Source organism: Ochrobactrum vermis (assembly GCF_002975205.1).
In the GTDB taxonomy this organism is placed as follows: Bacteria; Pseudomonadota; Alphaproteobacteria; order Rhizobiales; family Rhizobiaceae; genus Brucella; species Brucella vermis.
Window position 1 is genome coordinate 1,908,186 of the sequence record NZ_PCOC01000002.1, and the last position, 57,671, is coordinate 1,965,856.

A 57,671-nucleotide genomic window follows, 5' to 3' on the forward strand; every position below is an offset into this window, starting at 1 on the left:
GCGGCGTCTGTGACCGCGTCGGCCAGCGAAGCGGAAAAGGTCAGCTTGCCTTCCTGCGGAAGACGCACAGTGGTCAGTGCCGCCAGTGCCCGGCGCGCATTGTCGAGAATATGTTCTGTCGTCGCCTTTGCATCGGGCGACGGATCGTAAACGGCCACGTCGAAACCATTCAGGAGAAAGCGTGCGGCCCAGCCGCTGCCGATGACGCCGCTGCCGATGCAGGCAATCTTGGGAGGATGGCTGTTCATGGCTATCACCAACGCTTTGTAAGCTTGAGTTTTTCGCGGACTTCGGCGGGCGTCAGAACTTTTGTTCCCATATTGACGGCAATGGCTTTGGCGCGCTCGACCAGATCGCCGTTCGATGCCAGAACACCCTTGTCGAGCCAGATATTGTCTTCCAGACCCACGCGGATGTTGCCGCCTGCGAGTACCGCTAGAGCCGCATAGGGCAACTGATTGCGACCGATGGAAAACGCCGAGAAAATCCAGTTATCCGGCAGGTTGTGGAGGATGGAAATCAGCGTCGCCAGATCGTCGGGCGCGCCCCATGGGATACCCATGCACAGTTGCACCAGAACCGGATCGTCGAGCAGGCCCTGCTGCTGCAGCCACTGGGCAAGCGGCAGATGACCGGTATCAAAAATCTCGATCTCCGGGCGCACGCCGAGCCGCTGTATCTGCCCGGCCATTTCTTTCAGCATGGCGGGCGTGTTTGTCATCACGTAATCGCCTTCGCCGAAATTCATCGTTCCGCAATCGAGCGTGCAGATTTCCGGCAGCAATTCCGCAATATGGGCAAGCCGTTCCGTCGCTCCAGCCATATCGGTCTTGGCGGCATCGGGCGGCAGCGGAGCTTCTGGCGAGCCGAAAACCAGATCGCCGCCAACGCCTGCTGTCAGGTTCAGCACGATATCGACACCCGACGACCGGATATGATTCACTACCTCACGAAAGAGCTCCAGCTTGCGCGACGGCTCACCGGTTTGCGGATCGCGAACATGAATATGCGCGACAGCGGCACCTGCCTCGGCACTTTCGATGGCCGCATCCGCAATCTGGCGCGGCGTGATCGGCACCTTGTTCGAGCGATGCGTGGTGGCGCCGGCCCCGGTGACGGCTGCCGTGATGAATATTTCGCGAGCGGGCTTTAAAGGCATGATCGTTTCCCTCGATTTTCGCCGAGCTTGACAGGTCGCGAAATGCCGGGATTATCATTTTACGAAATCTATTTGGCGAAGAGCGAAGCATATGATCTTTGAACCATCCGACGAAGAACTAAGCGTTACCCTGCTTGTCCTGCCGGATTGTTCACTCATGTCGCTGGCCGCGACGCTCGACCCGATGCGCGGCGCCAACCGCGTCACCGGTCGCTCTCTCTATCGCTGGCGAGTGGTTTCCCCGGATGGCAGCGACCCCGTCACATCCAGCGGGCTCAAAGTTGCGGCCAATGGCCGTTTCGAAGCTGGCGCGCAGGACATTCTCATTATCGTCAGCGCGTTTCATGCCCTGGAACACGCCACTCCAAAACTACTCGCCATGCTGCGACAGGCGGCCAAACAATCGAAACTCGTTGTGGGCGTGGAAGCCGGATCATGGGTTTTGGCAAAAGCCGGGCTGCTCAACAGACGTAAGGCAACCACACACTGGGAGGACATGGAAGCATTTTCACAGCGCTTCCCGGAAATCGAAATGCAATCGGACCGCTGGGTACGGGACGGAGCTTTTCTGACGACTGGCGGTGCCGCCCCCGCGCTCGACATGATGCTGGCGCTCATTCGCGCCCGCCACGGCTATTCCATCGCGCTGGATGTGGCGAGCCTCTATATCTACGATGAGGTGAAACAGGCTTCCGACGCGCAGCCGCTGGTTTCTCTTGGCCGGTTACTCAACCGCGAGCCGCGACTGGCCGAGGCCATAAAGATCATGGAAACCCATATCGACCGCCCGATTCCCGTGACGGGCATCGCCCGCAGGCTTGGCTTGTCGACGCGCAGTCTCGAATTGCTGTTTGCCAATGTGATCGGGCAGTCACCGGGCAATTACTATCTGTCGCTCCGGCTGAAAGCGGCCCGGCGGCTGATCCTCGATACGCATCTTTCCATGGCGGATACAGCGGAACAGACCGGCTTTTCGTCGATCAGTTCGCTGTCGCGCGCCTTCAAGCGGCATTTCGGCCAGTCGCCGAGCAAGTTGCGGCAGTAACAGGCGGGATGTTTAGAGCCCCAGCTCCGACTTCACTTCTGCAAGCGCTGGCTTGCCGTCGAACGTTGTCACACCGTCCAGCCATGCATCCAGTTGCGCCGGATTCTCCTTGATCCATTTCGTGACAGCGTCTTTCGCTTCCATGCCGTCATTCAGGATCATATTCATCATCGTGCTTTCCATCGCCGTGTTGAACTTCAGGTTCGACAGAAAGCGCGAGACATTGGGGCAGTCCGTTGCATAGCCCTTGCGGGTCAATGTTTCGACGGTTGCAGCACCGTCATCCGGGCCAAACAGATTGTCGCCATTTTCGAGATAGGTGAGCTTGTAGCGAATATTCATTGGATGCGGCGTCCAGGCGAAGAACACGACCGGCTCCTCCTTGCGCACCGCATTCTGGACCTGCGAGAGCATAGCCTGCTCGCTCGATTCCGCGAGCTGGAAATCCTTCAGGCCGAACTTGTCCTGCTCGACCATCGACTGGATCGTGGCATTGGCGCTACTACCAGCCTCGATGCCATAAATCTTGCCGCCGAGCTGGTCCTTGAACTTTGCGATATCGGCATAATTCTTGATGCCAAGATCCTTGCCCGTCGCAGCAAGGCCAATCTTTGCGCCTTCGAGATTAATCCCGGCCTGCTCGATCTTCTTTCCCTCAAGATAGGGTTTGCGCGCTTCTTCCTGAAGTGGCATCCAGTTACCGAGAAAAATATCGATCTGTCCGTTTTCCAGCGACTGGAAGGTAACGGGCACGGAAAGAATGGTCGTTTGCGGCTGATATCCGGCTTTTTCAAGCACCAATGACGCAAGCGCCGTCGTTGCGGTGATATCGGTCCAGCCGACATCGGAAAATTTTGGTGCCTTGCAAGTTTCGCTTTCAGCGGCACGCGCCTGCACGCCGGTAAGGCTAGCAACACTTGCTGCAAACAAAAGAAATAGGCGTTTCATTCTTTTCTCCCCTTTGTTTTTATTGGGAACAACATGATAGGGGAAACGTGAAATGCCTGTTCGCAATATACGCAATCATCTTTGCGTTTTGCGCAGCCCTTGATCATTGATCGGTCGAGTTAAATTCGGAAAGCTGCGCAAAAACCGGAGCGAAAATTACTTTCCGCCGCCATACTGCACGTCGCTGACATGCTCCATCCAGTCAACGACCTTGCCGTCGAGCTGTTCCTGAATGGCGATGTGGGTCATGGCATTGCTGGCGGATGCACCGTGCCAATGTTTTTCGCCCGGCTCGAACCAGACCACATCGCCGGGCCGGATTTCCTCAATCGGCCCACCTTCGCGTTGCACAAGGCCGAGACCGGCTGTCACGATCAGGGTCTGGCCAAGCGGATGCGTGTGCCAGGCGGTGCGGGCACCCGGCTCGAAGGTCACAGCCGCAGCCGCAGCCCGCCGGGCATTGTTGGGGGAGAACAGCGGATCGATACGGACATTGCCCGTAAACCAGTCGGCTGGACCTTTGCCCGAAGCGTCGGCTCCGTTTCGCTTGATATCCATGAGGCATTCCTTTTCAATTCAGAAACAATGCAACATAGATCAACTTCGCGAGGAGATCAGCGCCTTTTGGCAGGGTTGCGCTGCAAAATCACGTTATGCCGTTTCTCAAGCTCTGTGTTGACCGCTTCGATTTCCTGCTGCTTGCGTGCGTCGTCCCAGCCCAGTTCCTGTGCCAGACTATCAGCGATTGCAGCAAGATTGCCGGTCGTCAGCGCCCCGTCGATTGCCAGCGTGGTGCGCCGCAGAACGACATCCGCCAGATGCACGACAAGCTCGTTGCGTGCAATCCATGCGATTTCCGTCTCGCTGAACGTGTCGGTTTCCGGCAGCATGGTGACCGTTGCGCCTGCTTCCTCGCGGATGATCGCCAAGGCCGTGGTGCCGTAGCGCTTCAGCAAGGTCTCGACCCGTGCGGCAGACAACTTTGTTTCCGTGGCGTACCTCGTCACCCATGCCTTGCGGGCGCGATCATCGGCGGGATAATCCCTGCCACCGCCGATGGCGAGGTTACGCGTTGACACCCGCCGGGCCTGACCGAAACGCCCAAGAACCTTGTCGGCCACTTCCTCGGCAAAGCCGCGAAACGTGGTCCATTTGCCGCCAACAAGTGAAATGATTGCAAATGGCCGGCTGCTATCCGGCTCGATCACAGGTGCGGAATGATCGCGGCTGATCAAGCCCGGTTCGGAAGCATTGGAGGCCGGGAGCGGACGGATGCCGCTATAGGTATAGACGATCTGGCTGCGATCGAATTTCAGCTTCGGCAAAAGCGAGCGCAGGCTGTCGATGAAATAGTCGGTTTCATGATCGTCGCAGCGCACATTGTCCGGATCATCCGACGGAATGTCGGTGGAACCCACCAGCGCCAGACCGTGATAATCGTAGACAAGACAGATACGTCCGTCATCCGCCTCGAAATAGATCATCCGTCCATTGAGGCTCTTCACCAGCTCGGGATGATCGACAAGAATATGCGAGCCCTTGGTGCCGCCGATCATCTTGGTCGGCTTGCCAAGCGCGGCATTGACCCGGTCGATCCATGGTCCGGCAGCATTAATAATGAGCTTCGGCCTGACCGCGAATTTCGCACCGTCCGGCCCCTCGAAACCGACAACGCCGTCTTCAGCGTAAACAAGTGTCGTAAAATTGGCCGCAGCGCTTTTCGGATTGGCCCGCAGCCCGTCGCTGACAAGCTCATAGACCAGACGTTCCGGCTGGCTGACCTTCGCGTCGTGATAGATGCCGCCTGCCACAATCGACGGCGTGATATAAGGCATTTCCTTCGTCGCCGTCTCCTTCAGCAGAAAACGGTGGTGCGGCATGACGCGCTCACGCGCGCCAAAATAATCGTAAAGCGCCAGACCGATCTTGATGAGCACAGCACCACGACTGCGTGGCGCGGTCGTTGATCCGAACAGAGTACGGAGCGCCGCAGGAATACCCTTTGTCCACGAAAAGACCGGAATGAAAGTCGGCAGCGGTTCGACATTGTGAGGCGCATTCTTCAAGAGAAGATTGCGTTCCAGCGTTGACTGGGCCACGAGGCCGAACTCGCCGGTTTCCAGATATTTCAGACCACCGTGAATAAGCCGCGACGGAGCCGCACTTGTGCCGGAACCGAAATCCGCCTTGTCCACGATAAGGCAGCTCACGCCCTGTTCGCTCAGATCACGATAAAGCCCCGCACCATTGATACCCGCGCCGAGGATGAGCACGTCCACGCCCTCGGACTCCAATTGTCCGATGCGGCTTTTCATTCCGGCATTGCCTACGAAATCATTCATCTTACTGTCTTTACGTCGCTAAGGCGCGGGACACGCCGTTTATTTCAATCCGTGAGCGCTTCGATCTTCGGCCAGATCGGCCCAAGCGCCGAGGCGATTTCCTTGAACAGCGCATAACGCTTTTCATAGAGCGCGCTTCGCCCGGCATCCGGTTCATAAGTGCGGCCGATGGCGTCGAGATCGCGCGGATCGCTATAGACATCGGCGAAAACACCAGCGCCCTTGCCAGCACAAAGGGCGGCGCCCCAAGCTGCGGCCTCGTCCGTATCCGTGACGGTAACGGGCATGCCGAGAACATTGGCGAACATCTGCGCGAAAGCCGGGCTGCGCGATACGCCGCCGGTGAGACGTGCTGCAGAGATCGCGAAACCATCCTTCAGGTGGTCGACATGGATGCGATGATTGAAGGCAATGCCTTCCCATATCGCGCGCAACATGTCGCCCCGGTCCTGCCAGCCGCGCAAGCCGAAGAAAGCGCCGCTTGCCATCGCCCCATAGGGCGAACCGAAGAGATAGGGGTGAAACAGCGCCGTGGAAGGTTTAGCCAGAGCTGCATCGACTTCAGGGCGCAGCATGTCGTGGATCGAGCGCCCCGTTTCTTCCGCCTCGCGCCGCTCTGCCGGGCAGAGCTTGTCGAGGAACCAATCATAATTGGCTGTCGAGGCAGGCGAGATCGACATGTTGTTCCATTCGCCCGGCGCAATGCCGTTGCGGCAGAACCAGCTTTTATCGACATGCGGTTCGGACGACAGCGTTTCGTTGATCGAATAGGTTCCGGCAACCACGGCAACGGTCCCAATGCCAAGCCCACCGACGCCGAGCGCCGAGGCGGTCACGTCATGAAGGCCACCGACGACCGGCGTTCCGGCGACCAGACCTGTGCGTTGCGCGCACTCGGCAGAAACGCTGCCGACGATTTCATCGGAACGCGACATGGGCGGCAACGCATCCCAAAGAGCTTCCAGTCCGAAAAGGGCGAGCGCCTCTTTCGAATAATCCTGCGTGTTCACGTCGGTAAAGGAGGTCGAAGCTTCGGTGCGATCCGTGCCGACGTCGCCGGTGAGACAGAAGCGCAGCCAGTCCTTGCAGGCAATCACATGCGCGATGCGGCGATAGCGGTCCGGTTCGTTTTCCTTCACCCATGCCAGAATGGCGGATGGAGCCGACGCATGGGGCAACTGACCGGTGATAGCGATGGCCTGCTCTGCAACGGGGCTATTGACCCAGCGCTCCGCAATATCACCGGCACGGCTGTCGAGCGACAATATGCCTGCTCCGAGCTGTCGGCGGTCCTTGTCGAGCATGTAGATCCCATCGCCATGGGCGGTGGTGGCGATGGCCAGAATGTCGGAAGCAGGTCGCCCGCTTCTGGCAATCGCTTCGGCGATGGCCTCCGCCGTCGCATCCCAGAATTCATCCATGTCGCGTTCGACGTGGCGCGCGCGCGGAAAGGATTGCGCCACGCGGCGGCGCGCAACGGCAAGGGTGGTTCCGTCAATATCGAACAATACGGCTTTGGTAACGGTCAGTCCGCTGTCGATTCCGAGCAGAGAGGGCATGTATCGTATTCCTGATAAATTATGCGCGGGCTATTCTTGCTTGCCGCCTGTCCGGGCATTGGCGCGGGCAACCACCACGTTGATGCCTTGCGCCTCCATGCGCTCGATATGCGCGAAAGGCGTATTTTCATCCACGATGACAACGTCGAAATCGCTGAGCGCGCCGAAATTGTGCAGGGCCCGGCGCTCGAACTTGGTGTGATCGGCCAGAAGGATACGCTTGGCGGCGCAGTCCAGCATGGCACGCTTGGTTTCCACCATTTCCGGGGATTGGTGAAACAAAAGATCGTCGGTGATCGCCGCAATCGAAATGAAGGCCACATCGGCGCGAAGACGGCGGATTTCGTGGATCGTCATGCCGCCCACAAATGCGTTGCACCAGTTATAGAGCTGACCGCCAAGACCGAGCAGCGTCACATCCTTGATGTCACGCACCTCGTTCATCAGGATCAGTGAATTGGTGATGACGGTGAGCGGCCCCTTGCCCGGCAGATGCGGCACCATCTGCAGGACAGTTGTGGAATCGTCAAAGAAAATCGCCTGACCTGGCTCGACAAACTGCATGGCAGCTTCGGCGATCAGTTTCTTTTCTTCCGACTGCCGGGTGACGCGATAAAGATCGCTTGCCTCGATCAGGCTTGTAGGCGCAGCCGATACGATGCCGCGCGACTTGCGAAACAGCCCGCGGCTTACCAGTTCATCGACGTCGCGATGCGCGGTCATCAGGCTGATGCCGAACCGTTCGGTGAGGTCCTCGATACGCATCGAGCCTTCAGCCATTACAGTTTCCGCAATCTGCTGGCGCCGAACCAATTGACGTGCATGCCGACTGTCGTTCGGCACCTGCTCCGTCATCAGGTTGTCAATGCTTGCTTTGTTGCTCACTGCCATGCCTGCCACTTGTCCCCTTGCTTGCACGTTCCGAAAGCGTCGGAATCGCCCGATAGGCTCTATATTGCGCGGTCTTCAACCCCGAAATCCAGCGTAGGATTGCATGGGGTCTCTTTGGGTAAGGGACTTCTGGAAATACGCATCCCGTCGGCTGAATTGCTTTCGGGATGCGCCTTGTTCAAACCTTACTGTTCCAGAACGAACGGCGAGGTGTATTTGTCGACATTGTCCTTGGTGATCAGGATACAGTCGAAGAGCTGCTTTTCATGATCAACACCGGTCTTGCCCGTCTTGATGAAGTTGTCGGCCTGCTTGACGGCAGCTTCCGAGAACACGGCAACCGGCTGCAGAACGGTGTACTGCAGTTCACCAGCCTTGATGGCTGCGACCGCATCCGGCGAGCCGTCGAAACCGCCAACCTTCACCTTATCCAGCTTACCGGCCTTCTTCAGAGCGGCAATCGCGCCCAGAGCCATTTCGTCATTACCGGAGATGACGCCGATAATGTCCGGATTGGCCTGAAGGAGTGCCTGCATCTTGTCGTGACCCTGGGTACGGTCCCAGTTGGCGACGTCCTGACCGGCCTTCACCAGATCCGGATACTGCGAGAGAACGGTTTCATAGCCGTTCGAGCGCGTTGCGGCATTGTTGTCGGACGGCGAACCGAACAGCTCGACATACTTGCCCTTGTCGCCGACGCTTTCGACCCACTGGGTCGCACCGATAGCGGCACCCTGAGCGTTGTTGGAAACGAGCTGCGCCTTGGCCAGACCTTCCTGGTTGATTTCCGCATTGACGAGGAAAACCGGGATATTGGCGGCGATTGCACGCTTGACCGCACCGACCGACCCGTCCGCATTGGCCGGATCGAGAATAATGGCAACCGACTTGTTGGTGATAGCCGTGTCGATCAGGTTGCTTTCGGTGTTGGTGTCGCCCTTGTGGCCACCGACAACAGCCTTGTAGCCGAGACCTTCGGCGGTCTTCTTGGCGATTTCACCTTCGGTGTACCAGTACGGGTTGGATGGATCGTTGACGATGATCGTCATCAGTCCTTCGGCCCAGGCCGTGCTGGCGATGAGAGGCAACGCTGCCGCAGCGGCGAACAGAACGCGCATTCCCTTCTTGAACATGGTCTCACTCCCTTGATATTTTTCATTTGCGTTATGCCGGTTCCCCGGCGGTACTTATTTCCATTGGGCGGTTTTCGAGATGTTGCGCCTTCCTGGAAACCTTTCGATAAACCCGGATATTTCCGCGGCTCCGTCCGGAACGGTGGACGGAACCGCTATCGATCATCGCCGGGAGTATTGAATGCTGTTGAGCAGAACCGCGAGCACGATCACCGCGCCGGTAAAGACGGTCTGCCAGTAGGAGGACACACCGATAATCACGAGGCCGTCGGAAAGGAAACCGATCACGAAGGCGCCGAGAAGTGTACCCTGGATAGTACCGCGCCCCCCAGTGAGCGCTGCGCCACCGATAACCACGGCAGCGATTGCCGTCAGTTCGTAGGTGGTGCCTGCCGTCGGACCGGCCGACGTAAGCTGCGAAGAAAGAACCAGACCCGCGATGGCAGCGCAGATGCCGGAAATGACATAGACCGACACCTTGACGCGCTTGACCGGAACGCCGGACAGTTCAGCCGCCCGTTCATTGCCGCCCGATGCATAGAGCCAGCGGCCGAATGCAGTGCGGTTGAGAACAATGGCGCAGATGATGGCGAGAACCGCCAGAACCAGAACGCCGATCGGCACGCCGAAAAGCTTGTTGAAACCGAGCCAGTCGAAGCCGGTATTGCCAAGTTCCGGACGTCCGCCGAGATTGTTGTAGGTCAGGCCGTTGGTCATCAGAAGCGCCACGCCGCGCGCGCAATAGAGAACGCCGAGAGTCGCCACAAAGGCCGGAACACGCAGATAGGCGATCAGCACGCCATTGACAGCGCCGACGAAGGCGCCAAGCGCACAGGTGATGAGGACCACGGCCCAGACCGGGAAATAAAGGATGATGCCGAATTCCTGCAGCGTCACGCCCTGCATCAGGAAACCCGCAACCACGCCCGCCAGTCCCAGTGTCGAGCCAACAGAAAGATCGATGCCGCCATTGAGGATGACAAGCAGCATGCCGATGGCAAGCAGGCCGAAAATGGCCACATGCGACGACATGATCAGGAAGTTGTCGACACTGAAGTAATAAGGCGAAAGGAACGAGAAAACTGCGATGATCGCGATCAGCGCAAAAAATGCACGACCTTCGAGCAGCAGATGCACGATGCCGGGTTTCCGCTTCGCGCCGTTCGGAGCCGCTGTTTCTTTGTTGGTGCTCGTGACTGACATTCTATCAGTGCTCCATAACCAGAGCATTTAACGCCCCGACTTTGTCGGGTCTTATGCTCTATCCTTTTGTTTCAACGCATAATCTTGTCCGAGAAGTCCGCAACTTCTCGGGATTATGCTCTTGTATGTTCGCATTATCCGACGCAAAACCGCTTCGCACTTTTGCTGGAAATGCTTTAGTGACCGACCATGGCTTCGCCCGAGGCGGCCATGATCTTCTCCTTGGACACGTCCGACCCGAATTCGGCGGAGATGCGTCCACGGTGCATGACGATGATACGATGAGCGATGCTAAGGCATTCACCGACTTCCGATGTCGTGTAGACGACGGCCAGCCCCTGCTTTGCCTTCTCGGCCAGAAGCTTGAACACTTCCGCCTTCGCCCCGATATCGATGCCGCGGCTCGGCTCGTCGAGCAGGATGACCTCCGGCTCGGTCGCCAGCATCTTGCCGATCACGACCTTCTGCTGGTTGCCGCCGGAAAGCGAACCGATTGCCGCTTCACCGCCATCCGTCTTGATGTGCACATTCTTGATCGACTGATCGACGATCTCTTTTTCGCGCTTGCGCGATGTAAACAGACCCTTCGTCATTTCGGCAATGCTGGCGAGCGACAGGTTCCGGCCGACCGTCATCGTCTGAACGAGACCGTCGCGCTGGCGATCTTCCGGCACCAGCACAAGCCCCTTCTCGATGCGCTGTGCGATGGTGAGGCCGGAGACGTCCTGCCCTTTCAGGACAACACGTCCGCCGCTTGCCTTGAGACGACCGGCAACGGTTTCCAGAAGCTCGGTACGCCCTGCGCCCATGAGGCCGTAAATGCAGACGATTTCACCGGCACGAACATTGAGAGACATGCGGTCGACCAGCGCGAAGCCCGCGCCGCCGGGATCGGGAACTGTCAGGTTCTCGACGGAGAGTGCCACGTCGCCCCAGTCATATCCGGTCGGCGGTGAACCCAGGTCGAAGTTTTCGCCGACCATGTTGCGCACGATCCATTCCAGATCGATGTCTTCACGCGGCGCATAGGCCGTCATGGTGCCGTCGCGTAGTACCACGGCATGATTGGTAATCTGCAGCGCTTCTTCCAGATGGTGCGAAATATAGACGATGGCCACACCACGCGCCGTCAGGTCGCGAATGACCTTGAACAGCACCTCGACTTCCGAGGCGCTCAACGCCGAAGTGGGCTCATCCATGATGAGAATGCGCGAATTGACTGAAAGAGCACGGGCGATTTCAACGACCTGCTGCTGACCGAGGCGAAGCTCCTCGACCGGCGTCAGCGGATCGATGTCTTCTTCCAGTTCCTTCAGAAGCTCGCGCGTCAGCCGTTCTTCCTCGGCGAAATCAACGCCGGTGGCGGTACGGATCTCGCGTCCCATGAAGATGTTGTCGCGCACGTTCATGTTCGGCGCGAGGCTCAGTTCCTGGTGGATGATAGAGATACCGAGATCGCGCGCTTCGGTGGACGAGTTGAACGTCACCGGCTCGCCATCGAGAATGATCGTGCCGGAGGTCGGCTGGATCACGCCGGAAAGCACCTTCATCAGCGTCGATTTGCCAGCACCGTTTTCGCCGAAAAGCGTCGTGACCTGGCCACGGCGGATTTCGAAATTCACACCCTTCAAGGCATGAATGCGACCGTAGGACTTGGCGACGTTGTGCGCGGCAAGAACGACATCGCCGTTTTTGCCTTCGATTTTTGGAGCGGTGCTCATTTCACTTCGAGCCCCACAGGCGTGACGAGCCAGTTCTTCGGATTGACGACCTTGAACACGCCAACCACAGTCACGGTCTTGCCGATGAGATTCTCCACATCGACGCCGGAAAGCACCTGCTTCTTCATTTCATTGTTCAAGGCCGAACCGGCGTTCTGATATTCGATCTGGTTCTTGAACTGGCCGAACTGGATTTCGCCGGTCGCGTCGCGCAGGTCGGTACCGTTGACGGCTGGGCCGGTCTGGACACGGATGGCAACGCCTTCCGGCAGACCATCAACCTTGACTACATTGTAGTTGGACTTGCGCTCTTCCACGACGCCGGTGAACTTGACCGGGATGACCGGGTTGACGTCGCCCACGCCATATTTCTTTCCGGCTGCGGCCTTGTCGGCTGTGAGCGCGGTTCCCACTTCGGCGGCATCGACGGCACGCTGCTCGACACTTGCCTTGACCTTGGGGAATTCGGAAACGCCGTAGGCATCGGGAGAAAAGGCCTGCTGGCGCACATCGGAATCAGACCCGATCTTCACGACCTTCGTGTCGACGGCAATCGCTCCGACAACCACAATCGCAGCGATCACGCTCCAGACGATGGCGCGGCTCAGCTTGGCGGGCTTTTGTGAAACTTGACTGGTTTGTGCACTCATTATCAAACGCCTTCAGCAATTCTGCCGGATTGTCGTTATTGAAACGGATGATGCGGCTGAACTTTAGCCGCCTGGAGACTGCTCTCGATCACTGCCGTCAGACTTGCCGGATAGGCAGGAGCCTCCGCCAAAGCGGTGCAAGATGCGACAGACAAGATCATGATAGCCTCCACATGAATTCCAGGGCCCCGCTCCTCCGTGCAACCTGGAAACAGATGCGCCGCAATCAGAACTTATGATAGCGGCGTGTTATTAACTCCAATAATGATGTTATAAAGCTCGAAATCTGTCAATCAGATGTTTTCGAAACACCGGTTAATTAGCACCATTTCGCGCCAAATCGACATCACAATCCAGAGAAATCCACTACATATTCCGTTACCACATGAATTATTCACGTAACGACTTTTCACAAAGACCGCATCTGTGAACGTGAGAAATTTCTAGAATATTTTTAATTATTTCAGTTAGTTAGAAATTTAGAGACGGGAAAACACCTGCTATCAAAAAGAGAAACGAGTCAAAATCCGCACATTGAAGCATAGCGATTTCCTCTGCAATCACTGTTTGGTGAAAAAAAATGCTCGCTATCGAAAATTTTACAGACAACGTGGTAGCGTTATGTTATCTCCAACATACGCCATCGCCCGATTTCATTGTAAACAGGGCTGCGAGCGACGTATTTTCAGTCGCGGGAGGAATCCAAATGTCTACGAAAGCAGATATCCGCCATGCGTGAGACAGGTGACATCATCATCGGGATCGACGCGGGCACATCCGTGCTCAAGGCCGTCGCTTTCGACCTCAGCGGACGCCAGATCGGAACTGCGGCGGTTCGCAACAAATACGATACCGGCGATCATGGCGCCGTCACACAATCCCTCTCCCAGACATGGCAGGACTGCGCGCGCGCATTGCGCGACCTTGCCGCCAAAATGCCGGGCCTTGCCGAACGCACCGCAGCGATAGCCGTTACCGGGCAAGGCGATGGTACATGGCTTGTCGGTCGCGACAACCAGCCGGTCGGCGATGCATGGCTGTGGCTCGATGCCCGCGCTGCAACAACGGTCACACGACTTGCTGCAGGCCCCGCGAACCGTGCGCGTTTTGAAGCGACCGGCACCGGACTGAATACCTGCCAGCAGGGTTCCCAGATGGCGCATATGGATAGTATTGCGCCCGAACTCCTGGACAATGCCGAAGTCGCGCTCCACTGCAAGGACTGGCTTTACCTCAACCTGACCGGCGTCCGTGCCACTGATCCCTCCGAAGCAAGCTTCACTTTCGGCAACTTCCGCAATCGCCAGTATGACGATGTGGTCATTGATGCACTCGGCCTGACGAAACGCCGTGGATTGCTGCCGGAAATCATCGACGGCACAGAAGTGCAGCACCCGCTTTCCGCAGAGGCGGCAGCCGCCACCGGCCTGAAGGCGGGCACCCCTGTCAGCCTTGGCTATGTGGACATGGCCATGACCGCGCTAGGTGCCGGTGTGCGCGGCGGCACAGCAGGCGCCGGATGTTCAACCATTGGCTCCACAGGCGTACATATGCGCGCCAAGCCGGTTGCCGATATCCATCTGAACAAGGATGGCACCGGCTACGTCATCGCGCTGCCCGTTCCCGGCATTGTTACGCAGGTGCAGACCAATATGGGCGCGACGATCAATATCGACTGGATATTGCAGGTCGCGGCCGATCTCATATCGACACCGGAAAAGCCCATTTCTCTCGGCGACCTCATTCCGCGTCTCGATGACTGGTTCAACGCAGGCCGTCCCGGTGCGATCCTCTATCATCCATATATTTCGGAAGCCGGAGAACGCGGCCCCTTTGTCAATGCCTATGCACGGGCTGGATTCATCGGCCTTTCCAGCCGCGACCGTTTCCCCGAAATGGTGCGTTCTGTCGTTGAAGGCCTCGGCATGGCAACGCGCGACTGTTATGCAGCCATGGGTGAAATGCCCGCCGAATTGCGTATCACCGGTGGTGCAGCACGTTCAAAGGCGTTGCGCAGTACCCTTGCCGCAGCCGTGAATGCGCCAGTGCGTGTTTCCTCTCGCGAAGAAGCGGGAGCTGCGGGCGCTGCCATGATGGCCGCCGTGGCCATCGGCGCTTATCCGAACATGGATGCATGCATTGCCGAGTGGGTCGAGCCGTTGCTGGGGCCCTGCGAGGCCCCGGAAGACGCGCGCGCAAAGCATTATGAGGAACTCTTCGTTGCCTATCGGGAAGCGCGGCTGGCTCTCACGCCAGTCTGGGACAAACTGGCTTCCGACAGGGCATTTTCAGCAAAAGCGTGAAGCGGTTTTGCGTTCGGAAATGCCGTGAACAGAACACATAAAGCCGGACTTCAGGTCCGGTACATACAGACTATGGATGCGATTGCACCCGAAGGAGCATGAAATGGCTGAACCGGAAACCTGCGATCTGTTTGTGATTGGCGGCGGTATCAACGGCGCGGGCGTGGCTCGTGACGCCGCCGGACGCGGCCTCAAGGTCGTGCTGGCGGAAAAAGACGACCTTGCACAGGGAACATCGTCGCGCTCCGGCAAGCTGGTGCATGGCGGCCTGCGTTATCTCGAGTATTACGAATTTCGCCTTGTCCGCGAAGCGCTGATCGAGCGCGAGGTACTTTTAAACGCCGCGCCCCATATCATCTGGCCGATGCGTTTCGTGCTGCCACACAGCCCGCAGGACCGCCCGGCCTGGCTGGTGCGCCTCGGCCTGTTTCTCTATGACCATCTGGGTGGCCGCAAGAAGCTTCCCGGTACGCGCACACTGGATCTGCGTCGCGATCCTGAAGGCACGCCGATCCTCGACCAATACACCAGGGGTTTCGAATATTCCGACTGCTGGGTGGACGATGCCCGCCTTGTGGCGCTGAATGCGGTAGGTGCTGCCGAAAAGGGCGCGACCATTCTCACCCGCACGCCTGTCATTTCCGCCCGTCGCGAAAAAGGTGGCTGGATCGTGGAGACCAGAAACAGCGACACTGGCGAAACCCGCACGTTCCGCGCACGCTGCATCGTCAACTGTGCCGGGCCGTGGGTCACGGATGTCATTCACAATGTCGCGGGCTCGAATTCCTCGCGCAATGTGCGCCTCGTCAAGGGCAGCCACATCATCGTTCCGAAATTCTGGTCGGGCGCAAATGCCTATCTCGTCCAGAACCACGACAAGCGCGTGATCTTCATCAATCCTTATGAGGGTGACAAGGCGCTGATCGGCACCACCGACATCGCCTATGAAGGCCGGGCGGAAGATGTTGCGGCAGACGAGAAGGAAATCGACTATCTGCTGACGGCTGTGAACCGCTATTTCAAGGAAAAGCTCAGGCGCGAAGACGTGCTGCATTCCTTCTCCGGTGTGCGTCCGCTGTTTGACGACGGCAAGGGCAACCCTTCTGCCGTCACACGCGACTATGTTTTCGATCTCGATGAATCCAACGACGCGCCATTGCTCAACGTCTTTGGCGGCAAGATCACCACATTCCGTGAGCTGGCAGAGCGCGGCATGCATCGCCTCAAGCATATCTTCCCGAAGATGGGCGGCGACTGGACTCACGGCGCACCGCTTCCCGGCGGCGAAATCGCCAATGCCGACTATGAAACCTTCGCCAACACCTTACGCGATACCTATCCGTGGATGCCGCGCACGCTTGTCCATCATTACGGTCGCCTCTACGGTGCGCGCACGAAAGATGTGGTTGCGGGAGCGCAGAACCTCGAAGGTCTCGGTCGTCATTTCGGCGGCAGCTTCTATGAGGCGGAAGTTCGCTATCTGGTGGCCAAGGAATGGGCAAAGACGGCAGAAGACATTCTGTACCGCCGCACCAAGCACTATCTGCACTTGACCGAAGCCGAACGTGCCACATTCACCGCATGGTTCGACAACGCAAATATAACTGCCTGAGGAAGCCATGGCCCTGACGCTTTCGCTGAATACCAATCCGCTGGTCAACCGCTTTGCAGAGCCGGCGGATCTGATCGAAACCGTTGCACGCGACCTGCGCCTGCGCGATCTTCAGCTCACTCATGAGTTCATCAATCCAAGCTGGCCGGCTTCGGCCATTCGCCGCCTGACGCGCGACATGGACAAGGCATTAGAGCGCACCGGTGTTCGCGTCACTTCCGGCATGACCGGCCCCTATGGCCGCCTCAATCACTTCGGCCATCCGGACGCAGACGTGCGCCGTTACTATATCGACTGGTTCAAGACCTTTGCCGACATCATCGGCGATCTTGGCGGCAAGTCGGTCGGCACGCAATTTGCGATCTTCACCTACAAGGATTTTGACAATCCGGAACGCCGCGAAGAGCTGATCAAGATTGCCATCGATTGCTGGGCGGAAGTTGCCGAACATGCCAGCCGTGCCGGTCTCGACTATGTCTTCTGGGAACCAATGAGCATCGGGCGTGAATTTGGCGACACAATTGCTGAAAGCATAAAACTACAAGATCGGCTCACCGCCGCAGATATGGCAATTCCGATGTGGATGATGGCCGATATCGATCATGGCGACGTGACGTCCTCCAATCCCGACGATTTCGATCCTTATGCCTGGGCACGGGCGATCCCGAAAGTCTCGCCGATCATTCACATCAAGCAGAGCCTGATGGACAAGGGTGGGCATCGTCCTTTCACCGCCGCGTTCAATGCCAAGGGTCGCATCCAGCCGGAACCGCTTCTGAAAGCTTTTGCTGAAGGCGGCGCGGTTGATAATGAAATCTGCCTTGAACTTTCGTTCAAGGAACGCGAACCGAATGACCGCGAAGTCATTCCGCAGATTGCGGAAAGTGTGGCTTTCTGGGCCCCGCACATTGACACCGGCGCTAAGGACTTGAAGATATAGACAATTTCAGGAACCGGACCGCTTTCAATGGCAGATGCTGACGATTCACTGGCGCTTCGCGCCGCATGGCTTCATTTCGTGGCAGGTATGACCCAGTCAGCCGTTGCGAAGCGTCTCGGTCTGCCTTCCGTGAAAGCGCATCGGCTCATCGCCAAGGCTGTCGCCGATGGTGCGGTGAAGGTCAGTATCGACGGTGACATCACCGAATGTATCGATCTCGAGAACCGTCTCGCCGACATGTACGGCCTCCACTATTGCGAGGTCACGCCCGACATTGGCGAAGAGGGCCTGCCGCTGATGGCACTCGGCCATGCAGGCGCGGATTTCATGCGGCGCGAAATCGAGCATGGCGATCATGAAGTCATCGGCATCGGCCACGGCCGCACCCTCTCGGCCGCAGTCAGCTACATGCCCCGTGTCGTGGCCAACGACCTGCGTTTCGTGTCGCTGCTCGGCGGCCTGACGCGCAATTTCGCCGCCAACCCGCATGACGTGATGCACCGCATCGCCGAGAAGACCGGTATGCCCGCCTATGTGATGCCCGTCCCCTTCTTCGCCAACACGGCGGAGGACCGCGAAGTGCTGCTCGCCCAGCGTGGCGTCACCAGTGTTTTCGACATGGGATGTCGTGCGGAACTGAAGATCGTCGGCATCGGTACCGTCGATGCACAGGCGCAGCTCGTCACATCCGGCATGATAGAACTGGCCGAGGTCGAGGAGATTGCCAGCCTTGGTGGCGTCGGTGAAATGCTCGGACATTTCTTCGATGCGAATGGTCAGCGCCTTGAAACCGCACTGACGGCGCGTACCATCGCCGCTTCGGTGGAAAATGCGGATATGAGCCGAATCGTGGGCCTTGCCGGTGGCCTTTCCAAGGCGGAAGCCATTCGTGCTGTGCTGAAAAGCGGCCGTCTTTATGGCCTCATCACCGATGAACGCACGGCAAAGGCACTCGTTGAAAAGACGGATGGAAAATAACAAAATCACATTTTTGCAATGGATTGATTTGTGATTTTGTGATTTAACTTTGCGCAGAAAATGTTCCGCCAATGAGATCGGAAACAGCGTGAAGCGCGACGACAGAAGACAGGCGATCATCAACCTTCTGATCGAAAATCAGGCCGTCGATCTCGACGATCTGGCGGACCGGTTTGCCGTTTCAAAAATGACGATCCACCGCGATCTGGATTCGCTGGAACATTCCGGCGTGCTGCGCAAGGTGCGTGGCGGCGCAACGATTGATACCGGCACCCAGTTCGAAAGCGATTTCCGCTTCCGCGAGCGGCAGGACGGCGAAGCGAAGCAGAAAATGGCCCGTGCGGCCCTTGAGCTGGTCGAGCCGGGCATGACCGTGATGATCAATGACGGCTCCATGGCCGCAGTCCTCGGCGGGTTGCTTCTGGAAAAACGCCCGCTGACGGTCATCACCAACAATGCCGTGATCATCGAAGAACTGAAGGGCGAGAACGGGATCAATCTCATTGCGCTCGGCGGTGTTTTCTCGGCCAAGTTCAATGCATTTTTCGGCATTCTGACGGAAAGCGCCTTGTCGCATCTCAGCGCCGACATCGCCTTCATTTCCTCGCCCGCAGTCAATGGAAAGCTCGTCTATCACATGGATGAGAATGTGGTGCGCACAAAGCGCGCCATGACAGCATCCGCAGCCCGCACCTGTCTTCTGGTCAATCACCAGCGGTTCGGACGCCCTGCCCTGCATGTCATGGCCGATCTTTCCGATTTCGACGCGATCATAACCGACGCCTCACCCGACACGACGGTCCTCACCGATCTTGCACAGGCAGGCATTGCGCTGACCATCGCAAACGATTGAGCCTAATCTGCCGAATGCGCAGAAACGAAAAGAAAGAAATTTGAGCATGACCAAATTCTGGATCGGCACGAGCTGGAAGATGAACAAGACGCTGGCTGAAGCCCGCGTTTTCGCCGAAGCGCTGAAAACTGCCGATGCGAGCCGTTCGCCCGACATTCAGCGTTTCGTCATTCCGCCCTTCACCGCCGTGCGCGAAGTGAAGGAAATCCTGTCCGGCACTTCCGTCAAGGTCGGCGCGCAGAACATGCATTGGGCCGATCAGGGCGCATGGACAGGCGAGATTTCGCCGCTGATGCTCAAGGACTGCAATCTCGATATCGTCGAACTCGGTCACTCGGAGCGTCGCGAACATTTCGGTGAAACCAACGAAACTGTTGGCCTGAAAGTGGAAGCGGCGGTGCGTCACGGTCTGATCCCGCTCATCTGCATCGGTGAAACGCTGGAAGACCGCGAAAGCGGGCGTGCCGCAGAGGTTCTCGCGGAAGAAGTGCGCGGCGCGCTCTCCAAGCTTTCCGACGACCAGAAGAAAGCCGAAATCCTGTTTGCCTATGAACCCGTCTGGGCCATTGGCGAAAACGGCATTCCGGCATCAGCGGACTATGCCGATGCCCGTCAGGCTGAAATCATCGCCGTCGCAGAAAGCATCCTCGGTCGCCGCGTTCCCTGCCTTTACGGCGGCTCGGTCAATCCGGGCAATTGCGAAGAGCTGATCGCCTGCCCGCACATTGACGGCCTCTTCATCGGACGCTCCGCCTGGAACGTCGAAGGCTATCTCGACATTCTGGCCAAATGCGCCAACAAAATTGCATCCAAATAAGGAGTGAGATCATGAAAATTGCAGTAGCAGGCGACAGCGCCGGCGAAGGTCTGGCCAAGGTTCTTGCCGACCACCTCAAGGACCGCTTCGAGGTTTCGGAAATCTCGCGCACGGACGCTGGCGCAGACACATTCTACGCCAACCTTTCCGACCGCGTGGCTTCCGCCGTTCTGGATGGCACCTATGACCGCGCCATTCTCGTTTGCGGCACCGGCATCGGTGTATGCATTGCTGCCAACAAGGTTCCGGGCATCCGCGCCGCGCTGACGCACGACACCTATTCGGCAGAACGCGCAGCACTCTCCAACAATGCCCAGATCATCACCATGGGCGCCCGTGTCATCGGTTCGGAAGTGGCCAAGACCATTGCCGACGCCTTCCTCGCACAGACCTTTGACGAGAACGGCCGTTCGGCTGGCAATGTCGACGCCATCAACGAAGTCGACGCAAAATACAACGCACGTTGATCTTCAACGCATGAAACAAAAAAGCGGAGGGTTTCCCCTCCGCTTTTCTTTTGCCGTATCGGCAGAACTTAGCTGAACTTCGGATCCAGCGAGCCATCGCGATAGCGCTTTGCCATATCGGAAAGCGGGATCGGACGGATCGAGGCAGCATGACCGGCGGTGCCGAACTGCTCGAAGCGCTCCTTGCAGAGCTTGGTCATCGCAGCCATTGCTGGCTTCAGATATTTACGCGGATCGAACTCGCTCGGATCTTCCTGCAGGACGCGGCGGATCTGGCCGGTCAGCGCCATTCGGTTATCGGTGTCGATGTTGATCTTGCGCACGCCATGCTTGATGCCGCGCTGGATTTCCTCAACCGGAACGCCCCAGGTCGGCTTCATCTTGCCGCCATACTTGTTGATGATTTCCTGCAGCTCTTCCGGCACCGAAGACGAACCATGCATGACAAGATGCGTGTTCGGCAGCTTGCGATGGATTTCCTCGATCACATTCATGGCGAGAACGGAGCCGTCGGGCTTGCGGCTGAACTTGTAAGCGCCGTGCGATGTGCCCATGGCGATTGCCAGTGCATCGACCTTGGTTTCGCGCACGAACTTCACGGCTTCGTCCGGATCGGTGAGAAGCTGGTCGTGCGACAGCACGCCTTCTGCGCCGTGACCGTCTTCCGCATCGCCCATGCCGGTTTCGAGCGAACCCAGAACGCCCAGCTCGCCTTCCACCGAAATACCGCCCAGATGCGACATCTCGCTGACCTGACGTGTGACGGCGACGTTGTAATCCCAGTCGGCTGGCGTCTTGCCATCGGCCTTGAGCGAGCCGTCCATCATGACGGAGGTGAAGCCTGCCTGGATGGCAGTCATGCAAGTGGCGGCCTCATTGCCATGGTCGAGATGCACGCAGACCGGAATATGCGGATAGATTTCCGTCACCGCATCCATCATGTGACGGAGCATGATGTCGTTTGCGTAGGAACGCGCGCCGCGCGAAGCCTGCAGGATCACCGGCGCATCGGCCGCGTCCGCCGCTTCCATGATGGCAAGCGCCTGTTCCATGTTGTTGATGTTGAATGCGGGAACGCCGTAACCTTTTTCAGCGGCGTGATCGAGCAATTGCCGCAGCGTAATGCGCGCCATTTCTAGCCTCCTAGAGCGCATCCCGAAAAGTGTGAAACGGTTTTCGGAACAAGATGCGCGTAAAAACAAATGGATGGAGCATTTCCAATGCTCCAGACGATGTCAGATCAGGTTATTTCGCGAAGTATTCGCCGAGGATATCCACCTCTTCGGCCACGCCGAACACCAGCGCACTGCGCTCGTGATAGGTTTGCGGGACGATATCGAGAATGGATCTCGAACCGTCGGTCGCCTTGCCACCCGCCGCACGGGCGAGGAAAGCAATCGGATTGGCTTCGTAGACGAGCCGCAAGCGGCCCTTTTCGTAGCCGGGGCGGCTGTCATTCACATAGAAGAACAAACCGCCGCGCTGCATGATGCGGTGCATGTCGCCCACCGCAGCACCGAGCCAGCGCATGTTGAAGTTACGCCCGCGCGGGCCATCCTTTCCAAGGAAGGCATCGTTGACATAGGCCTGCATGCCCGCAGACAGGTGCCGCTGGACGGATGCGTTGAACGCCAGATCGGACGTGTGCTCAGGCAGCGTCACATTGCGGCGTGTGATGTGGAAAATTCCGCTTGCCGGATCAAACGTTGCGAAGATGACACCGTCACCGACCGAAAAGCCGAGATCGACCGAATTGCCATATGAAACATAACCGGCGGCAATCTGGCGATTGCCGGGCTGCAGAAAGGGTTCAGCCACATCTGCCGGGAAAACCGAGAAGATCGTACCGAGCGGTGCGCCAAGGCCGACATTGCCCGAGCCGTCGAGCGGATCGATGGCAATCGCAACGAGCCCGTCGCTTTTGCCTGCGACCGGAAGATCGGCTTCTTCCGAAAGAATGGAAGCAGCACCTGCCGCAATCAGCAGTTCGACGAACAGATCGTGCGAACCGACATCGATGCACTTCTGCTGGTCCTGATCGCTGTTGACGCCAACCAGCTTGCCCGGATCGCCGGGAAGCGAGCCGCGTGCAATGCGACCGGCAAGCCGTGTCGCGCCAGCCAGAATGGCCTTGATCGTATCGGCGGTCGCAAGACGCAGCGCGTCCGTTCCGGCCCAGTTGTCGAGATAGGCGCCAACCGCTTCGGCTTCAACGCGATCGCTATCGCCCACAAGAACCAGCGGAGAAAAATTGCCAGCCATCGTCATTCGCCCTGCTCCAGCAAGAATTTGGCACGAGCGATAATCGCCTCGGCGGTGATGCCGAATTTTTCATAGAGCACCTCGGCAGGTGCCGAAGCGCCGAAGCCATCCATGCCGATGACATCGTCTTCGCTGTCGACATAGCGTGTCCAGCCGAACTTGCCTGCAGCCTCGACGGCAATGCGCGGCGCATCACCCAGAACGCCCTTGCGGTATTCCTTGCTCTGCTTTTCGAACAGATCCCAGCTCGGCATGGAAACAACCGCTGTTGCGATGCCTTCTTCAGCAAGCTTTTCGGCAGCCTTCACCGCGAGCGAGACTTCCGTGCCCGTTGCAAGCAATGTGATCTGGCGTTCGCCTTGTGCTTCACGCAGCACATAGGCACCACGCGCGGACAGGTTCTCGCCATTGTCGGCGCGCAGCTGCGGCACATTCTGGCGTGAAAGGGCCAGCACCGAAGGTGTATGCGGATCGGAAACCGCCACAGCCCAGCATTCCAGCGTTTCAATCGTGTCTGCCGGGCGGAAGACGTGAAGGTTCGGCATGGCGCGCAAGCTCGCCAGATGTTCGACCGGCTGGTGCGTCGGGCCGTCTTCGCCAAGACCGATGGAGTCGTGCGTCAGCACGTGAATGACGCGCACGCCCATCAGCGCCGAAACGCGAATGGCGTTACGGGCGTAATCGGAGAACACCATGAAGGTGCCGCCATAAGGGATGAAACCGCCATGGACAGCGAGACCGTTCATGGCCGCGCCCATTGCAAATTCACGAACACCGTAGCTGATATAGCGACCGCTCTTTTCCGGCGTGAAATCGCTGTCGACAGCCGGAACGCGTGTGAGGTTCGAATGGGTAAGGTCGGCCGAGCCGCCGATCATTTCCGGCAGGGCAGCCGTCAGGCTTTCAAGCGCGATCTGGCTTGCCTTGCGGGTCGCAACATTCTGCGGCTTGTCGAACAGACGCTGCTTTGCATCGGCAACGGTTTTCTGGAAACCTTCCGGCAAAATACCGGCAATGCGACGGTCAAATTCGGCGCGGTCGCCTGCAGGCAGCGCATCGACGCGATTCTGCCAGGCTTCACGCTCCGAGGCGCCGCGTGCACCGGCTTCACGCCAGGCATTGAGCAAAGGAGCGGGAACTTCGAAAGCTTCTGCCGTCCAGCCGAGCGCTGCCTTGGTGGCGGCATTTTCGGCGGCACCCAGCGGCGCGCCGTGCACACCGCTCGTACCGGCGCGGTTTGGCGAACCATAACCAATGACGGTCTTAAGTGCGATCAGCGTCGGACGGTCGGATTGTGCCCTGGCGCGCGTCAGAGCAGCGTCGATGGCGTCGTGGTCGTGACCGTCGACCTTTTCGACATTCCAGCCGCAAGCCTTGAACTTGGCCGGAATATCGTCGGTGAAGGCGATTTCCGTGCTGCCGTCGATGGTGATGCCGTTGTCATCGTAAAGCAGGATCAGCTTGCCGAGGCGGAGATGACCGGCAAGCGAGACTGCTTCCTGTCCAACGCCTTCCATCAGGCAACCATCGCCACAGAAAACATAGGTGCGGTGATCGACGATATCCTTGCCGAACTGGTCGGCAAGCGCGCGTTCGGCAATTGCCATGCCAACCGAGCTGGCGAGACCCTGACCGAGCGGCCCGGTGGTCAGCTCGACGCCTTCCGTATGACCATATTCCGGATGACCGGCGGTCTTCGAACCCCACTGGCGGAAGTTCTTCAACTCGTCGATGGACACGTCCTCGTAGCCCGCCAGATAGAGCGCGCTGTAAAGCAGCATCGAGCCATGGCCGTTGGAGAGCACGAAACGGTCACGGTCCGCCCAGTTCGGCGTCGACGCATCGAATTTCAGGTGCTTCGAGAACAGAACGGCTGCGGCGTCAGCCATACCGAGCGGCATTCCCGGATGGCCGGAATTGGCGGCATCGACGGCATCAATCGAGAGAGCGCGAATGCAATTGGCGAGTTGCAGCATATCTGATACGGGCGGGGCGAAATTCATCGGCGGCAACCTCCTTGCCAAAGCAAAGCCTTAAGCATGTCGCGGAAACTGAGAACGGCTTTCCGACGCCGACATGCATGAAAACAACAAAGCCGGAGCGCATTTGCATAAAGGCAATTGGGTGCGAAGCGCTCGCGCTGCCCGAGATTTTGCGGTCTTTTCGGGACCAGCGCCCCAGGCACCAATTGCGGTAACACCGTTTCAAAAGCATAACAATACGGCCATAACATTATAACGATTTAAATGTGATCTTGAGTGTGATTTTTCTTTCCACACCCTTGTTTTTGGCCGTTTAGAGGGGGCGAATCACAGCTTCAGCGCCGCGACTCACCTCCCAGAACGCAAAAAAGCAGTTCGTGGATGACCGCGAACTGCTCTCCAGATTTTGTATTGAGATCCGCTGAGGTTACGCGCCAGCCATGCGCTGGCGCCGCTCACGCAAAAGCATCGGACCGTATTCGAGAACATAAAGCCCGAACGCCCCCATCCAGAGCAAGGCCGATGCGGCGAGAATGGTATGGAAGAAATTCGGCATGACTTCCGCAAGCGGCCGGATCAGTGCGGCGGCGACCAAGCACAGATAGGCAATCTGCGTAACGGGCGATGCCGTCAGCTCGCGCCCGGTATGGCCCCGTGTCGCCCGCGTCATGACCGCCAGCATCATGCAGCCTATCCCGCCCACGGTCACTATATGCAAGGCGGAGTAAGGATTGAGGCGATCAATGGCCGAGAGGCCTATAGCTATGAAACCGAGCGGAATGAATGCGTAGGCGACATGCAGGATAAGCAGCAGCCTTTCCCGCGCCACCGACCAACCCCGCCAGCGATAAAGCCGCACGATATGGAACAGGGCGGCAATCCACGCCAGAACCGCTGTTATCGTCTGATCGGGAGCGGCAATCCAGCCGATGCATGCAGCCACCCCGACGAGAATGCAGAAGCCGTCAAAACGGTTGAACGATACCGGAAAGCGCGTCCGCCCCATCTTGTTGAGCCAGTTGCGGGTGAAACTCGGCACAATGCGCCCGCCGATCACCATGACCAGCAGGACATAGGCACTGACACCGATGCGGTTGGCCAATGCAACGTCGCCATCGGTCAGGATCAGATAGTGAAAGACGAGATTGGCAATCATGACCGTTGCCACGCCAACCAGCACCTTCAGGTTCTTCCATTGGCGTCCGGCAATGATTTCCCGCCCGCAGATGAAAAGCAGCGAGGGCAGGAACAGGCTTTCGACCGCGACGGCGAACCGCACGTCGACAAGATCAGGCTCCAGAAACACAAGCCTGCCCGCAATCCACACGCCGAAGAGGATCGCAAGCGGCGTCCCGGACACCGGCAGGCCGCCGGTCCAGTTCGGAATGGCTGTCAGCAGGAAACCTGCCAGAACAGCGGAGGAGAAACCGAACACCATTTCATGAGCGTGCCAGTTCAGCCCGCCATAGGAGCCGCCGAGCGGCATTCCGAGCGTCAGCGATAATATCCAGAAAAGCATGGCCAGAACGGCCCATATGGCTCCGCCCAGAAAAAATGGGCGGAAGCCATAGCTGAGGAGGACGGGACCAGTCATTTTCAGTCCGCGCGGCATACCTTTTTGATCGGATGGCATCGCAGCAGGTACTGCCTGCAGGCTTGGCTGTCTGGTCATGATGTCCTCGTCATGTAGCCGGTTCAAGTTCGGCTCATTGACAGTTTTCTGTCACTCTTACTTGGCGCTGGCGATAACCTTTTCCAGCCGCTCCTGAACGACTTTCGGCTTCTTGGTCGAAACGATCTGGTCGAGATTGGCCGGGCTGTCGCCCACTGCAATCAGCGCGATCATGCCCATGGCATAATGCGGCGTGCACTTTACCAGATATGCGCCGGGCTGGGTAACCGTCAGCACATAATTCTCATTGATCTTGCTTTTGAACTTTTCGGCACCCTCGGGGATCATGTCCTTGATGGACTCGACATTGTGTCCCTTGTCGACCGGTATGAAGGTGATCGTGTCACCCGGATTGGCCTTGATATAGGCGGGCTCGAAAACCATGGCGCCCTCGGCGCCCTTGTTGAGCATATGAACTTCGATATTTTCAGCCAGAGCGGGGGCCGCCAGCATGGCAAGGATGCCTACCGCAGCAAATTTGATCGCAAGGTTACGCATTTTTGTCCTGATCTCCATCGATTGGTGCATCTGCCGCTTCGGCCTCGATGCGCCGCGTAACCGGATTTAGACCCGTCCCCGATGAACCTCTTTGATTTGGATCAAAGAGGTAAAGTTATTCCTGATAATGACGGTCAGATTTCGATCCGAATAAAATTGATTGATTTTCTCCACCTGGCTAACGCACCATTCGGTGTGCATGGACAGAAGGAACGGCCCGTTTTCCGCCAGCCCTTTTGCCGCAGTTTCAGACCCGCCGGCCCGGCATGACAATTCTGCATGCATCTTGTATGCAGTCAGTGAACTACACCTTCGTACCCATACGGCCCTGCACTGCTAAGGAATGACAGAATGAGCGACACCATTTCGATTTCGACGGAAGAACTTGCCAGGCTCGTGCGAGAAATCCTGAGCAAGGCGGGGTTCAGCGCCGACCATGCCGCGGCCATCGCCAAGACGATAGTGGCGGGCGAACGCGACGGCTGCAAATCGCATGGTGTGTACCGCATCGAAGGCTGCCTTCGCACACTGAAGAGCGGCAAGGTTGTCGCCGATGCCGAACCGGTCGTCACGACCGACGATAGCGCCATTGTCCGCGTCGATGCCAAGGGCGGCTTTGCCAATCTGGCCTTCGAGCGCGGCGCGCCTGCCCTCGTTGACAAGGCCCGCAAGCTCGGTGTTGCAGTCCTTGCGATCAATGATTGCACCCATTTCGCAGCCTTGTGGCCTGAAGTCGAAGCACTCGCCGAACAGGGACTTGCGGCAATTGCCATGTGCCCGAGCTACGCCACCGTGGCCCCGGCAGGCGGAACGAAGCCGCTTCTCGGCACCAATCCTTTCGCCTTCGGCTGGCCGCGGCCGGGCGACTATCCTTATGTATTCGACTTTGCGACCAGCGTTGCCGCGCGCGGCGAGCTGGAGCTTTATCGTCGGGCCGGAAAGCAGCTGCCGGAAGGCTGGGCGGTCGACGCTGACGGCAACCCGACGACCGATCCGGAAGCCGCACTTGCAGGCGCGATGCTGCCCTTCGGCGGGCACAAGGGATCGGCGATTTCCACGATGATCGAACTTTTGGCCGGTGTAATGATCGGCGATTTCACCAGCCCCGAAGCGCTCGACTTCCTCGGCACGACGACGCTTGCACCGCGCCACGGCGAACTCATCATCGCCTTCGATCCCACCCGCATGGCCGGAGGCCGCGGCAATCCTGTGGAACGCGGCGAAATCCTGATCGAAGCGATTGCCGGACAGGGCGCGCGCCTGCCGTCGCAGCGCCGCTTTGCCGCCCGTCGCGATTCACTGGCCAAGGGCATCGCGCTCACCGCTGCCGAAATCACGCTGCTGGAAAAACTGAAGGAAAAGGGTCTGGACGCTGTGTCCTGACCAGACAGCGACACCCACACCGACAAAAAAGGCGCCGGAATTCGGCGCCTTTTTCTTTTATATACAGTGATTTCAGGCTGCGTATTTCGCGGCGACGCCGCCCTGCTTGTTCCAGTCGGCATACCAGGTCTGGAACAGCTTCAACTGGGTTTCGCAATAGCCACGCTGGCTATCGGACAGCTTGTCCGTCTCGTTGAAATGCAGCACGTATTCCGGATTGCCGGTCAGCACCATCATGTGCTTGTAGAAAAGAACGAGGTCCGGGCCTTCATCGAAGGACGACAGCACGTCCAGTGCGGCTTCCAGTTCCAGCGCCAGCTTGCGCGCTTCGCCATCGCCACGGGCTGCGGCCTTCGACAGCGCTACCAGATGCTGCACTTCCTTCGGCAGCACATTGCCGATGCCGGTGATAGCGCCGGTCGCGCCGCAATTGACGAAACCATGGAAAACGCCGGTATCGACACCGACCATCAAAGTTACACCGTCATCGGCGCTTGTGATGTTTTCAGCGGCGTAGCGCATGGCTTCCGCACCGCCGAACTCCTTGAAGCCAATGAGGTTCGGATGTTCTGCACGCAGTGCGAAGAACAGGTCGGCGCGGGTAGCAAAGCCATAATACGGGCTATTGTAGATAACGGCAGGCAGATCGGGAGCCGCAGCAAGGATTGCCTTGAAATGGGCCTTCTGCGCCGAGATCGACGAACCGCGCGAGAGAACGCGCGGGATGACCATCAGGCCCTTCGCGCCGACTTTTTGCGCGTGAGCGGCATGAGCGGCGGCAATGGCGGTATTAACGGCACCGGTGCCAACGACGACGGGCACACCAGCCTTGGCAAGCGCTTCGACGCCAGCCATGCGGTCAGCATCCGAAAGGAGCGGCCAGTCGCCCATGGAACCGCAATAGACGACCGCAGACATGCCCTTCGCGATCAGTTCCTTGCCTTTGCGGACCAGCGCATCGAAATCCGGCGTGCGGTCGGGCTTGCAGGGGGTCATGAGGGCCGGAATGCAACCGGAGAAAATGTTAGAGGTCATAGCGTTTTTCCTTGAGCGCTTTTCACACAACCTGGATCTACAATCGGTCTGTCGAGCGTTGTATGAAAACAAATATACACTTTGTATTTTTCTTGTCGACCTAAATTTTATTTCGGGTTAGGATTGCTTGACGGGTTGGGCTGAAACTGGTGTCTAGAGCGCATCCTGGAAAGTGTGAAACGGTTTTCGGAACAGGATACGCCTTAAAACAAACAGTTAAAGTGCAGTTGTTCCGCACCAAACGCACCTTAGCGGCTACCCGGAGCGTCAATTTCCGACAGAGGACAAACAAGACATGGACAAAGACGACGCAAACCGAAAGAAGGGTTCAGGCGTCAAGCTGGTTTACGACGTGCTCCGCGACGAGATCATCGATCTTTCGCTCGCGCCGGGCAGCCCCATCGATGAAAACCAGCTGGCGGAACGCTTTTCCATGTCGCGCACGCCTATACGCGAAGCTTTGGTGCGGCTTGCAAGCGACGGGTTTGTGACCACGCTCCCCAATCGCTCGACCGTTGTGTCCAATATCGACTTTCTGAGCTTGCCCGCGTTTTTCGACGCGGTGACACTGATGTACCGCGTGACGACGCGGCTTGCCGCCCGTAACCGGACCGACAAGGATCTCGAAAACATCCGCGCTCATCAGGAAGCTTTCGCCCGCGCAGTCCGTTCACAGAATGCGTTGGAAATGATCGCGACAAACCGCGATTTTCATGCAGCCATTGCGGAAGCCGGTCGCAATCCCTTCTACACCACTTTCTTTTCGAGGCTACTCGATGAAGGGCGCAGGCTGTTGCGTCTATATTATCAGTCCTTCGCTGATCGCCTGCCGGAGCGCTACGTCACCGAGCACGAAGACATGATCCGCGCCATCGAAGAACGGGATGTGGACACCGCCGATCTTCTTGGCAAGGCGCATGGCGACCAGATCGTCTATCAGATCCGCAAGCTGATCGCGGAAGACCGTCGCGATCAGCTGGATTTATAGGCCGCAGCGTCGCGACAAACCGTCAAACCGCTTCTCGCAGCAAACGGGGTTCCGTCACACGGTCGAACCATCCAAGCGTTGCCTTGCTGTCGGGCGCCAGAAGGATGCCGCAGTCACCGGCAAAGTCGTTCCATCCCTCGACATAGGTTTCCCGCACCACGGTCAGCACCGGAATCCGGCGCGCATAGGCCGTCTCGATAAGAGCGCGGAAACCGTGTCCTTCCGTCTCGCCCTTGCCGAAGCGGTTGAGGATCAGAACATCGGCGCCGTCATCGAGTTCCCCCAGAAGCGAGCCTGCCACATCGGCAAGTGCCGCCGGATCGAGACGGCACCCCTTCGACCCCGAGCCAAGCGACTGCGAGATTATCTGCGTCACGCCAGTGCCGATATGCTCGATCTCGATATCGCGACAGCATTCATCCGTGTTTGTTTCACGATGTTGGAGAAAGCCCGCCACGCGCAAGCCCGCCTGCCTGGCCCGGTGCGCCACACCAGCCAGAAGCTGGTCCACCGGCACATCCTTCGCGGCCCGGATGGCCGCAAGCGTCGGCACGCCGCTCATCCCTCGGCCCCCTCGTTTGAAAGCAGATCGATACCGGTGATATCGGCATCTGCCGCGAGGATCGCGATATATTGCGACACCGCCTTGGACCAGGTGGAGGCTTCCAGCCAGCCCGCAATCCTGTCGGCAACATAGTCGAACGGAAGCTCCTCCCCTTCGATACGACGATCAAGACGCACGATGTGAAAGCCGAAGCGGCTTTCAATAGGCGCTGGCGTTGTTTCGCCGGGCGTGAGGCGCTCCAGCGCCCGTTCGAATTCGGGCACTGTGCTGCCGCGTGTAAGCTGGCCCAGATTGCCGCCTTGCGCGCCCGAAGGACACGACGAATATTCATGGGCGACCGAAGCGAAGGTGGCAGGCTCGGCAATCACCGACGTAGCCAGAAAGGACGCGGTCGCGCGGGCCTTTTCACGCTCCTGCTGATTGGCAGGATCGGCCGCGATCAGGATGTGGCTTGCCTCCAGAATGGGTGCACTGGTGAAACGATGGCGGTTGTTTTCATAAAACCGCTGGGCTTCCTCACGCGTTGCCGAAGGCACCTCGACCTCCCGTTCAATCACCATGCGCACAAGGGCATCTTCATCGGTCTCGCTGCGCCCTTCCGCGTCTTTCTCGCTTTCGGGTACGATGCCGGTTTCCCTTGCGCGCTGCAGAAGAAGTTCACGCACTGCAAGCGCCCGGGCAGCGGCAAGCAGCGCCGCGCCGGGATTTTCCGACGGATGGTTTTGCGCCTCCGTCAGAATGTCGGTTTCGTTGATCGCCACGCCATTGACGGACACGGCATCGAAAACCGGACGCGGCTTTGGCGGCACCCGCGTATCCGGCTCCTTATAGGTCGTGTAACCCGTATCATGGGTGTGGGCATGGGCGTGAGCGCCATGATGTTGTTCAGACGGCTCTGCGGGCGGCTGTTCGGACGGCTGTTTCCGGTCAAAAAGTGTCACCATGATCTTTACTCCGCAGGAATGCGCATATGCGAGGACTGAGCGGTATGGTTGCGCTCACGCACGACCTGATAGCCCGGACGCCAGACATAACGCACCGGCGCGCTCAGCATATGGACAAGACGTGTGAACGGGAACAGCAGGAAGATGGTCAGCCCCAGGAAGATATGCATCTTGAAGATGAACGACGCATTCGTGATGTAGCTCGATGCCGCCGGATTGAAGGTGAAGATACCTTGCGCCCAGTTCATGAATGTCACCATTTCACCGCCGTCTATATGCTGCAGCGAGATCGGAATGGTGGCGAGGCCCAGCAGAAGCTGCAACCACAAGAGAATGATGATCAGCGTATCGGTCGGCCGCGACGATGCGCGAACGCGCGGATCGAACACCCGGCGATGCACCAGCATGCTGGCACCGACAATCGCCATCACACCGGCAATGCCGCCCGCCACTACAGCGAGAATCTGCTTCGCCTCATGACTGACGCCCAGCATGTCGAAGATCCAGATCGGCGTCAGCAGGCCGACCAAATGGCCGGCGAAGATGAACAGCACGCCAAGATGAAACAGAACCGAACCCCACATGAGCTGCTTGCGCCGCAAAAGCTGACTTGAGCCCGAACGCCACGTATAAGGCTCGCGGTCGTAGCGGAAGATCGAACCCAGCGCGAGCACGCTCAACGCGATATAGGGATAGATGCCGAAAAGAAACGTATGGAGATAAGCCATTTTCCGTCTCCTAGATATGTGAAGGGTTGGACGGGGAACCGGGCTTGCGCTGCGCTGCACGCATCTGCATGCGCAACCGGTCCGGGCCGCAGGAATTTTCGCCCGCATTGCCGCCGAACGTCACCGCTTCTTCTTCCCAGATGCGGTCGAGCGCAGCGAGGTCGTTCGGGTCGTCTTCCTCCTGCCGAAGCAACTCTCCGACGAGATTCTTGTCCGGCTTGGCGTTGGCGACATGAAGCAGCGCCGCAAAGGCGTTGGCATAAGGCGACTGGCGCTTGCGCAGACGCTCGCCGATAGCCGCCGAGATATGGCCCGTCTGGGTGAGGAGATCGTGGATTTCCTCCGGCGAACGCGTCGACAGGAATTCAAGGAACAGTGGCAGATAGTCAGGCAGTTCCTTGGCATCAACGACGAAGCCGTTGTCGTCATACATCTTCATCAGATCGACCATCGCCTGGCCGCGATCACGACTTTCGCCATGAACATGTTCAAAGAGATGCAGCGACAGCGACCGCGTGCGGTCGAAGAGATGCACGTAGCGTTCCTGTGCTTCGTAGAGATCGCACTCGCAGACATAATCGACGAGGCTGTCGAGAAGCCTGCGGATGCCGGGGGAAAGTTTTTCCCCGGCCAGTACCTCTTTCAGTTCCCCCCCGCCAAGCTGCAGCTCGGCGGACGGGTAGGAAAGCAACAACGAAATGATTTTCAGGGTCTTGTTCATTACACCTGCTCCCGGAAAATATCCGTTGGCGTCTGGACGACCTTCTGGCGCTTGGAGCCGAACAGATCTTCCGTCGACGAACCGCCCGAGCAGCCATTGCCGAAGGTGAAGCCGCACGAACCGCGCACGTCGTAGGCGTCCTCCGTGATTTCGCGATGCGTGGTCGGGATAACGAAACGGTCTTCGTAGTTTGCGATGGCCATGATGTGGTACATTTCCTCGATCATCGCACCGCTCATGCCGACGCGGTCGGCAATCGCCTCGTCGAGAACGCCGTCAACAGTCTTGGCACGCATGTAGGCGCGCATGGCGAGCATGCGTTCCAGCGCCGAGATGACCGGCTCTTCCTTACCTGCCGTCAGAAGATTGGCGAGGTAGCGGACCGGAATGCGCATGGAGCGGACATCCGGCAGCGGGCCGTCCATACCGAGCTTGCCTGCGGCAGCAGCCGACTGAAGCGGCGAGAGCGGCGGCACATACCAGACCATCGGCAGGGTGCGGTATTCAGGATGGAGCGGGAAGGCAATCTTCCACTCCATCGCCATCTTGTAGACCGGCGAGTGCTTGGCGGATTCCAGCCAGGCTTCCGGCACACCGTCCTTGCGCGCCTGTTCGATCACGGCAGGATCGTTCGGGTCGAGGAAGATGTTGAGCTGCTCCTGATAGAGATCCTGCTCATTGGCCGTGGAAGCGGCTTCCGCGATGCGGTCGGCATCGTAGAGCATGACACCCAGATAGCGGATGCGGCCGACGCAGGTTTCCGAGCATACGGTCGGCTGGCCGGCTTCAATGCGCGGATAGCAGAAGATGCACTTCTCGGACTTGCCCGAGCTCCAGTTGTAATAGATCTTCTTGTAGGGACAGCCGGAGACGCACATGCGCCAGCCGCGACACTTTTCCTGATCGATCAGGACAATGCCGTCGTCCTCCCGCTTGTAGATTGCACCCGATGGGCAGGCCGCAACGCAGGTCGGATTGAGGCAATGCTCGCACAGGCGCGGCAGATACATCATGAAGGTGTTTTCGAACTGGCCGTAGATTTCCTTTTCCACGCCTTCGAAATTATAGTCCTTCGAACGCTTGGCGAATTCACCGCCGAGAATTTCTTCCCAGTTCGGACCCCATTCGATCTTTTCCATCCGCTCGCCGGAAATCAGCGAGCGTGGACGGGCGGTCGGCATGGTCTTGCTTTCGCCTGCCGTCTGAAGATGGCCATAATCGAAGTCGAACGGCTCGTAATAGTCGTCGATTTCAGGCAGGTCCGGATTGGCGAAAATCTTGGCGAGGATACGCCATTTTGAGCCCATCTTCGGCTCGATCTTGCCGTTCTTCTTGCGGACCCAGCCGCCATTCCACTTCTTCTGGTTTTCCCATTCCTTGGGAAAACCGATGCCGGGCTTGGTTTCAACATTGTTGAACCAGGCATATTCCACGCCTTCGCGGTTGGTCCAGACGTTCTTGCACGTCACCGAACAGGTGTGGCAGCCGATGCACTTGTCGAGATTGAGCACCATTCCAATTTGCGCACGGATTTTCATTCTGCTGCCTCCTTCGCTGCGGAGCTCTGGTTGCTTTCTTCAAGCGGACCTTCCATCCAGTCCACTTTCTCCAGCTTGCGCACGACCACGAACTCGTCGCGGTTGGCGCCGACGGTTCCGTAATAGTTGAAACCGTAGGACTGATGGGCGTATCCGCCGATCATATGCGTCGGCTTGGTGATGATGCGGGTGACGGAGTTGTGAATGCCACCACGCTGGCCGGTAAGCGGCGAGCCGGGCGTGTTCACGATCTTCTCCTGCGCATGATACATGAAGACGGTGCCGTCTTTCATGCGCTGGGAGACAACCGCACGGGCCACGATGGCACCGTTGGCGTTGTAGACTTCCACCCAGTCATTATCGACGATACCTGCCTTTGCGGCATCCGGCTCCGAAATCCAGACAACCGGCCCGCCGCGATTGAGCGTCAGCATCAGCAGGTTGTCGGTATAGGTGGAGTGGATACCCCATTTCTGGTGCGGCGTGATGAAGTTCAGCACCAGATGCGGCTGTCCGTCCGCCTTTTCGCGGATTGCCGGATTGACCGTCTTTGTGTCGATCGGCGGACGATAGACGCAGAAGCCTTCACCGAAAGCGCGCATCCAAAGATGATCCTGATAAAGCTGCTGACGACCGGTCAGCGTGCGCCACGGGATCAACTCATGCACATTGGTATAGCCTGCATTGTAGCAGACGGTCTCGGATTCAATGCCCGACCAGGTTGGCGAGGAGATGATCTTGCGCGGTTGCGCAACAATATCGCGATAGCGGATCTTCTCGTCTTCCTTTGGAAGGGCCAGATGCGAATGGTTGCGACCGGTGAACTTCGACAGTGCCTCCCACGCCTTGACCGCCACTTCGCCATTGGTTTCCGGCGCGAGCGACAAAATGACCTCGGTTGCATCGACATCGGTATAGATGCGCGGACGTCCTTCACTTATGCCCGGCTCCTGAACCTTGCCGTTCAGCTTGGCGAGCAGGTCTACCTCGTGTTCGGTATTCCACGAAATGCCCTTGCCGCCATTGCCAAGCTTGTCGAGAAGCGGCCCGACGGAGGTGTAGCGCTTGTAGAGGTTCGGATAGTCGCGCTCCACAACCACGACCGACGGCATGGTCTTGCCGGGGATCGGCTCGACTTCGCCCTTCTTCCAATCGAGGACGTCCTTTGGCTGCGCAAGCTCGCCCGCCGTGTCGTGCAGCGTCGGCACGAGAACGATGTCTTTCTCGACGCCCAGCACTTCCGGCGCCACTTCCGAGAACTTCTTGGCGATGCCCTTGAAGATGTCCCAGTCGCTGCGGGATTCCCATGCCGGGTCCGCTGCGCTCGACAGCGGATGGATGAAGGGATGCATGTCGGACGTGTTGAGATCGTTCTTTTCATACCAGGTAGCGGTCGGCAGAACGATATCGGAATAGACGCAGGTCGTGGACATGCGGAAATCGAGCGTGACCAGAAGGTCGAGTTTTCCCTCCGGAGCATTCTCGTGCCACACAGCCTCAAGGCTTTCCTGCGCACCTTCCTGACCCAGATCCTTGCCGAGCAGGCCGTTCGAGGTGCCAAGCAGGTGCTTCAGGAAGTACTCATGCCCCTTGCCCGACGAACCGAGCAGGTTGGAACGCCAGACGAACATGTTGCGCGGCCAGTTGGCCTCATGGTCAGGGTCTTCGCAGGACATGGTGACGGTGCCGTTCTTCAGCGCATTCGCGATAAAGTCCTTCGGCTCCTGGCCCGATGCGACTGCCTCTTTGGCGAGTTCCAGCGGGTTCGTCTGGAGCTGCGGAGCGGAAGGCAGCCAACCCATGCGTTCGGCACGGATGTTATAGTCCATCATCGTGCCGTCCCATGCGCCGTCGGGCGCCGTCGGCGAAAGGATGTCCTGCACCTTCACGGTCTCGTAGCGCCACTGGTCGGTATGCGCATAGAAGAACGAGGTCGAGTTCATGTGGCGCGGCGGACGGTTCCAGTCGAGCGCGAAAGCAAGCGCTGTCCAGCCGGTCTGCGGACGCAGCTTTTCCTGCCCCACATAGTGGCTCCAGCCGCCGCCCGACTGACCGACGCAACCGCACATCACCAGCATGTTGATGATGCCGCGATAGTTCATGTCCATATGGTACCAGTGGTTGAGACCGGCACCGAGGATGACCATGGAACGACCGTTGGTCTTTTCGGCATTGGTTGCGAATTCGCGGGCGACCGCAACGATCTGGTCGCGCGGGACGCCAGTGATCTTTTCGGCCCAGGCCGGGGTGTATGGCAGGCCTTCGTCATAGGACTTGGCGGAATTCTCGTCGCCAAGCCCGCGATCGAGCCCGTAATTGGCGGCAAACAGATCGAACACTGTCGCCACCATGACGTCGCCGCCCTTGAGCTTCAGCTTGCGGGCCGGAACCTTGCGCACCAGCACGCTGTCATGGTCCGTGCCTTCAAAGTAATCGTGCTCGCGATTGCCGAAATATGGGAAGGCCACATCGGCGACGGCATCGTGGCTGTCCTTGTCGATGAAGCTCTTGGCAAGTTCCACATCCTTGCCCTTGCCATCCTTTTCCTCAAGATTCCATTGGCCATCATCGCCCCAGCGGAAACCGACGGAGCCTTGCGGCGCGACATAGGCGCCCGACTTGCTATCGAACGCGACCGTCTTCCAGTCGGGATTGTTGCCTTCGCCGAGATCACCCTTGAAGTCGGACGCGCGCAGGAAGCGATCCGGCACATAGCGACCGTCCTTCTTGCTGAGCATGACCAGCATCGGGAAGTCGGAATATTTGCGGCAATAATCCTCGAAATAGGGAACCTGCCGGTCAAGGTGATATTCGCGCAGGATGACATGGCCAAACGCCATGGCGAGCGCGGCATCGGTGCCCTGTTTCGGATGCAGCCAGAGATCGGAAAACTTCGCGGCTTCCGAATAATCGGGACAGACCACGACCGACTTGGTGCCCTTGTAGCGCACTTCCGTATAGAAATGCGCATCCGGCGTGCGGGTCTGCGGTACGTTGGAACCCCAGAGCATGAGGAACCCGGCATTATACCAGTCAGCCGATTCCGGCACGTCGGTCTGTTCGCCCCAGGTTTGCGGCGAAGCGGGCGGCAGATCGCAATACCAGTCATAGAACGACATGCAGACGCCGCCAAGCAGCGACAGGTAACGCGAGCCGGCTGCATAGGACACCATGGACATGGCCGGGATCGGCGAGAAGCCAATGACGCGGTCGGGCCCGTAGGTCTTGGCCGTATAGGCGTTGGCCGCAGCAATGATCTCGTTGACCTCTTCCCAGGTTGCGCGAACGAAACCGCCGAGACCGCGCACCTTGATATAGTCGGCGCGCTTGGCAGGATCCTGCTGAATCGCGGCCCAGGCCGCGACCGGCGTTTTCACCGCACGTTCCTTGCGCCACAGTTTCAGGAGGCGGGAGCGGATCAGCGGATACTTCACCCGGTTGGCCGAATAAACGTACCAGCTATAGCTCGCCCCGCGCGAACAGCCGCGTGGCTCATGGTTCGGCAGGTCGGCGCGGGTGCGCGGATAATCCGTCTGCTGGGTTTCCCAGGTGATGATACCGCCCTTGACGTAGACTTTCCACGAGCAGGAGCCGGTGCAGTTCACGCCATGGGTGGAGCGGACGATCTTGTCGTGCTGCCAGCGCTTGCGATAGGCCTCTTCCCAGTCACGGTTTTCATTGGTGGTGACGCCATGGCCTTCCGAGAAGGTGCCGACATTCTTGCGCGCAAGAAAATTCAGGCGGTCGAGGAGTAGACTCATGATTTTATCCTCACTTTATTTCTTCAGGCAGCAGCAGTGGCTGTCTTGTTGCGGCGCTCGACGTCGTAGAGCAGGCCGCCTTTTCGGGTGTAGACGCCCCAGGTGATAATGAGGCAGGTCACGTAGAAGATCAGGAAGGCCCACAGTGCCGCTTCCGGTCCGCCGGTCATGCTGATCGAGGTGCCGTAGCCCTTCGGAATGAAGAAGGCGCCGAAGGCAGCAATGGCCGAGGTGAAGCCGGTGATGGCAGCAGATTCCTTGTCCGCTTCGTGACGGCGTTCTTCCGGGGTGGCGTTGGGCATCAGCCGGACCATTTCCTTCGACATGATCGCCGGGATCATCTGGAAGGTGGAGGCATTGCCGATACCGGTGGCGAAGAACAGCAGCACGAAGGAAGCGAAGAAGCCCCAGAAAGCGTTCGGCTGTTCCTTGATGCCGACGAAGTACAGTACGCCCGCCACGCCAACCATCATCAGGACGAAAGCCCAGATGGTCACGCGTCCGCCGCCATATTTATCGGCAAGCCAGCCCGAACCCGACCGCGACAGCGCGCCGACGAGCGGTCCGAGGAAGGCAAACTGAAGCGCATTGACCTCTGGAAACAGGATGTTGGTCAGAAGCGGGAAGCCAGCCGAATAACCGATGAACGAGCCGAACGTGCCGGTATAGAGCCAGCACATAATCCAGTTGTGCTTGCGGCGGAAAATGACGGCCTGATCGGCGAACGAAGCCTTGGCCGATGCGATATCGTTCATGCCGAACCAGTTGGCGAAAGCCGTGATGACGATGAACGGTACGAAGAAGAAACCGGCATTCTGCAGCCATAGCGGCGTGCTGCCAGCTGCGGTCGCGACCATTGCCGGATCGCCGCCAAGCTTGCCGAAGATACCGGCCGTGATGACGAGCGGCACCACGAATTGCACGACGCTGACGCCGAGATTGCCGAGGCCCGCATTGAGCGCCGCCGCGTTGCCCTTTTCCTTCTTCGGGAAGAAGAACGAAATGTTGGACATGGACGAGGCGAAGTTGCCGCCGCCGAAGCCGCAGAACAGCGCCAGAAGCAGGAACACGAAGTAAGGCGTATTCGGGTTCTGCACGGCATAGCCGATGCCGATGGCCGGAATGACCAGCGACCATGTGGTCAGTGTGGTCCACAGACGGCCGCCGAAAATTGGCACCATGAAGGAATAGAAGATGCGGAACGTCGCACCCGAAATGCCTGGAAGCGCCGCCAGCCAGAATAGCTGGTCAGTGGTGAACTGGTAGCCCACCAGCGGCAGCTTTGCCACCACCACGGACCAGACCTGCCAGATGGCGAAGGACAGGAGAAGCGCCGGGATCGAAAGCCAAAGATTGCGCTTGGCGATCCTTTTTCCTTTCTGTTCCCAGAAAACCGGATCGTCCGGGCGCCAGTCGGTCAGGACTGAATCGCCCTTTGCAGGCTTGACTTCGGCCTTCTTGAGCCCCTGCAATTCGGCAAAGGGCGGAAGCTCTTCCGTGGCCGTGCCTTCGGCTGCACGCTCCATCTGGCGGATCGAGACATGCATCCAGGCGAATGAGACCGCGACGATGACGAAGAGCAGCATGAAACAGCTCGTCCAAAGGCCGGTCTGGTCCAGAAGCACACCGAACAGGATCGGCAGGATGAAGCCTCCAAGACCACCGATCATGCCGACCAGACCGCCGACGGAGCCGACATTGCCCGGATAGTAGACCGGAATGTGCTTGAAGACGGCTGCCTTGCCCAGGGCCATGAAGAAGCCAAGAATGAAGACCGTGATGGTGAAGCCGATCACGCCCATTTCAGCATGGAAAGCAAGCGGGCCGTTATCGCTCTGGATGACGTAATCCGTTGGCGGATAGGACAAGATGAATGTCGCGACCAGTGAAACGGCGAAGGTCCAGTACATGACCCTGCGCGCGCCGTAGACATCCGATAGATGCCCGCCATAGGCGCGGAAAAGACTGGCCGGAACAGAGAAGAACGCCGCGATGACGCCAGCCAGACGAATATCGACACCATAAACATGGATCAGATATTGCGGCAGCCACAGCGCGAGCGCCACGAAAGCGCCGAAGACGAAGAAATAGTAAAGCGAGAAACGCCAGACCTGCACGTTCTTGAGCGGTTCCAGCTCCATCAGCGTGCTTGTCGGTTTTTCGCCCTTGCGCCGGCGTTCGACCAGAACCGGATCGTCGCTGGTGGTGAAATAGAAGATCAGCGCCATGACAACCATCGCAGCTGCCCAGATTTCGGCAACCGCATGCCAGCCGAGCGCGACCATGACCATCGGCGCAAAAAACTTGGTTACTGCCGCACCGACGTTGCCCGCGCCGAAAATGCCGAGCGCAACGCCCTGCTTCTCGGGTGGATACCAGCGCGAGACATAGGCGACGCCGACCGAGAACGACCCGCCCGCCACGCCGACGCCGAGCGCGGCGATTAGCATCTGCGGATAGGTGGTGGCGTAGGTCAGAAGGTAGGTGGCAACCGCCGAGACCAGCATGGTCAGCGTGAAAATGGCACGACCGCCATAGCGATCCGCCCATATGCCCAGGATGACACGGATCAGCGACCCGGTCAGGATAGGCGTCCCGACGAGCAGGCCGAACTGCGTTTCGCTCAGGCCAAGTTCAGATCGAATTTCAATGCCGATGATTGCGAAGATGGTCCAGACCGCAAAACATACTGTGAACGCGGTTGTACTCATCGTCAGCGCGGTAGTCTGCGCCCTGGGGTTTTCCCCTGCGACTTGTTGCATAGGCGTACTCCGAATTGAATACCATGAGAGGTTTCGTTTGCACTTATGCGTCGACTGTCAGATCAGTACATTGATTAAGATCAATATCGATAATCTGTTCAAGGAGATTTTCAAATAGAAGCGCAGCAAGAGACAGAATAAATTGAATTATAGACAAGTATTGATTTATGTATATTGACCGATTGATTATTATCAATTATAATAGCCCATTATAAGTTGAGGGAGAAAGTGAGGTTTGATGCGGCAGGAAGATAAAATTGCATTGAAGAATCAACCGCTCTTCGCGGACATGGCAGACGCCACATTTGAGCGCATCATGCGCCCGAGCTTCGTGCAATCGTTTCCGCCACGCATGACCCTGATCAAGGAGGACGAACCGGCAGACTTCCTGTTCGCGATCCTGGACGGTCTCGTTTTGATGTCGGCAAAATCCGACGACGGTGAAACCGCGCTGGAAATATTGCGCGCCGACGACATTTTCATCCTCGCAGCCGTACTCAATGACGATGTTTGCCTGCAAACCGCACAGACGCTGACCGCAACGCGTGTATTGATGGTGCCTTCCAGCCTGGTTCGCGAAATGATGAGCGAGGATCTGGGCTTCATGCGCGCCCTCGTTTTTGAAACTGCGCGGGCCTATCGCCGTCTCGTGAAGGAGCTGAAGACGCAGAAGCTGAGAAGCAGCGTCCAGCGCCTCGCCAACTGGATCGTCAAGGAATCGCTGTTGAACAACGGCACCGACGTCGTGATGATCCCTTACGAAAAGCGGACGCTTGCCGCTTATCTTGGCATGACGCCGGAAAACCTGTCGCGCAGTTTTGCGGCGCTTGTTCCCTATGGCATCAGCGTTCACGCTTCGGCGATCAAGATTACCAACCAGAACAAGCTGCTTCAGTTCGCGGCTCCGTCCCATCTGATCGACAGGGAAGAACCGCCACGAACGATCGACAAGGTTTGAGACTTGTCTTCATCTTCCTGTCAAACAATCTGACTATCCGGAGATTTTCTCGATCGAACCGGAGCTTTGCGATGAAAGCAGCCCTTGTTGCCCTGTTTGTTACGCTTGCGACCGGCGCAGTCGCACAGGAATTACAGAAGCCCGAACTGATTGGTGCCTTCACTCTCCCAACAGGCCTGAAAATCAGCGGCACCGAGTTTGGCGGCATTTCCGGCCTCGATTATGACCCGCGCGACAATGTCTATTACGCCATATCCGACGACCGTTCGGAAAAAGCGCCTGCCCGCTTCTACAAGCTCAAGCTCGCCATCGATGGCTCCGGCGTGCGCAGTCTGGATATTGTGGAAGCCGTCACGCTTCTGGACAAGACCGGCAAACCGTTTATGCCGAAGGATGTCGATCCTGAAAGCATCCGCTTCAATGCGGCGACCGGCACCATCTTCTGGTCGAGCGAAGGCAACAAAAATGGCAGGCCTTTTATCGGGGAAGCGAAGACAGACGGCAGTTTTGTTCGCGAATTTGCATTACCGGAAGCCTATGTTCCCGACCAAGGCAAGACCCGCGGCATCCGCAACAACCTGTCCTTTGAAAGCCTGACCGTCACACCGGACGGCAAGACGCTGCTGGCAGGAACGGAAAACGCACTGATACAGGATGGAGACAAGGCGACGCTTGATCACGGCAGCCGTTCGCGCATCATCGCCTTCGATCTTGCGTCGGGCAATGTCACGGCGGAATATGCCTACGACGCCGATCCGATCTTCACCAGGGCGACCCTGCCGCCATTCTGGAACGACAACGGCATGTCGGAATTCGTCGCCGATGGAAACAATCTCCTCACCGTCGAGCGCTCTTTCGCCATGGGCGTGGGCAACCACATCACCATCTACCGCGCCGCGTTCGACGGAGCCAGCAACGTGAAAGATGTTCCAGCGCTTGCCAGTCAGTCTGTGACCCCACTTGCCAAGAAGCTTCTTCTCCAGCTCAACGAAGGCGATTTCGGCCTCGACATCGACAATATCGAGGCCATCACCTTCGGGCCGATGGTTGACGGCAAGAGAACGCTGATCCTCGCCTCAGACAACAATTTCAATCACGGTCAGGTTTCGCAGTTCATCGCGTTGAAGCTGCCCTGACCGACCCGAGCATTTCCAGCAAAAGTGCGAAGCGGTTTTGCGTAGGATAATGCGACGAAACAAATATTCAGAGCTCAGGTCCAGAAATATCGCACGATGTGAAAGAAGACAGGCGCCGAAAAAACGAGGCTGTCGGCGCGGTCGAGCATGCCGCCATGCCCTTCGATCATGTGGCCCCAGTCCTTCACGCCGCGATCACGCTTGATAGCGGACGCGACGAGCCCGCCGAAGAAGCCCATGATGCAGGAAGTGGCCGCAAGTGCGCCCGCCTGGATCGGCGAAAACGGCGTCAGCCAGGCAAGCCCCGCCCCCAGAAGAGAGGCGCTCGCAACCCCGCCGACAAAACCTTCCCAGGTCTTCGATGGCGATATGCTGGGCGCGATGCGATGCTTGCCGAACAGTTTGCCGAAAATATATTGCAGCACATCGCTGCCCTGAACAGTCGCCACCAGAAACGCGATCAGAAGCAGCTTCTTGCCGTCAAAGCCGGGAATATCCAGCGTCATCAGCGCAGGCACATGGCTGATGCAATAGACCGAAAGCATGATGCCCCATTGCTGCTCGCTGATGCGCTCCAGAAAGCGCGACGTGTCGCCCGACAGCGCGGTGAGGACCGGCATGGCGAGAAAGCAATAAACCGGGATGAAGATGGAATAGAGCCCGTACCAGTCAATCCAGATCAGATAATACTGCACCGGAATGACCAGCAGAAACATGCCGAGTAGCACACTATGATCGGCGCGGCGTGTCTGTGTCAGCGTCGCATATTCACGCAATGCAGCAAACGAGATCAGCGCGAACAGCACGATCACACCGCCCTTGCCGAACAGGAAGGCGATGCACATGGCGCCGACCATGATCCACCATGCCTTGATGCGGGCATTGAGATTGACGAGCGTGGATGAAAGCGGTTTTGGCGCCCGCCATGAAAGTACACCGGCAACGGTGCTTGCCGTTATCAGAACGCCCATGAGGCCAAGGAATAGTCGGGTCGTTTCGCTCATGAGTGCTTACCATTATGGGGCTGGATATCGAGAAGGCTCTGGCGGGCGCGGGTCAGAAATTCCTTGCGGTCCTCGCCGTCGCGAAGCTGCACCGGCGCACCAAAAATCACGCGACACAGAAGCGGCACGGGCAGCATTGCGCCCTTGGGCAACACGCGCGACATGTTTTCGATCCAGCAGGGCACCAGCTCGACATCAGGACGCGCCAGCGCCAGATTATAGATGCCGGAGCGAAAGCGCAGCAGCGCTTCATCGGTCATGTTGCGTGTGCCTTCGGGAAAGATGATGAGCGAATGGCCATCAGCCAGCGCTTTCAGCATCACTTCCATCGGGTCTTGCGTGCGTTCCACCCAGTTGCGCTCGACCAATACGGTGCGCAGCAGAACTTCCGCCATGAACTGGCGCACGCGGTTTCCCCGCCAGTAATCCGCACCGGCAACAGCGCGGGTGCGCGCACGCTCCTCCTGATCGAGACAGGAGGAGAGCAGGATAAAATCGCCATGGCTGGTGTGATTGGCAAAATAGATGCGCTGATTGCGCGATGGGCCAGTGCCGCCCCAGATCGGCCGCACCCCGGTAATCCCGCGCGACAGGATCGCTAGAAGCGAGCCGAAAATCGATTGCACCTGATGCCGGATCAGTTCCCGCATATCAAAGCCCCTGACCGGATGGCACCGCAGCCATCAGAATGAAAAGCACGATGCCCAGCCCCACAAAAAAACGCTGGCGCCCCACGATGCGCCGCGAACCGGCAATCCGCGCGGCAAGCGGACGGACCGTACCGTCACTGGAACGCAGGCCCATGCGCTCAAGAATATGGTCCACCTCACCCAGGCCCGTTTCATCGGAACTGGCGACCAGCCGGAAAAGTGCAGCATCGAACAGAAGATGCGCTGCAATTCCAAGCACGATCAATGCGCTTGCCAGAAGCAGCGGCCAGATCAGCCAGAAAGCCAGATCGTGCACCGGACGCAGGAAGGGGCCTGCCGCAAGCAGCACGACGGCGACTGCGATGCCGATAAAGGCATTGCGGCGCAACACGATTGCGATGGAGGTTGCCGGAGAATTCATGCCACCCCCTCGGCGCGATGCAGGTGAACAGGCCAACCCTTGGAGCAGATCAGCGTTTCCGCCTCCCAAGCACTGGCTACACGACCGGTAGAGACGAGCCACTCGACGGCAACAGTCGCGCTGCGCTGAAAACCAAGCGCACAACAGATCAGCACCGGACCATGATGGCGCGCAGCTTCAACCGCATCCAATGCCAGTCGCACTGTTTCGGATGCGGGTGCGATCAGATCAATCGTGCCAAAGCTTTTCCATTCGATTGAATGGCGTGCCAAATGGCGTGGTGGCACCATTTCAGCGGCAAGATCGACGACGGTAGCAAAGCGGGAAAGCTCCGCTGGTTTTGGAAACCGTCCAAGAAACACCCCGTCGGCAAGCTCGATATGCGGCGGTAAATTGCGGGTCCAGAACCGCACGTTCAGTCTGGCAAAAAGCCGGTAGGGCCAAAGAAGCCAGCAACTCGCAAGACTGACCGATCCATCTGTCTGTTTCTGAAAAATGCCTGCGCCCGCACCGAAATAGCCAAGAGCGACGATAACAAGTGCGATCACGGGCCAGAGCCAGAAAATCGCATAGCCAGTGATGGACAGGCCGTGGATTGCCAGAGCCAGAAACGGGACTGCACCCGCCAGATAATAAAATCCGATCCTTCTGGATTTAGGGTCTGGTGTGAGCTGAAATTCTGCCAGCGGCGAAGGACCGCTGCGCGGGAAAAGCCACAAGGCAAACAGGCCAAGCAACGCGCCTGCCGGAATATCGACCGCGTGGTGCTGATAGGTGGTCAGCACGGACAGACCGATCAGCAGACACCAGACATGCCAGACCACGCGCATGGCATCGCCCATTACGCGACGCATCTGGTCCCAGATGATAATCAGCAGCGCGATATGCAGCGAGGGTGCCTGATTGAACGGCTTGTCGAAGCCGCCCAGCACATCGAACATGAAACCCGGAAGACCAGCTGTTGCCGGTTTTACGAAGGTTGCAGTCAACGGAAAGGCGACGAAGCAGACAACCGCCACGATCTGCGCGGTGAGATAGCGCTTTGCCAGCCGGTCGACCTGCTCCGGGCTGTCATTGACGAACAGTGCAATCGCATAGAACAGATTGACCGACCAATAGGGAATGATGCTCCACGCAATGAAGGGCACATGATGTTCCCATTCGAAAGCAAGGTTCGGGACGTGACCTTGCTGCGATGCGAGCCAGTTTGCCGTGCCGTAGGTCAGATAGAAAAAGGGGCCAAGAAACAGGAGCCAAAGGACCGCGCGGCGGATCACTGACCGCCGTGAAGATCCATCCAGTTCCGTTAATTGCGTGGTCACGCTTCGCCGTCTCCGATGCGTTCTGCAATCGAGACGGTGAAAATGCCCCACTGATCGACGCGCTGTTCGATCTTGCGATAGCCTGCCTTCTCGACAAGCTGATCCATTTCGCCCTGCGTGCGCCGACGCATCACCCATGCCTCTCCGCCGCGATGCGACGTCAAAGCACGCGCGATCATTTCAAGCTGCGGATGCCATGGCTGGTTGGTGTAGATCAGCAAGGAGCCGGGCTTCTGCACGCGGGCCAGCCCCGACAGCGAACGATTGATCAGCGCATTATCGGGGAAAAGCTCGTAAAGACCGGAAACGATGGCTAGGTCTGGATGTGGCGTGACCGCCGCGAGGCTTTCCGCATCGAAAGCGTCACCCTCTTCCATATGGGCTATGGCCTCCAGCCCGCGATCCTTGATGAGTTTGTTGCCCGCCAGCACATTGATCGGTGAATAGTCGCGCAAATGAATGCTGTCTGGCATTTCGTCCGCGCGCACCACAGCATCGATCACATAGCGGCCATGACCGCAGGCAATGTCGAGAATATTGGTCGAGCGGCCTTCGCTTCTGAGGCGCTTGAGGGCTTGCCCGATCAGTTCTTCCAGATGCACCTTGCGCTGGCGGATACCACGCCAGCCGATGGCTTCCAGAAACTGCTTGTCGATGAGCTTGCCACCCGGCCCCAGGCCGCGCGCTTCATTCTCATAGACATAATCGAGCGTGGAACCGGAATCGAAACCCGTGCGCTTGCCGACTTTCAGCCCGTCTGAAAACAATGCGCCAAAGGCAAGCGAAGCACGTGTCGACGCCCAGTAAAGCCCCTGCGCTGTCAGAAGCGGCAGCGGGCTCGACAAGCGGTCCGCCTCGTCGCGCGTATGGCCCGCAATATGCGCTTCCGTCAGATCGGCGCGTTGTGGCACCTCCGCAAAACGAGCCTCGATGAAATCGTGGATGAATTCCATTGCCGGTTTGCGATCACGCTCGCCCAACGTGTCGTGGTAGAAACCTTTCAGAACATACCGCTCCTTGATGCAGCTGCCGAGATTCTCGAAGAAGCGATGTTGCGGCGCGGGGCGCACGACAAAATCGCTGCCGGAAATGAGCAGTTGCGTTGGAACTGTAATCGCCCGCGCATCGTCCACCACACGCTTTGCCGTCTCGTAAAGTTGCAGCAGGATATGCGACGCAATGGGCCGTGTGATCAGCGGATCGGTGCGATAGGATTCAATGCGTTCCGGATCATGGGTCAGGAATTGCGGCTTGACGTAGGAATTGACATAGAACGTACCCTTCAGCTTCTGCCATAGGCCGATACCTTCCTTGGCAAAAGGCACATAGAGCTTGATGTCGAAGGCAGGCGAAGCCAGCACCAGCGCACGGATATTGGGCGCATAATCATGCACCCATGCCGCCGCGAGAACAGCACCAACGCTCTGCGCGATAATCGCCACATCCTCGATGGCGGTGCCCGTTTCCGCACGAATATGGGTTACGAAACTGTCGAGGTCACGGATCGATGCGCCGAAGGACGGGGAAAAGCCACGCACGCCCGGCGACTGGCCGTGACCGCGCGCATCCCAGGCATAGAAGGCGTAGTCGTCCAGCCCCAGCTCATCGACAAGATGCGCGACGCGTCCGCTATGCTCGTGCCCGCGATGCAGCAGAACGATGACGCTCTTCGGCTTTTCGGAGAGTGATGGCCAGAAACGGTAAAACAGTGACGTGCCGTCATGGGTGGCGAACTGGCTTTCCTGCGCCGCGCGATACCGATTTACTGCGTGCTCGTTCATGCCATCCCCTCTCCACCGGTTTCCTCACGGGCCGATTGCCCCCAATTTCTATTGAGTGAAACCAAATGTTTGAATAAACGAGCTGGAGCGAACCGCAAATAGCTGTTCAATACTTATTCTTCGTTTCCCAAGAGATTCTTGATGTCGGTTTATCAACTCAAGTCGCGTTTCCAGAATTTACTGAGACCTCTTGTCGTGCGACTTGCCGCAGGCGGTGTAACGGCCAATCAGGTTACAGTCACCGCCGCGCTCGTCTCGATCATACTTGGCGGTTTTCTGGCGTGGGGCGCAAACCCGGCATGGTTTGCACTCGTCCCGATCTGGCTGTTCCTGCGCATGGCGCTCAATGCCGTCGATGGAATGCTGGCGCGCGAACACGGGCAGAAATCGGCGCTTGGCGCCTATCTCAACGAGATCGGTGACGTTGTTTCCGATGCCGCGCTTTACGCACCGTTTGCGATCATCGCACCCTTTTCCGCGCCCTGGATTTTCGCGATTATACTTCTGGCTACCCTGACCGAATTTGCAGGCGTTACCGGCGCTTCCCTTGGATCAAGCCGTCGCTATGACGGACCGATGGGCAAGAGCGACCGCGCCGTGGTATTCGGCGTGCTTGGTGCCTGGATCGCCATCGGTGGCGCGCTGCCGGACTGGACTTTCTGGCTGCAGCCGCTTCTGTGCCTGCTTCTGGTCGCAACCACGGTAAAGCGCATCGCAAACGGCATAAACGAGACAGAAACCGGATAAAAGAGGTTGAATCCGGCCTTCCGGCACTGGTATTGACGCAATTGGGGCCTATGTTGGTCCATTCAATTCCAGCTCAATCGGAGGCCATGCCAATGAAGAAAGCTAACGCTGCTTTTCTGTTTGCGGGCATACTCGCATTTTCATCCGCGCTCAGCCCGGCACTCGCCGCCAGCAACGGCAGCTCTAAGCAACGGGCGAAGGAAGTCACCGCTGTCGTCAATGCCGTCGCGCAAAAAATGCCCGACCAGCCGATCAATACGGTGATGTATATCCGCTCCAATAATTTCGAGGTTCTGGCCGGTGACTGCACCGTGCGGGCACATATCGTTTCGTCGGATCACAAGGCAAAAGGCACTTCTTCCGACAAGATCAAGGTCCGGCTCAACAAGCGTCGCTGCGCGCGCTAGCTGCTTGTTTTCACGCATGTCTCCCGAAACCGGTTCCCACTTTCGGGAGACATGCTCTAGCTTCCTGTAAGCTGCGACTTTGCAACCGTCTTGACCACCCAGTCGGCAAAGACGCGAAGGCGATTGCTCAGATGCCGGTTGGGTGGATAGACCAGATAGATCGGCATCGGCTCGATCTGCCATTCCTGCAGGACAGGGCGCAAAGTGCCGCTTTCAAGATCCTCGCGCACCATGAACAAAGGGGCCTGCACCACGCCGAGCCCTGCCCGGGCTGCGGCGAGATAGGTGGTCGATTCATTCGCCGCCACGACATAGCGCCCGTTGACCTCGATTTCCTCCGTCCCTTTTTTGAAACGGAATGGCATCTGCTGGCCGGTCGACGGCCGGAAATAGCCGACCACTGTGCAGTTACTGCCGAGATCGGACGGATGGAGCGGCGTCGAGCAACGGTCGAGATATTCCGCCGAAGCACAGGCGATGAAATGCATGTCGCCGATGCGCCGGGCGATCAGCGACTGGTCGGTCAGCTCACCGATGCGAATGGCGCAATCGACATTCTCCGCCACATAATCGACTGGCCGATCCGATACGCCGAGATCGATCTGGATATCGGGGTAACGCTGGTGAAACTCGATCAGCGCCGGAATGATGATGAGATTGGCGACGGCACTTGCCATTTCAACGCGCAGGCGACCTTTGGGCAGAGTCTGAGCACTCGACAGGCTGCCGTCAAGTTCCGCAAGATCGGCCAGCAAACGTGCTGCACGCTCATAGTAAAGCGCGCCGTCCGGTGTTACGAGAACACGGCGGGTCGTACGATTGAGGAGTTTTGTACGCAGATGGGCTTCCAATCCCTGGATGAGATTGCTGATCGTTGCCTTGGGCATATTGAGCGAGGTGGAGGCGCGCGTGAAGTTCCCGGTTTCAACAACCCGGAGGAAAGCACGCATGGCCGAGAGCTGGTCCATCTTCAATAACCGTCATTGTTCGAGATTCTGGACAGTGTAACCAATTATAGGGGACTATTCCAGTTCATAGACAATGATAATATCTAACCATGGCGGTTTGCCGCTGTATATGAAGGCCAGGAAAGATGTGCGAGAAGTTTAGTGTAGAGACAATGCAAGCGGGTAAAACCACTTGCACGGCACGCGTTTATCGTGGCGCCAAATTGCTCTCTCCCCCGCCGGTGATTTTACACCTTCACGGTGGTGCTTTCTCGGTCAACTGCCTTGGTGCCTGCGAACGCGTTGCCGAAACACTTGCCGAGGCGGGTGCGGTGGTCGTGTCGCCGGAATATTCGTCGGCCTGCCTCAACCCGTTCCCGGCGGCGCTTGAGATAGCCTACTCCATTTTGACTTCAATGCGCGAGCGTTGCCCGGAATTTGCGCACAAGAAGTCGATGCTGTTCGTCGCCGGTGAAGAGGCGGGCGGTAATATTGCAGCCGGCGTGGCCCTTATGGCGCGCGATCAGTATCTGACCGATCTCAAGGGCCAGATACTGCTTTCGCCCATGCTCGACCCCTGCCTCGCCACGGCATCTTTCCGCAAATATTGCCCGGAAAGTGCCGTTCAGACGATGTCGGATGGCTGGCAGCATTATCTGGGCGAGTGTTCGGGTTTCACCCACCCCTATGCTGCGCCCGCCCTGTGTACGCGTCTTGCTGGCCTGGCACCCACTTTGCTGGTCACCAGCGCCCAATGTCCGATGCGCGATGAAACGCAGGCCTATGCCGAGCGTCTCCGTCAGGCGGGCGTGAAGGTTCAGTCTCATGTCTTGCCCGGAAAAGCCGGCTGGATACCTGAAAACAAGGTGGCGGGCACTGACTGGTCGCCACAGGAACATACACTTATCGACCTGTTTTCCGACTTCTTCCGGCAGGCAGGTGCAAAGCCAATCGCAGCATAGAGCATGTCTCCCAAAAGTGGGAACCGGTTTTTGGGATAAAGACATGCTTGAAACAATCAGTTTTAAAGTCCTCCCAAGCTTTGATCTGATGCTCACATTGAAGCCGGCCCCCACCGGTTAGAGCGATGCTCTAACCTCCTTTATTGAGGGCATAATCTTATCGATCCCCGTTTCACGCCGGTCGGATTATGCTCTAGGAGATACAACAATGCCATCGATCACAGCCCGCCGGGCCCTTTGGGGCGCCGGCCTGAGTATCCTATTGTCTGCAGCAGGCGGCGGCGCCATTCTCTTCGGCGTGCCACACCTCAAGGCCGATGCTGCAACCGATATTTCCGCTCCACCGCCTGCCGTGCCGGTTTCGGTCGCCAAGGCAGAATCGCGACGCATCGTGAGCTGGGAAGAATTTTCCGGCCGCCTGGAAGCGATTGACCGGGTTGAAATCCGCCCGCGCGTCGGCGGCGCTATCCTGAAAGCCCATTTCCGCGAAGGCGCACTGGTGAAGCAGGGTGACCTGCTCGTCACCATCGATCCCGAACCCTATGCGGCGGCGGTCGAAAAGGCGAAAGCGCAGGTTTCAGCCGAAGAAGCCCGTCTTGCACTGGCTAAGACGGAACTGGAACGCGGGCGCCAGCTCGTGACCACTCGCACGCTTGCCCAGAGCGGTCTCGACCAGCGCTCCAGCGCCTATGACGAGGCGCAGGCAACCTTGCGTTCGGCCAAAGCCGCACTTCGTTCAGCCGAGCTCGATCTTCAATATACCGAAGTACGCGCGCCGATTTCCGGCCGCGTCGGGCGGCTGGAAGTCACGGCAGGCAATCTGGTTGCCGCAAGTTCCGCCTCGCCGGTCCTGACCACACTTGTTTCGGTCGATCCGATCTATGCAAGCTTCAGCGCCAATGAGGAAGTCGTCACCAAAGCGCTTGCCAGACTGGCGACATCGCCGGGCGGCAACGCCATTGAGCGCATTCCGGTTCAGATCGGTACAGCGGCAGATGATGGCACACCAATTTCCGGCCATATCCAGCTCATCAACAATGAAGTCGATGCCACGACCGGCACAATCCGCGTTCGCGCTGCCATCGACAACCCGGATGGCAGGCTCATCCCGGGCCAGTTCGTCCGCATCCGCCTTGGTGAGCCAGATCCGGATCAGAAGCTCGTGGTTAGCGACCGCGCGATCTCTTCCGATCAGGACAAGAAGTTCGTCTTCGTGGTCGGCGCGGATAACAAGGTTGAATACCGGCAGGTGGTTCTCGGTCGCAACTATGACGGCCTGCGCATTGTCGAAAGCGGGTTGAAGCCCGGCGAGAACATCGTCGTCAACGGCCTGCAACGCATTCGTCCGGGCGTGGTCGTCGTGCCGCAACCCGTCACCGAAACACTTGCCAAGAATTGATAGCAACAGTGCGCGCCTGAGCGCGCGCTAACCGCAAATGCTCAGCCTAAGTAACCCGCGAGAACGCATGTTTTCGCGGGCCGGGAGAGTATTTGCCCATCCGCCTAAAGGGGGATAAACAGATGAACTTTTCACGCTTCTTCGTAGACCGCCCGGTCTTCGCTGGCGTTCTGTCGGTCCTGATCTTCGTTGCCGGTCTGATCGGCATGACAGGTCTGCCAATCTCGGAATATCCGGAAGTCGTGCCGCCGCAGATCGTGGTCCGCGCACAATATCCGGGCGCCAATCCAGCCGTTATTTCCGAAACTGTCGCCACGCCGCTTGAAGAACAGATCAACGGCGTCGAGGGTATGCTTTATATGCAGAGCCAGGCGACCGCCGACGGCGTCATGACATTGACCGTCACGTTCGCGCTCGGCACCGATCCTGATCAGGCCCAGCAGCTTGTGCAGAACCGCATTTCGCAGGCCGAGCCACGCCTGCCGGAAGAAGTGCGCACGCTTGGCGTCACAACCGCCAAAAGCTCGCCCGACCTGACACTCGTCGTTCACCTCATCTCGCCCGATGGCCGATATGACGTGAACTATCTGCGCAACTATGCCGTTTTGAACGTCAAGGATCGCATCGCCCGCGTTCCCGGCGTCGGTCAGGTGCAGATATTCGGCGGTGGCGATTATTCGATGCGCGTCTGGTTAGACCCGCAGAAGGCTGCCGAACGTGGACTTTCCGCCAGCGACATCGCCAATGCCATCCGCCAGCAGAATGTTCAGGCCGCCGCCGGTGTTATCGGCGCATCGCCGTCGGTTTCGGGTCTCGATCTCCAGCTTTCCGTCAATGCGCAAGGCCGTCTCCAGACACCGGAGGAATTTGCCAATATTGTCGTGAAATCCGGTAGCGAAGGTGAAATCACCCGGCTGGGCGACGTTGCGCGGGTCGAGATGGGCGCTGCCGATTATTCCCTGCGCTCGCTGCTCGACAACAAGCAGGCAGTTGGCATGGGCGTGTTCCAGGCCCCTGGCTCGAATGCACTTGAGATTTCCGAGAATGTCCATGCCGCCATGGCCGATCTGAAGAAGACCATGCCGGAGGGTGTGGATTTCGACATCGTCTATGACACGACGGGGTTCGTGAAAGCTTCCATCGAGTCGGTTATTCATACCCTGCTCGAAGCCATCGTGCTGGTGGTGATCGTGGTCATCATGTTCCTGCAGACATGGCGCGCCTCCATCATTCCACTGGTTGCCGTTCCCGTCTCCATCGTGGGCACGTTTGCGGTGATGTATGTGTTCGGCTTCTCCATCAACGCGCTCAGCCTCTTCGGCCTTGTGCTTGCCATCGGCATCGTGGTCGATGACGCCATCGTGGTGGTGGAAAATGTCGAGCGCAACATCGAACAGGGACTGTCGCCGGTCGAGGCAACCTATCGCGCCATGCAGGAAGTGTCCGGGCCGATCATCGCCATCGCGCTGGTGCTGGTTGCGGTCTTCGTGCCGCTTGCCTTCATCACCGGCCTGACCGGTCAGTTCTATCGCCAGTTCGCACTGACTATCGCGATCTCGACGGTGATCTCCGCCTTCAACTCGCTGACACTTTCGCCCGCTCTGGCAGCTCTGCTGCTGCGCGGTCATCATGCACCGAAGGACCGTCTGACCCGGATCATGGACAAGGCGTTCGGCTGGTTCTTCCGTGGCTTCAACCGCTTCTTCGGGGCAAGTTCGGAAGCCTATGGACGCGGCGTCGGCGGGATTCTTTCGCGCAAGTCGCTGGTGATGGGTCTCTATGTCGTGCTGCTTGGCGTCACCTTCGTTCTGTTTCGTGCGGTGCCCGGCGGTTTCGTTCCGGCGCAGGACAAGCAGTATCTGATCGGCTTCGCGCAATTGCCGGATGCGGCAACGCTCGACCGTTCGGAAGATGTGATCCGCCGCATGAGCGACATTGCCCTCAAGCATCCGGGCGTGGCCAATGCCATCGCCTTCCCCGGCCTGTCGATCAACGGCTTCACCAACTCGTCGAACTCCGGCATCGTTTTCGTGACGCTGAAGCCGTTCGAGGAGCGCAAGACGCCGGAGCTTTCGGCAAATGCCATCACCATGGATCTGAACCAGCAGTTCGGTGCCATTCAGGATGCTTTCATCGCCATGTTCCCGCCACCACCCGTTCAGGGTCTCGGCACGACTGGCGGCTTCAAGCTCCAGCTTGAGGATCGCAACGGGCTCGGCTTCCGTGCGCTGGACGATGCCACCAAGGCGTTTCTCGCCAAGGCCTATCAGACACCTGAACTGGCCGGTCTCTATTCGAGCTACCAGATCAACGTGCCGCAGCTTTATGCCGATCTTGACCGCACGAAGGCGCGTCAGCTTGGTGTGGCGGTGACCGATGTGTTCGAAACACTACAGATTTATCTGGGTTCGCTCTATGTCAACGACTTCAATGCCTTTGGACGTACCTACAGTGTGCGCATTCAGGCCGATGCGAATTATCGCAGCCATGCCGAGGATATCGGCAAGCTGAAGGTACGCTCGCAGTCGGGCGAGATGATCCCGCTATCGGCTCTTCTGAAGGTGGAGCAGACCGTGGGTGCGGAACGCGCCATCCGTTATAACGGCTTCCTGTCCGCCGATATCAACGGCAACCCGGCCCCCGGATTCTCGTCCGGTCAGGCACAGGCTGCTATCGAACGGATCGCAGAAGAAACCTTGCCTCCAGGCATCGCCTATGAATGGACCGATCTGACCTACCAGCAGATCCTTGCCGGCAGTTCAGGCTTCCTCGTCTTCCCGCTGGCGTTGCTGCTCGTCTATCTGGTTCTGGCTGCACAATATGAAAGCCTTGCCCTGCCGCTGTCGATCATCATGATCGTGCCGATGGGGATCATGGCAGCACTGACCGGCGTCTGGCTGACAGGAGGTGACAACAACGTCTTCACCCAGATCGGCTTGATAGTCCTTGTGGGACTATCGGCGAAGAACGCGATCCTGATCGTGGAATTCGCCCGCGAGCTGGAGCTGTCCGGACGCAGCGTCGTGCAGGCAGCAGTCGAGGCAAGCCGCTTGCGTCTGCGCCCGATCCTGATGACCTCGATGGCCTTTATCATGGGCGTGGTGCCGCTCGTCATATCGACAGGTGCCGGTGCGGAAATGCGCTCGGCCATGGGTATCGCGGTCTTTGCAGGCATGATCGGCGTCACCGCCTTCGGCATCTTCATGACGCCGGTGTTCTATGTGCTGATCCGCAAGCTCTCCGGCGAGCGTCCGCTCAAGCATTCGGGTGCGAAGATAGAAGCACCGCATCTGGCTCCGGGGGAATAACCCGGCGCCTCTCTCTAAAACCGAATAAGGGGGCCGGAGCAATCCGGCCCTTTTTTTCATGCAAGTTGTGGACCGGCATCCCGCCGTCGCGATATCGCCCGAATCTGTTTTTTAAGAAGGGGCTTGTCCGATGCATGAAGGAGAAGATTGTTGCAGAAGCCCGTTTTGCTTGCCCTCGCCCTCGTTGTCACTGCCCTGACTGCCTGTTCCGAAACGACGCCCGGCCCGTCGGCAAGTGCCGCCCCTGCCAAACCGCCTGTTGATCCGACACCCATTACCGGCAACTGGTGCAGCTCCGATGGCCAGCGGTTCTCCATTTCCGGCGAGCGTTTCGACAGCCGCGACCATCAGTGCTCGGTCACGCGGATGAACAATTACGAAGGTACGTTTACCGTCGCCATGTCCTGCACTTCGAATGGCCAGCAGTCGAACGAAAACATCACCATTTCACCCGTCGGCCAGTCGCTGCATATCTCGTTCCTGTCAATGGGCGGCAAGCGCGCTGTAGTGAGCCGCTGCGCTTCCTGAACAAGCCGAAGCACATCAAGGCAAAACCACGATTTGGCGCGGTTTTCGCGCCAAATGCGTTTTCGCGAACAGAACACGCGCAATTTCCGGTCGGAATCTGCGGCGAGCGCATGGCAAAATCAAGGCCAAAACATGGCAAATGGGGTTACCGGGATGATGTGATGCGACAGTGCGATCAGGCTCTGCTAAACTTGCCGTTGCAATGATACATCAAAACTGAAGGGAGACAGACATGAAAGTCGTATTCGTGACTACCGCTGTCCTCGCTCTGTCGGTTACGGCTGCGATGGCAGACTGCACCTATCATAATGCTCAATCCTCCACGAAGATGGAGAAGCCCCAGACAACTGCAAGCATTCAGACAACGGCACCGGAACAGAAATAAACGCCGGAAACCGTTTGAAAGCTGAATTGCCATATCTTCATTTGTGACGATCGTTGCCATGAGCAACAATCGTCACAAATTCTATGGCTAGAACTTCACATTGAATGAAGCGTTGAAGCCGTTTCGCACTGCTCCGTCACCGAACTGTCCCTTGTAACCGGCTGCCAGTGAAGCATTTTCACTGAACTGGAAATTCAGGCCAGCTTCGATCAGGGCAGCATCTTCAGCAATCGGCACACCTGCAACATTGAAAGCA

51 protein-coding genes and 1 pseudogene (2 of these 52 cut by a window edge) are annotated in these 57,671 nt (G+C 58.2%); 20 read left to right on the forward strand and 32 right to left on the reverse strand.

The features are described 5' to 3' along the window. On the reverse strand, positions 1-248 hold the 5' end (the start) of the coding sequence (locus tag CQZ93_RS23125; RefSeq protein WP_105544861.1) for a carnitine 3-dehydrogenase. Its footprint begins 1,231 nt before the window's first position; the window shows 248 of its 1,479 coding nt (coding positions 1-248); the start codon lies at positions 246-248; the stop codon falls past the left edge of the window. A gap of 5 nt (positions 249-253) precedes the next feature. Then, positions 254-1,159, reverse strand: coding sequence for a beta-keto acid cleavage family enzyme (locus CQZ93_RS23130; protein WP_105544862.1), 906 nt, complete (start codon positions 1,157-1,159; stop codon positions 254-256). Positions 1,160-1,250: 91 nt separating this feature from the next. Between CQZ93_RS23130 and CQZ93_RS23135 the strand changes: the two genes are divergently transcribed. Further along, on the forward strand, positions 1,251-2,204 hold the full coding sequence (locus CQZ93_RS23135; protein ID WP_105544863.1) for a GlxA family transcriptional regulator: 954 nt from the start codon (positions 1,251-1,253) through the stop codon (positions 2,202-2,204). Positions 2,205-2,216: 12 nt separating this feature from the next. On the opposite strand, the gene choX is transcribed toward CQZ93_RS23135, so the two are convergent. The 9 genes from choX to CQZ93_RS23185 form a co-directional block, all read right to left on the reverse strand. Beyond that, on the reverse strand, positions 2,217-3,152 hold the full coding sequence (choX, locus tag CQZ93_RS23140; protein ID WP_105544864.1) for a choline ABC transporter substrate-binding protein: 936 nt from the start codon (positions 3,150-3,152) through the stop codon (positions 2,217-2,219). 156 nt (positions 3,153-3,308) lie between these two features. Next, entirely contained in the window at positions 3,309-3,710 is a 402-nt protein-coding gene (locus tag CQZ93_RS23145; protein WP_105544865.1) for a (R)-mandelonitrile lyase, read from the reverse strand. Between the two features lie 56 nt (positions 3,711-3,766). Continuing rightward, a complete protein-coding gene (locus CQZ93_RS23150; protein ID WP_105544866.1) occupies positions 3,767-5,494 on the reverse strand; it encodes a glycerol-3-phosphate dehydrogenase/oxidase in 1,728 nt (575 codons plus the stop codon). A 44-nt stretch (positions 5,495-5,538) separates the two neighbouring features. Next, positions 5,539-7,053: an FGGY-family carbohydrate kinase gene (locus CQZ93_RS23155; protein ID WP_105544867.1), complete on the reverse strand. Its 1,515-nt coding sequence runs from the start codon at positions 7,051-7,053 to the stop codon at positions 5,539-5,541. Positions 7,054-7,083: 30 nt separating this feature from the next. After that, a complete protein-coding gene (locus CQZ93_RS23160) occupies positions 7,084-7,944 on the reverse strand; it encodes a DeoR/GlpR family DNA-binding transcription regulator (protein ID WP_105544868.1) in 861 nt (286 codons plus the stop codon). 185 nt (positions 7,945-8,129) lie between these two features. Further along, the gene (locus CQZ93_RS23165; protein ID WP_105544869.1) at positions 8,130-9,077 is read right to left on the reverse strand and encodes a D-ribose ABC transporter substrate-binding protein; all 948 of its coding nucleotides are present in this window, start codon (positions 9,075-9,077) and stop codon (positions 8,130-8,132) included. A gap of 162 nt (positions 9,078-9,239) precedes the next feature. Then, positions 9,240-10,280, reverse strand: coding sequence for an ABC transporter permease (locus CQZ93_RS23175; RefSeq protein WP_010660874.1), 1,041 nt, complete (start codon positions 10,278-10,280; stop codon positions 9,240-9,242). 176 nt (positions 10,281-10,456) lie between these two features. After that, a complete protein-coding gene (locus tag CQZ93_RS23180) occupies positions 10,457-12,001 on the reverse strand; it encodes a sugar ABC transporter ATP-binding protein (RefSeq protein ID WP_105544870.1) in 1,545 nt (514 codons plus the stop codon). Continuing rightward, positions 11,998-12,651 (reverse strand): DUF2291 family protein, encoded by a 654-nt coding sequence (locus tag CQZ93_RS23185; protein WP_105544871.1) that lies wholly within the window; start codon positions 12,649-12,651, stop codon positions 11,998-12,000. The genes CQZ93_RS23180 and CQZ93_RS23185 overlap by 4 nt, the downstream gene beginning before the upstream one ends. Here CQZ93_RS23185 and CQZ93_RS23190 point away from each other — a divergent pair. Next, positions 12,631-12,715: pseudogene (locus tag CQZ93_RS23190) on the forward strand (ATP-binding protein); the annotation flags it as partial. The gene CQZ93_RS23185 and the pseudogene CQZ93_RS23190 overlap by 21 nt on opposite strands. On the opposite strand, the gene CQZ93_RS27050 reads toward CQZ93_RS23190, so the two are convergent. Further along, positions 12,687-12,812, reverse strand: a complete 126-nt coding sequence (locus tag CQZ93_RS27050; protein WP_286154241.1) for a hypothetical protein — start codon at positions 12,810-12,812, stop codon at positions 12,687-12,689. The pseudogene CQZ93_RS23190 and the gene CQZ93_RS27050 overlap by 29 nt on opposite strands. A 570-nt stretch (positions 12,813-13,382) precedes the next feature. Here CQZ93_RS27050 and CQZ93_RS23195 point away from each other — a divergent pair. The 7 genes from CQZ93_RS23195 (at position 13,383) to derI (ending at position 20,621) form a co-directional block, all read left to right on the forward strand. Next, positions 13,383-14,954, forward strand: coding sequence for an FGGY-family carbohydrate kinase (locus CQZ93_RS23195; protein WP_105544872.1), 1,572 nt, complete (start codon positions 13,383-13,385; stop codon positions 14,952-14,954). Positions 14,955-15,057: 103 nt separating this feature from the next. After that, positions 15,058-16,566 carry a glycerol-3-phosphate dehydrogenase gene (locus tag CQZ93_RS23200; RefSeq protein WP_105544873.1) on the forward strand — a complete coding sequence of 503 codons (1,509 nt, stop codon included), beginning with the start codon at positions 15,058-15,060 and terminating at the stop codon, positions 16,564-16,566. Between the two features lie 7 nt (positions 16,567-16,573). After that, positions 16,574-17,506 carry a TIM barrel protein gene (locus CQZ93_RS23205; RefSeq protein ID WP_105544874.1) on the forward strand — a complete coding sequence of 311 codons (933 nt, stop codon included), beginning with the start codon at positions 16,574-16,576 and terminating at the stop codon, positions 17,504-17,506. Between the two features lie 27 nt (positions 17,507-17,533). Next, the gene (locus tag CQZ93_RS23210) at positions 17,534-18,484 is read left to right on the forward strand and encodes a sugar-binding transcriptional regulator (RefSeq protein ID WP_105544875.1); all 951 of its coding nucleotides are present in this window, start codon (positions 17,534-17,536) and stop codon (positions 18,482-18,484) included. A gap of 88 nt (positions 18,485-18,572) precedes the next feature. After that, positions 18,573-19,337 carry a DeoR/GlpR family DNA-binding transcription regulator gene (locus tag CQZ93_RS23215; protein WP_105544876.1) on the forward strand — a complete coding sequence of 255 codons (765 nt, stop codon included), beginning with the start codon at positions 18,573-18,575 and terminating at the stop codon, positions 19,335-19,337. 46 nt (positions 19,338-19,383) lie between these two features. Beyond that, complete coding sequence (locus CQZ93_RS23220; RefSeq protein ID WP_105544877.1) at positions 19,384-20,154, forward strand: triose-phosphate isomerase; 771 nt, start codon at positions 19,384-19,386, stop codon at positions 20,152-20,154. A gap of 11 nt (positions 20,155-20,165) precedes the next feature. After that, the gene (derI, locus tag CQZ93_RS23225; RefSeq protein WP_105544878.1) at positions 20,166-20,621 is read left to right on the forward strand and encodes a D-erythrulose-4-phosphate isomerase; all 456 of its coding nucleotides are present in this window, start codon (positions 20,166-20,168) and stop codon (positions 20,619-20,621) included. A gap of 68 nt (positions 20,622-20,689) precedes the next feature. Here derI and fba read toward each other — a convergent pair whose 3' ends face one another. From fba to CQZ93_RS23250, 5 genes are all read right to left on the reverse strand, one after another. After that, positions 20,690-21,754 (reverse strand): class II fructose-bisphosphate aldolase, encoded by a 1,065-nt coding sequence (fba, locus tag CQZ93_RS23230; protein ID WP_105544879.1) that lies wholly within the window; start codon positions 21,752-21,754, stop codon positions 20,690-20,692. A gap of 112 nt (positions 21,755-21,866) precedes the next feature. Next, positions 21,867-22,889 (reverse strand): class 1 fructose-bisphosphatase, encoded by a 1,023-nt coding sequence (locus tag CQZ93_RS23235; protein ID WP_105544880.1) that lies wholly within the window; start codon positions 22,887-22,889, stop codon positions 21,867-21,869. Beyond that, on the reverse strand, positions 22,886-24,886 hold the full coding sequence (tkt, locus tag CQZ93_RS23240) for a transketolase (protein WP_105544881.1): 2,001 nt from the start codon (positions 24,884-24,886) through the stop codon (positions 22,886-22,888). Before tkt ends, CQZ93_RS23235 begins: the two co-directional genes overlap by 4 nt. A 406-nt stretch (positions 24,887-25,292) precedes the next feature. Beyond that, positions 25,293-26,537, reverse strand: a complete 1,245-nt coding sequence (locus CQZ93_RS23245) for an NnrS family protein (RefSeq protein ID WP_105544882.1) — start codon at positions 26,535-26,537, stop codon at positions 25,293-25,295. Positions 26,538-26,594: 57 nt separating this feature from the next. Next, positions 26,595-27,035 (reverse strand): pseudoazurin, encoded by a 441-nt coding sequence (locus tag CQZ93_RS23250; protein ID WP_105544883.1) that lies wholly within the window; start codon positions 27,033-27,035, stop codon positions 26,595-26,597. A 351-nt stretch (positions 27,036-27,386) separates the two neighbouring features. On the opposite strand from CQZ93_RS23250, the gene CQZ93_RS23255 reads away from it, so the two are divergent. Beyond that, complete coding sequence (locus CQZ93_RS23255) at positions 27,387-28,418, forward strand: Ldh family oxidoreductase (protein ID WP_105544884.1); 1,032 nt, start codon at positions 27,387-27,389, stop codon at positions 28,416-28,418. A 72-nt stretch (positions 28,419-28,490) separates the two neighbouring features. Here CQZ93_RS23255 and CQZ93_RS23260 read toward each other — a convergent pair whose 3' ends face one another. Then, positions 28,491-29,453 (reverse strand): dihydrodipicolinate synthase family protein, encoded by a 963-nt coding sequence (locus CQZ93_RS23260; protein WP_105544885.1) that lies wholly within the window; start codon positions 29,451-29,453, stop codon positions 28,491-28,493. Between the two features lie 295 nt (positions 29,454-29,748). Here CQZ93_RS23260 and CQZ93_RS23265 point away from each other — a divergent pair, with 295 nt between their 5' ends. Then, positions 29,749-30,441, forward strand: coding sequence for a GntR family transcriptional regulator (locus CQZ93_RS23265; protein ID WP_105544886.1), 693 nt, complete (start codon positions 29,749-29,751; stop codon positions 30,439-30,441). Positions 30,442-30,463: 22 nt separating this feature from the next. On the opposite strand, the gene CQZ93_RS23270 is transcribed toward CQZ93_RS23265, so the two are convergent. From CQZ93_RS23270 to CQZ93_RS23300, 7 genes are read right to left on the reverse strand one after another with little or no spacing between them, the layout of a single operon-like run. Then, positions 30,464-31,003: a DUF2478 domain-containing protein gene (locus tag CQZ93_RS23270; RefSeq protein WP_105544887.1), complete on the reverse strand. Its 540-nt coding sequence runs from the start codon at positions 31,001-31,003 to the stop codon at positions 30,464-30,466. Further along, positions 31,000-31,950, reverse strand: a complete 951-nt coding sequence (locus tag CQZ93_RS23275; RefSeq protein WP_105544888.1) for a peptidylprolyl isomerase — start codon at positions 31,948-31,950, stop codon at positions 31,000-31,002. The genes CQZ93_RS23270 and CQZ93_RS23275 overlap by 4 nt, the downstream gene beginning before the upstream one ends. A gap of 5 nt (positions 31,951-31,955) precedes the next feature. Next, positions 31,956-32,678, reverse strand: a complete 723-nt coding sequence (narI, locus tag CQZ93_RS23280) for a respiratory nitrate reductase subunit gamma (RefSeq protein WP_105544889.1) — start codon at positions 32,676-32,678, stop codon at positions 31,956-31,958. Positions 32,679-32,688: 10 nt separating this feature from the next. Then, a complete protein-coding gene (narJ, locus tag CQZ93_RS23285; protein WP_105544890.1) occupies positions 32,689-33,399 on the reverse strand; it encodes a nitrate reductase molybdenum cofactor assembly chaperone in 711 nt (236 codons plus the stop codon). Continuing rightward, entirely contained in the window at positions 33,399-34,937 is a 1,539-nt protein-coding gene (gene narH / locus CQZ93_RS23290; protein WP_105544891.1) for a nitrate reductase subunit beta, read from the reverse strand. Before narH ends, narJ begins: the two co-directional genes overlap by 1 nt. Next, positions 34,934-38,698, reverse strand: a complete 3,765-nt coding sequence (locus CQZ93_RS23295; protein WP_105544892.1) for a nitrate reductase subunit alpha — start codon at positions 38,696-38,698, stop codon at positions 34,934-34,936. The genes narH and CQZ93_RS23295 overlap by 4 nt, the downstream gene beginning before the upstream one ends. A 23-nt stretch (positions 38,699-38,721) precedes the next feature. Continuing rightward, positions 38,722-41,460, reverse strand: coding sequence for a nitrate/nitrite transporter (locus CQZ93_RS23300; protein WP_105544893.1), 2,739 nt, complete (start codon positions 41,458-41,460; stop codon positions 38,722-38,724). Positions 41,461-41,698: 238 nt separating this feature from the next. Here CQZ93_RS23300 and CQZ93_RS23305 point away from each other — a divergent pair, with 238 nt between their 5' ends. Beyond that, positions 41,699-42,418, forward strand: coding sequence for a cyclic nucleotide-binding domain-containing protein (locus CQZ93_RS23305; protein WP_105544894.1), 720 nt, complete (start codon positions 41,699-41,701; stop codon positions 42,416-42,418). Positions 42,419-42,489: 71 nt separating this feature from the next. Beyond that, the gene (locus CQZ93_RS23310) at positions 42,490-43,554 is read left to right on the forward strand and encodes an esterase-like activity of phytase family protein (protein WP_105544895.1); all 1,065 of its coding nucleotides are present in this window, start codon (positions 42,490-42,492) and stop codon (positions 43,552-43,554) included. Between the two features lie 74 nt (positions 43,555-43,628). Here CQZ93_RS23310 and CQZ93_RS23315 read toward each other — a convergent pair whose 3' ends face one another. Genes CQZ93_RS23315 through CQZ93_RS23335 form a run of 5 tightly spaced genes read right to left on the reverse strand, consistent with a single transcriptional unit; the run spans position 43,629 to position 48,732 of the window. After that, positions 43,629-44,558 carry a phosphatidate cytidylyltransferase gene (locus CQZ93_RS23315; RefSeq protein WP_105544896.1) on the reverse strand — a complete coding sequence of 310 codons (930 nt, stop codon included), beginning with the start codon at positions 44,556-44,558 and terminating at the stop codon, positions 43,629-43,631. Then, positions 44,555-45,208: a lysophospholipid acyltransferase family protein gene (locus tag CQZ93_RS23320; RefSeq protein WP_105544897.1), complete on the reverse strand. Its 654-nt coding sequence runs from the start codon at positions 45,206-45,208 to the stop codon at positions 44,555-44,557. Before CQZ93_RS23320 ends, CQZ93_RS23315 begins: the two co-directional genes overlap by 4 nt. 1 nt (position 45,209) lies before the next feature. Next, positions 45,210-45,629 carry a hypothetical protein gene (locus CQZ93_RS23325; protein ID WP_105544898.1) on the reverse strand — a complete coding sequence of 140 codons (420 nt, stop codon included), beginning with the start codon at positions 45,627-45,629 and terminating at the stop codon, positions 45,210-45,212. Continuing rightward, the gene (locus tag CQZ93_RS23330) at positions 45,626-46,951 is read right to left on the reverse strand and encodes a phosphatase PAP2/dual specificity phosphatase family protein (protein WP_105544899.1); all 1,326 of its coding nucleotides are present in this window, start codon (positions 46,949-46,951) and stop codon (positions 45,626-45,628) included. The genes CQZ93_RS23325 and CQZ93_RS23330 overlap by 4 nt, the downstream gene beginning before the upstream one ends. After that, a complete protein-coding gene (locus tag CQZ93_RS23335) occupies positions 46,948-48,732 on the reverse strand; it encodes a bifunctional alpha/beta hydrolase/class I SAM-dependent methyltransferase (RefSeq protein ID WP_105544900.1) in 1,785 nt (594 codons plus the stop codon). The genes CQZ93_RS23330 and CQZ93_RS23335 overlap by 4 nt, the downstream gene beginning before the upstream one ends. 141 nt (positions 48,733-48,873) lie before the next feature. Between CQZ93_RS23335 and CQZ93_RS23340 the strand changes: the two genes are divergently transcribed. Together CQZ93_RS23340 and CQZ93_RS23345 are read left to right on the forward strand one after the other, a co-directional pair. After that, a complete protein-coding gene (locus CQZ93_RS23340) occupies positions 48,874-49,479 on the forward strand; it encodes a CDP-alcohol phosphatidyltransferase family protein (RefSeq protein WP_105544901.1) in 606 nt (201 codons plus the stop codon). A 92-nt stretch (positions 49,480-49,571) separates the two neighbouring features. Next, positions 49,572-49,886: a hypothetical protein gene (locus CQZ93_RS23345; protein WP_105544902.1), complete on the forward strand. Its 315-nt coding sequence runs from the start codon at positions 49,572-49,574 to the stop codon at positions 49,884-49,886. 56 nt (positions 49,887-49,942) lie between these two features. Here the strand turns inward: CQZ93_RS23345 and CQZ93_RS23350 are convergent, their stop codons facing one another. Then, positions 49,943-50,854: a LysR family transcriptional regulator gene (locus CQZ93_RS23350; protein ID WP_105544903.1), complete on the reverse strand. Its 912-nt coding sequence runs from the start codon at positions 50,852-50,854 to the stop codon at positions 49,943-49,945. Between the two features lie 125 nt (positions 50,855-50,979). Between CQZ93_RS23350 and CQZ93_RS23355 the strand changes: the two genes are divergently transcribed. The 5 genes from CQZ93_RS23355 to CQZ93_RS26730 all read left to right on the forward strand — a co-directional run bounded on the left by CQZ93_RS23355 (position 50,980) and on the right by CQZ93_RS26730 (position 57,415). Continuing rightward, positions 50,980-51,795 carry an alpha/beta hydrolase gene (locus CQZ93_RS23355; protein WP_105544904.1) on the forward strand — a complete coding sequence of 272 codons (816 nt, stop codon included), beginning with the start codon at positions 50,980-50,982 and terminating at the stop codon, positions 51,793-51,795. Positions 51,796-52,003: 208 nt separating this feature from the next. After that, complete coding sequence (locus tag CQZ93_RS23360; RefSeq protein ID WP_105544905.1) at positions 52,004-53,194, forward strand: efflux RND transporter periplasmic adaptor subunit; 1,191 nt, start codon at positions 52,004-52,006, stop codon at positions 53,192-53,194. Positions 53,195-53,316: 122 nt separating this feature from the next. Beyond that, a complete protein-coding gene (locus CQZ93_RS23365; protein ID WP_105544906.1) occupies positions 53,317-56,502 on the forward strand; it encodes an efflux RND transporter permease subunit in 3,186 nt (1,061 codons plus the stop codon). A gap of 150 nt (positions 56,503-56,652) precedes the next feature. After that, the gene (locus CQZ93_RS23370; protein ID WP_105544907.1) at positions 56,653-57,030 is read left to right on the forward strand and encodes a hypothetical protein; all 378 of its coding nucleotides are present in this window, start codon (positions 56,653-56,655) and stop codon (positions 57,028-57,030) included. A 232-nt stretch (positions 57,031-57,262) separates the two neighbouring features. Next, positions 57,263-57,415: a hypothetical protein gene (locus tag CQZ93_RS26730; protein ID WP_181153457.1), complete on the forward strand. Its 153-nt coding sequence runs from the start codon at positions 57,263-57,265 to the stop codon at positions 57,413-57,415. An 87-nt stretch (positions 57,416-57,502) separates the two neighbouring features. Here CQZ93_RS26730 and CQZ93_RS23375 read toward each other — a convergent pair whose 3' ends face one another. Continuing rightward, a protein-coding gene (locus CQZ93_RS23375) for an autotransporter outer membrane beta-barrel domain-containing protein (RefSeq protein WP_105544908.1) crosses the window boundary here: on the reverse strand, positions 57,503-57,671 show its 3' end. It continues 2,015 nt past the right edge of the window; only the last 169 of its 2,184 coding nucleotides appear in the window; the start codon falls outside the window, past its right edge — the gene reads right to left on this strand; its stop codon occupies positions 57,503-57,505.

Excerpts from the sequence above, each read along its gene's own strand:
- CQZ93_RS23130 (WP_105544862.1), bottom strand. The coding sequence starts at position 1,159 with ATGCCTTTAAAGCCCGCTCGCGAAATATTCATCACGGCAGCCGTCACC.
- CQZ93_RS23135 (WP_105544863.1), top strand. The coding sequence starts at position 1,251 with ATGATCTTTGAACCATCCGACGAAGAACTAAGCGTTACCCTGCTTGTC.
- choX (WP_105544864.1), bottom strand. The coding sequence starts at position 3,152 with ATGAAACGCCTATTTCTTTTGTTTGCAGCAAGTGTTGCTAGCCTTACC.
- CQZ93_RS23145 (WP_105544865.1), bottom strand. The coding sequence starts at position 3,710 with ATGGATATCAAGCGAAACGGAGCCGACGCTTCGGGCAAAGGTCCAGCC.
- CQZ93_RS23150 (WP_105544866.1), bottom strand. The coding sequence starts at position 5,494 with ATGAATGATTTCGTAGGCAATGCCGGAATGAAAAGCCGCATCGGACAA.
- CQZ93_RS23155 (WP_105544867.1), bottom strand. The coding sequence starts at position 7,053 with ATGCCCTCTCTGCTCGGAATCGACAGCGGACTGACCGTTACCAAAGCC.
- CQZ93_RS23160 (WP_105544868.1), bottom strand. The coding sequence starts at position 7,944 with ATGGCAGTGAGCAACAAAGCAAGCATTGACAACCTGATGACGGAGCAG.
- CQZ93_RS23165 (WP_105544869.1), bottom strand. The coding sequence starts at position 9,077 with ATGTTCAAGAAGGGAATGCGCGTTCTGTTCGCCGCTGCGGCAGCGTTG.
- CQZ93_RS23175 (WP_010660874.1), bottom strand. The coding sequence starts at position 10,280 with ATGTCAGTCACGAGCACCAACAAAGAAACAGCGGCTCCGAACGGCGCG.
- CQZ93_RS23180 (WP_105544870.1), bottom strand. The coding sequence starts at position 12,001 with ATGAGCACCGCTCCAAAAATCGAAGGCAAAAACGGCGATGTCGTTCTT.
- CQZ93_RS23185 (WP_105544871.1), bottom strand. The coding sequence starts at position 12,651 with ATGAGTGCACAAACCAGTCAAGTTTCACAAAAGCCCGCCAAGCTGAGC.
- CQZ93_RS27050 (WP_286154241.1), bottom strand. The coding sequence starts at position 12,812 with ATGATCTTGTCTGTCGCATCTTGCACCGCTTTGGCGGAGGCTCCTGCC.
- CQZ93_RS23195 (WP_105544872.1), top strand. The coding sequence starts at position 13,383 with ATGCGTGAGACAGGTGACATCATCATCGGGATCGACGCGGGCACATCC.
- CQZ93_RS23200 (WP_105544873.1), top strand. The coding sequence starts at position 15,058 with ATGGCTGAACCGGAAACCTGCGATCTGTTTGTGATTGGCGGCGGTATC.
- CQZ93_RS23205 (WP_105544874.1), top strand. The coding sequence starts at position 16,574 with ATGGCCCTGACGCTTTCGCTGAATACCAATCCGCTGGTCAACCGCTTT.
- CQZ93_RS23210 (WP_105544875.1), top strand. The coding sequence starts at position 17,534 with ATGGCAGATGCTGACGATTCACTGGCGCTTCGCGCCGCATGGCTTCAT.
- CQZ93_RS23220 (WP_105544877.1), top strand. The coding sequence starts at position 19,384 with ATGACCAAATTCTGGATCGGCACGAGCTGGAAGATGAACAAGACGCTG.
- derI (WP_105544878.1), top strand. The coding sequence starts at position 20,166 with ATGAAAATTGCAGTAGCAGGCGACAGCGCCGGCGAAGGTCTGGCCAAG.
- fba (WP_105544879.1), bottom strand. The coding sequence starts at position 21,754 with ATGGCGCGCATTACGCTGCGGCAATTGCTCGATCACGCCGCTGAAAAA.
- CQZ93_RS23235 (WP_105544880.1), bottom strand. The coding sequence starts at position 22,889 with ATGACGATGGCTGGCAATTTTTCTCCGCTGGTTCTTGTGGGCGATAGC.
- tkt (WP_105544881.1), bottom strand. The coding sequence starts at position 24,886 with ATGAATTTCGCCCCGCCCGTATCAGATATGCTGCAACTCGCCAATTGC.
- CQZ93_RS23245 (WP_105544882.1), bottom strand. The coding sequence starts at position 26,537 with ATGACCAGACAGCCAAGCCTGCAGGCAGTACCTGCTGCGATGCCATCC.
- CQZ93_RS23250 (WP_105544883.1), bottom strand. The coding sequence starts at position 27,035 with ATGCGTAACCTTGCGATCAAATTTGCTGCGGTAGGCATCCTTGCCATG.
- CQZ93_RS23255 (WP_105544884.1), top strand. The coding sequence starts at position 27,387 with ATGAGCGACACCATTTCGATTTCGACGGAAGAACTTGCCAGGCTCGTG.
- CQZ93_RS23260 (WP_105544885.1), bottom strand. The coding sequence starts at position 29,453 with ATGACCTCTAACATTTTCTCCGGTTGCATTCCGGCCCTCATGACCCCC.
- CQZ93_RS23265 (WP_105544886.1), top strand. The coding sequence starts at position 29,749 with ATGGACAAAGACGACGCAAACCGAAAGAAGGGTTCAGGCGTCAAGCTG.
- CQZ93_RS23270 (WP_105544887.1), bottom strand. The coding sequence starts at position 31,003 with ATGAGCGGCGTGCCGACGCTTGCGGCCATCCGGGCCGCGAAGGATGTG.
- CQZ93_RS23275 (WP_105544888.1), bottom strand. The coding sequence starts at position 31,950 with ATGGTGACACTTTTTGACCGGAAACAGCCGTCCGAACAGCCGCCCGCA.
- narI (WP_105544889.1), bottom strand. The coding sequence starts at position 32,678 with ATGGCTTATCTCCATACGTTTCTTTTCGGCATCTATCCCTATATCGCG.
- narJ (WP_105544890.1), bottom strand. The coding sequence starts at position 33,399 with ATGAACAAGACCCTGAAAATCATTTCGTTGTTGCTTTCCTACCCGTCC.
- narH (WP_105544891.1), bottom strand. The coding sequence starts at position 34,937 with ATGAAAATCCGTGCGCAAATTGGAATGGTGCTCAATCTCGACAAGTGC.
- CQZ93_RS23295 (WP_105544892.1), bottom strand. The coding sequence starts at position 38,698 with ATGAGTCTACTCCTCGACCGCCTGAATTTTCTTGCGCGCAAGAATGTC.
- CQZ93_RS23300 (WP_105544893.1), bottom strand. The coding sequence starts at position 41,460 with ATGCAACAAGTCGCAGGGGAAAACCCCAGGGCGCAGACTACCGCGCTG.
- CQZ93_RS23305 (WP_105544894.1), top strand. The coding sequence starts at position 41,699 with ATGCGGCAGGAAGATAAAATTGCATTGAAGAATCAACCGCTCTTCGCG.
- CQZ93_RS23310 (WP_105544895.1), top strand. The coding sequence starts at position 42,490 with ATGAAAGCAGCCCTTGTTGCCCTGTTTGTTACGCTTGCGACCGGCGCA.
- CQZ93_RS23315 (WP_105544896.1), bottom strand. The coding sequence starts at position 44,558 with ATGAGCGAAACGACCCGACTATTCCTTGGCCTCATGGGCGTTCTGATA.
- CQZ93_RS23320 (WP_105544897.1), bottom strand. The coding sequence starts at position 45,208 with ATGCGGGAACTGATCCGGCATCAGGTGCAATCGATTTTCGGCTCGCTT.
- CQZ93_RS23325 (WP_105544898.1), bottom strand. The coding sequence starts at position 45,629 with ATGAATTCTCCGGCAACCTCCATCGCAATCGTGTTGCGCCGCAATGCC.
- CQZ93_RS23335 (WP_105544900.1), bottom strand. The coding sequence starts at position 48,732 with ATGAACGAGCACGCAGTAAATCGGTATCGCGCGGCGCAGGAAAGCCAG.
- CQZ93_RS23340 (WP_105544901.1), top strand. The coding sequence starts at position 48,874 with ATGTCGGTTTATCAACTCAAGTCGCGTTTCCAGAATTTACTGAGACCT.
- CQZ93_RS23345 (WP_105544902.1), top strand. The coding sequence starts at position 49,572 with ATGAAGAAAGCTAACGCTGCTTTTCTGTTTGCGGGCATACTCGCATTT.
- CQZ93_RS23350 (WP_105544903.1), bottom strand. The coding sequence starts at position 50,854 with ATGGACCAGCTCTCGGCCATGCGTGCTTTCCTCCGGGTTGTTGAAACC.
- CQZ93_RS23355 (WP_105544904.1), top strand. The coding sequence starts at position 50,980 with ATGTGCGAGAAGTTTAGTGTAGAGACAATGCAAGCGGGTAAAACCACT.
- CQZ93_RS23360 (WP_105544905.1), top strand. The coding sequence starts at position 52,004 with ATGCCATCGATCACAGCCCGCCGGGCCCTTTGGGGCGCCGGCCTGAGT.
- CQZ93_RS23365 (WP_105544906.1), top strand. The coding sequence starts at position 53,317 with ATGAACTTTTCACGCTTCTTCGTAGACCGCCCGGTCTTCGCTGGCGTT.
- CQZ93_RS26730 (WP_181153457.1), top strand. The coding sequence starts at position 57,263 with ATGAAAGTCGTATTCGTGACTACCGCTGTCCTCGCTCTGTCGGTTACG.